Source organism: Flavobacterium fontis (assembly GCF_900129405.1).
Lineage (GTDB): Bacteria > Bacteroidota > Bacteroidia > Flavobacteriales > Flavobacteriaceae > Flavobacterium > Flavobacterium fontis.
The window spans coordinates 1-57,671 of record NZ_FQVQ01000012.1; the positions used below are offsets into that span (position 1 = coordinate 1).

Sequence of the window (57,671 nt, forward strand, 5' to 3'; positions counted from 1 at the left end):
TTTTTTTGACTCGGGTTCTAGCTTAATTCTAATCCATATCGATTAGCCTTACTCTCTCTTAATTTTTGCTGTCAATCCAATATGTCTATGAACTTATCTTCTCAATTCTAACTAACCTCTCTCGGTTAGCGGGTGCAAAAGTAAAACTCTTTTTTAATCTGACAAATACTTTTGCAACTTTTTTTTCGAAATCTTTTACCATCCCGAATCCCCATCACTTCCGTTTTGGGAGTGCAAATATAGAAACCTATGCACCCTATATCCAAAAAAAAAGCGCTCTTTTTTCTATCTTTTTTTCTATCGGCTTGTTTCCAAAGACTTACACCTTAAAGAAAGCGGGTTCTCGAGGATAAAATCCACTCCAAAGGCCGAGTTGGGGGTGGTTTTTGAAAATACAACACTCCAAAAACTTCGTGAAAAAAGCGACTTTTTTTGGTTTTGGCTTTTTAAAAGCAGAGGCGTAAGGCCTTCTTCTGAAGCAGTAAGCGCACAACACAGCCCCGGGCGACGCGGTACCCTGCCCCGGCGATAGCCCCAAGGGGCCGGTATAGCATAGCACGGGAACCCGCATACAATAAAACCCGAAAACACAGTGCTGCCTAAAAATACATCCCTATTATTATAGTAGCATTGTTTGTAGGGACACGTGCAATACCTTATATTTGCACTCCATTAAAATAAACGGAATGATTCAGATTACTTTACCAGACGGTTCGATTAAGGCGTTTTCCGCGGGTGTGACTCCGATGGAAGTGGCCAAAAGTATTAGCGAAGGATTGGCGCGAAATGTGATTTCGGCCTCTTTTAACGGCACCACGGTGGAAACCGAAACGGCCTTGACTACGGACGGCAGCTTGGTATTGTATACGTGGAACGATTTGGAGGGAAAGAAAGCGTTTTGGCATTCCACCTCACACGTGATGGCGCAGGCCTTGCAAGAAATCTACCCTGGCATAAAGTTGACCCTCGGACCCGCCATCGACAATGGTTTTTACTACGATGTGGATTTTATGGAGCACAAAATCACGGATGCTGATTTCAAAAAAATCGAAGACCGCGTCTTGGAGATTGCCCGTGAGAAGCATGAATTCAAAATGCGTTCGGTTTCCAAAGCAGAGGCTTTAGCGGTATACAAAGACAACGAATATAAAACCGAATTGATTTCCAATTTGGAAGACGGCACGATTACCTTTTGTGACCACTCGAATTTCTTTGATTTATGTCGTGGGGGACATATTCCGAACACCGGCTTAATCAAAGCGATGAAAATCATGAGTGTGGCAGGCGCCTATTGGCGTGGAGATGAAAAGAACAAGCAGTTGACTCGTGTCTATGGTATTTCGTTTCCGAAACAAAAAGACTTGACTGAGTATTTGGAATTACTAGAAGAGGCGAAACGTCGTGACCACCGTAAATTGGGGAAAGAGTTGGAATTGTTTGCCTTTTCTCAAAAAGTGGGACAGGGCCTACCCTTATGGCTACCTAAAGGAGCGGCATTACGCGATCGTTTGGAGCAGTTTTTGAAGCGCGCTCAAAAGAAAGCGGGTTACGAGCAAGTAGTTACGCCACACATTGGACAAAAAGAATTGTATGTGACTTCGGGACACTACGCCAAATACGGCGCTGACAGTTTCCAACCCATTCATACGCCAGCAGAAGGCGAAGAGTTTTTGTTAAAACCCATGAACTGTCCGCACCACTGCGAAATTTATAACACCAAACCTTGGTCGTACAAAGACTTACCAAAGCGTTATGCCGAATTTGGTACTGTTTACCGTTACGAGCAATCGGGGGAATTGCATGGTTTGACTCGTGTACGCGGATTTACTCAAGACGATGCCCATATTTTCTGTACGCCCGAACAATTGGATTCGGAGTTTAAAAAAGTAATCGACTTAGTATTGTATGTATTCGGTTCGTTAGGTTTTGAAAACTTTACGGCTCAGGTATCGGTTCGCGACTTGGACAACCCTGACAAATACATTGGAAGTGTTGAAAATTGGGAAAAAGCAGAAAACGCTATTATCAATGCAGCCCGCGATAAAGGACTGAATTATGTCATTGAAAGTGGTGAAGCAGCCTTCTACGGTCCGAAACTTGACTTCATGGTAAAAGACGCCTTGGGTCGCAGCTGGCAGTTGGGAACCATCCAAGTGGACTACAACTTACCAGAGCGTTTCGAACTAACGTACAAAGGTTCAGACGACAAGTTACACCGCCCGGTGATGATTCACCGTGCGCCATTTGGATCTATGGAGCGTTTTATCGCGATTTTACTCGAACATACGGCTGGAAATTTCCCGCTTTGGTTGATGCCCGAACAAGCTATCATCCTGTCTTTGAGTGAGAAATATGAAAATTATGCGCAAAAAGTTTTAAGTTTGCTGGAAAATAGCGAAATTCGCGCCCTAATTGACAACCGCAACGAAACGATTGGTAAGAAAATTCGTGAAGCGGAGATGCAAAAAATGCCGTTTATGTTGATTGTGGGTGAAGAAGAGGAGAAAAACGGAACCGTTTCTGTTCGCCGTCATGGACAAGAAGGCAAAGGAAACAGTACGATGTCTATTGAAGATTTTGTTGGACTTGTTCAAGAAGAAATCGGAAAATCATTAAAATCATTTGAAGTATAACCCCCTGGCAACAGGATAAAATAAAAAAGCCATAGCAATTAGAAATAACAGAGGTAGTTACAAACCTCGCGAAGAAAAAAAAGACGCACACCGTATCAATACGAATATTCGTGTGCAGGAGGTTCGTTTAGTTGGCGACAACGTTGAACCCGGAGTCTACAAAATCACGGAAGCCTTGCGCTTGGCCGAGGAATTGGAAGTGGATTTGGTGGAGATTTCACCCAATGCCGATCCGCCGGTATGTAAATTGATGGATTATGGCAAGTTCTTGTACCAACAAAAGAAACGGGAAAAAGAACTGAAAGCCAAATCGTCGCAGATTACGGTTAAAGAAATTCGTTTTGGCCCACAAACCGATGAGCACGATTACGAATTCAAAAAGAAGAATGCCGAAAAGTTCTTAAAAGAGGGTTCGAAATTAAAAGCTTTTGTCTTCTTCAAGGGACGTTCGATCATTTATAAAGAACAAGGTCAAATCTTGTTGCTGCGTTTGGCGCAAGATTTGGAAGAACACGGAAAAGTGGAAGCGCTACCCGTATTGGAAGGAAAGCGAATGATTATGTTCATCGCACCCAAAAAGAAAAAATAATTCCGCTAAACCGACGTATATGCTACGAAAGTATTTGAAGCAACCGTCGTCGCGGTACGAAATTGAGTAAATTGAATCGCAATAAATTTGGGAAATTATGCCTAAAATGAAAACAAAATCCAGTGCCAAAAAGCGCTTTAAAGTGACTGGTTCTGGTAAAATCAAAAGAAAGCACGCTTTTAAAAGTCACATTTTGACTAAAAAGTCTAAAAAACGCAAATTGGCGTTAACGCACGCGGCTTTGGTTCACCCAAGTGACGAGCGTAGTGTAAAAGAGCAATTACGTATTGTATAATTGCCTTTACGGTTAAAATTATTTCATAACCCTGGAGCTGGGCCCATCAAGCACATTCAATTGTGCGCCTACTTCAAAAAAATTTAAAAAATTATGCCAAGATCAGTAAATTCAGTTGCTAAAAGAGCACGTAGAAAAAAAATGATGAAGCAGGCTAAAGGTTTCTTTGGCCGTCGTAAAAACGTTTGGACAGTTGCGAAAAACGCGGTAGAAAAAGCAATGCTATATGCATACCGTGATAGAAAGCAGAAAAAGAGAAACTTCCGCGCTTTATGGATTCAGCGTATCAACGCTGGAGCTCGTTTAGAAGGAATGAGTTACTCACAATTCATCGGATTAGTAAAGAAAAACGGTATCGAATTGAACCGTAAAGTATTGGCTGATTTAGCGATGAATCACCCAGAAGCTTTCAAAGCTATCGTGAATAAAGTAAAATAAAAACGTTTGTACAACCAGATTCAATTTACTCACTATATCAAATCCCAATCGTAAGGTTGGGATTTTTTATTTTTGGGCGTGCCCCACCGGCTCCATACTTCCGCCGCTGTCAGGCTCTCCGCTGTAGCCGTGCGGTTCAGCTCCTGCTCCACCTTCGGGCTGCCGCTGCGATCCTTCACGCAAATCCGTATAAAACAGAAACCCCGTTGCTCCATCGGAGTTTCTTTTATCTTGCTTCTTTACTCTTTCTTCTTATTGAAAAACTTCCTCTTTTTCACCATCATAACTTGCAAACACCATACTCGGATGCGAATCTTGATGAAACATTTTTCCGTCTTTGGTAATGGCAATCGCTCCCGCAAATCCGTCAAACGGTGTTAACTCAGCAAAGGTTTTTTCAAATGCTTTTTCCAACGTAAAGCCGTCGGTCACGCGGGTCACAATCTTAGCCGCTACGGCTCCTGAAACGATGTCTTCGCCTACTCCGGTCAAACTCACTCCGCAGTCGGCATTGCAATAATTCCCCGCCACCGTCGCTGAATCGGAAACCCGACCCACCAACTCAAATCCTTTCCCTCCCGTAGACGTGGCTACCGCGATGCGTCCTTCTGCATCTAAAGCCACACAGCCAACCGTTCCCAAACGGGAAGCAGCCACTTTGGCTTCATATTCAGCTCGACGCTGCGGAATTTCGGTCGAAAAGGCTTCAAAACCGTTAGCTCGCGCATAGGCCGTTGCGCCTTCCCCACTTAAGATTCGATCGTCTACCGCCAGTAAATGTTGCGCCACTTGAATCGGATTTTTCACTTCTTCAATGTTGATCACACCGCTCATTTTCATCGTTACACTATCCATCAACGAGGCACTCATGCGAATCTTACCATCGCTTTGAATCTGGGAGCCAATTCCCGCATTAAACAAGGCATCGTCTTCCAATAACGAAACGGCATACACCACAGCTTCCAGGGCCGAATGGGTTTGCAAATAAGCATACGATTGTTTCACTATACGCAATAGTGCTTCTTGTTTCGCTATTTTCGTCTCCAAACTGGTGGACGATTCTGAAAAAAATCCGCCGTGGATGATGATTCGTGTGGGATTCATGGAGAAGTTTCAGGTTTATTTCGCTTCGCTACATCAGTCGGCTAAAGCCTCGTGTCAAGTTTCAAGTTTCAGGTTTCAGGTTTCAAGTTTCAGGTTTCAGGTTTCAGGTTTATTTCGCTACATCAGTCGGCTAAAGCTTCGTGTCAAGTTTCAAGTTTCAGGTTTCAGGTTTCAAGTTTCAGGTTTCAGGTTTAAAGTTTCAAGTCAAAGGTTTATTTCGCTTCGCTACATCAGTCGGCTAAAGCCTCGTGTAAAGTTAAAACCTTTACTATATAAAAAATTAAACGTATTGTGAGGATTTGATGGTCATTTTAAACGTGTCCAAATCAAAAGTATCGTTCTTGCTCAACACATGGGTCACCAAATGGTTGATGGAAATGGGTTGCCCCAATTCGACTTGTGTCAAATTGGTATCCTTAATTTCACGTCCGTCCACCAAAATAACCAGTCCGGAACCAATCGCTTCCATCTGTTTGCCATTGGCGATAAACAAACCCGTATCTTCTCCAAGTCCGACCCCCAATACTTTGGGATTCCCAACGACGGCTTGAAACAAACGTCCGATACGACCGCGTTGTACAAAATGCGTGTCAATCACGACATCATCGATCAGTCCTAATCCCGAAGTAATTTTCACTTCCCCTTTCAACAAGGCTTCGCTACTACTTCCTTGGTAAATCATATTGTTGGAAGCGGCTGCTGCACCCGCTGAAGTTCCCGCATAAATAAAATGCTCGTTGCGGTATTTATCCAATAACAAATCGTGAAACGGTGTTCCTCCTAAAATGGAGGTCAAACGCAATTGGTCACCTCCAGTAAACATGACCACATCCGCATCGCGCAAACGCTGAATGATTTCGGGATCCATCGCTTGCTCCCGTTTTTCGATATACAATACATCCACATTGTGTGCTCCCAAGTAATTGAAAGCCTTCACGTATTCGGGTCCAATTTGTCTTGGAATCTTCGAAGCTGTGGTAATCACTTCGATACGCGAATTTTCTTTGTGTAAGGACTCTTTGATGATACGTTTTAAAATACCTTCCTCAAAGAAGTTCAAGTTTTGAGGTGCTGTCGTATCCAAATCGGTTTCGGTAAAACTTCCTTTGTCTACTGCCCCCCCGATAATGATCAATTTTCCTAGTATTTTCATGCGGGTAAAAATAACCATTTCATCACATTTCGCAAACGTTTTCTACAGATTTACCGCAGGAGTTTTCCCCAAGTTTTCCACGGTAAAGGGAAAAAGAGCAAAAATCATTTTACTGAATTTCAGAAGTATAGTTTGTAATATTTATTTTTTCGCAATCAAATAATACAATCAAAAAAATAATTCGTTATTTTTAACAAATTCGTTAGCTAAATTCAACCCAAGACCCTTGTTTTATGAAAATTGAAAAGATTCAGGCCCTACGTGGACCCAACATTTGGAGTGTACAACGCAAAAAATTAATCCAAATGCGTCTCGACCTGGAAGACATGGAAGAAAAACCCACCAATAAAATTTCAGGATTTCGCGAACGCATCGAAGCCATGTTTCCTACCATGATTGAACACCGCTGCTCTGAAGGTGTGCGCGGTGGCTTCTTTTCCCGCATTGATCGTGGGACTTGGATGGGCCATGTCATTGAACATATTGCCCTTGAAATTCAAACCCTAGCCGGTATGGAAACCGGATTTGGTCGCACCCGCGAAACCAAAACACCGGGTGTATATAATGTTGTTTTCAGTTATGTCGAAGAAAGTGTGGGGATGTATGCCGCCGAAGCTTCTGTGCGCATTGCTGAAGCGCTCATTGCAGGAACCGACTATGATGTGCAAGCCGATATTCAAAAAATGCGGGAAATTCGCGAACGCGTTCGACTCGGCCCATCCACCGGAAGTATCGTAGATGAAGCAGTTGCCCGCGATATTCCTTGGATACGTTTGGGCACTAATTCCCTTGTACAATTGGGATATGGGGTAAACCAAATGCGTTTTCAAGCCACCATTACATGCAAAACGAGCAATATTGCGGTAGACATTGCTTGCAATAAAGAAGAAACCAAACGCATGCTCGACATGGCCTCCATACCCGTAGCCAGCGGGGGCATTTGTGTGGATGAGGAAGATTTGGAAATGGTCATCAAAAAAATTGGCTTTCCCATTGTCATCAAGCCCTTGGATGGAAATCATGGCAAAGGCGCCTCCATCAATGTACAAAATTTAGAAGATGCCAAAGCGGGACTCGCTCATGCCAAAAACTACAGCCGAAGAGTTATCGTTGAAAAATTTATCACAGGATTTGATTTCCGCGTATTGGTGATTGACAATAAACTTGTAGCTGCAGCATTGCGCGAGCCGGCTCATGTGAAAGGCGATGGCGTGAATACCATTCAACAATTAATCGATGAAACCAATAAAGATCCTCGACGTGGATATGGCCATGAAAATGTATTGACCGAAATTACGGTGGATCGCGATACTACCGATTTGTTAACCAAAAAGGGCTATGATTTGAATACCATTCCCGCCAAAGATGAAATTGTGTATTTAAAATCTACTGCCAATCTCAGCACAGGGGGAACTTCGGTCGATGTGACCGATATGATGCACCCGGAAAATATTTTCTTGTGTGAACGCATCTCTCGCGTTATCGGCTTGGATGTATGTGGAATTGATATAATGGCGCCCAATTTAACACAACCCCTTAAAGAAACGGGAGGATGTATTTTGGAGGTCAATGCAGCTCCAGGATTCCGTATGCACTTAGCGCCCTCCGAGGGATTGCCACGAAATGTAGCCGCTCCAGTAATTGATATGTTGTACCCCCCTGGAAAACCCTCGCGCATTCCGATTATTGCGATTACAGGTACCAACGGAAAGACAACAACAACCCGTTTGATTGCACACATGGTGAAAAACAATGGGTTCCGTGTGGGATTTACCACCTCTGACGGAATTTATGTGCAAAACCACATGATGGAAAAAGGGGATACGACGGGTCCCATTTCGGCCGAATACATTTTAAAAGATCCCACGGTGGAATTTGCAGTTCTAGAGACCGCACGCGGGGGAATTCTTCGTTCAGGTTTGGGTTTTAGCCGTTGTGATATTGCTATCATCACCAACATTCAAGAAGATCATCTTGGACTCCAAGATATTCATACTTTGGATGATTTGGCGCGTGTAAAAAGTGTAGTAGTACGCAGTGTAAAAAAAGACGGTTGGGCAATATTAAATGCCGACGACGAGCATTGTATGAAAATTGCACAGGATTTAAGTTGCCAAGTTGCCTATTTTTCGATGGATGAAAACAGTCCCAAAGTCCGAGAACTTTCAAAAGAAGGAAAGATTGTTGCGGTTTATGAAAATGGATTCATCACCATCAAACGCGGGGAATGGAAAATCCGTGTAGAACGTGCCACGCATATTCCGTTGACCATGGGGGGAAAAGCCAAATTCATGATTGCCAACGTCTTGGCCGCTGCGCTAGCAGGCTATCTTCATGGATTTAAAACAGAAGACATCAGTCTATCGCTACAAACATTCATTCCGGGCGCGGCACAAACACCGGGTCGTATGAATATATTTGAGTTTAAAAAATTCAAAGTCATGATCGACTTTGCGCACAATCCTGCGGGCTACCGTGGCATTGAAGAGTTCTTAACCAATGTAGAAGCCACCAAAAAAATTGGCATTATTGCTGGCGTTGGCGACCGACGAGATGAGGATATTAAAGAATGTGCCAAAATTGCTGCACGCATGTTTGATCATATTATCATTCGACAAGAAAAACACTTACGCGGCCGCACAGAGGAGGAGATTATCGGACTCATCATGGAAGGCATTCAAGAAAGTGGATCACATGTTACCCACGAAATCATCACGAAAGAAACCGAGGCGATCAAACACGCTATCAGTACGGCTGAAGAAGGAAGTTTTATCACCGCTTTGAGTGATGTGGTGACCAATGCCATAGAAATTGTCCAAGAATATTTGGACAAAGAACAAGAAAGTTAGGTCACTCTTGAAATAAATTAAAATAACCGGTGTTTACGCATCGGTTTTTTTATGTTACTATTTTAAATGTATCTTTACTGAAAATCAAGAAAATGAAAAAATGTATTCTATTGTGGTGCTTGAGCTTGAGCTTGACCACTATGGCCCAAAAAATTCAACTGAAGAAAGACAAAATTTTATGGGATAAAGTGGAAGTAGCGACCGTCAAAGAACCGTATCGCGACCACTTGGAAATTGGCTCTTTGAGCGGTGAAAAACGATTTACTGTAGCCTACAAAGGATTAAACGCCAATGAAATGCAAATTTACAATTGGTTGGAAATAACCTCGGCCGATGGAAAACAAAAAACAGAAATTCCGTATGAAGTATTGATTACCGCTTTTAACTCGGATCGCATTATTGTACACTTATTGGCTGTCAAATACAATCTAATCAATGAAAAAGGCATCAACGAAGAGGCACTGAAAACATTTTTTGATACGCCAAGAGAATCCTTGAGTGAAAAATATGGCAAAATCGTGGCCTCAGCAAAATTTGAAGCCGACGAACAAAAACGCAAAGTTCAACAAGTAAAAAGTTCGTTAAATCCACAAATAAAAGCCGACAACAGCATTACAATGAACCTCAACGGTCGATTAACGATTGTCGGCAGTATTCAAGCCAAACCTTATGTGGTGGGCAATGGCGTCAATCAATATGTGACTGTGTATGACTTGGATGGCATACCGGTAGCGCGTTTGTCCAATACGGCTATGGATTTTTACAAATACCGTATTGAAACCTATGATGGTAAAAACTATGATTTTTATATCAAAAGTCAGTATAACAACACCAACAGTACCTTTTTGTATGAATTTTTGTGTGACTTAGTAAGTCGTGGGTATATGTTGAACCATCAAGCGAAGATGGAACAACAGCAATTACAACAAGCAAAAATCAATTTAGCCAAAGAACGCAGCGTTAATATTTATCAAAAACCGGGATATTTGATAGATGAAGAAGGGGTGAAATACACTGGAATTTTGAGTATTAATTTTCAAATGTTGGATGTCAATCAAACCGGACAAGTACTCCCTGAAAACACAGCCGATCGATTTGGGAAAACCGTTTCTATTACGTACAAGAATGACAAAAATCAGGAGCGCACCAAATCGTTTAAAGCCAACAGTGGCGCGTACTTTTGCATACAAGAGCAAGGGAAAGAAACATTTTATTACGGCATGGCTGTGAAAGGCGACTCGATGAAAAAATTACAAAACATGGGGAACCTCAGTTTTGATAACGCTTATTTTTATCAATTAATCTACAAAGAAGATTCTATCTTGGTCTTGCAAGATCCTGTCGAAACCGATCGTTATGTGATAAAAATCAAAAGCGAATCCAAAGGGCAGATGATTGACCGACGCGACACCGATGAATTGGCACCTGTTTTGGCAGAATACCTCAAAGCTTGTCCCGCAACCGCCACTTCCCTTCGTAAAGGGGAAATGGACTTGAAAATAGAACAAAATTTAATCACCCTTGCCAAAGAATACCAAGCCTGTAAAAAATAAAGGAAAAGGACAACGAAGCGGTTGTCCTTTTTTTTGGCATTTCGCGATAGGAGGCACTAGAGACTTCGCTCTGAAATCCGTATTTTTACCCCACAAATCGCTAAACACATGAAGAAAAAATTTGGAATGGTATTGGGATGGCTCTTGGTTTTTGGATGGAGTGCCGCCCAGTTGAAAACAATCACGCTGGAAGAAAGCGTCTTGCAACAAAATCGAAAATTTGGTGCCGATCGCATGACGGGATTTCAATGGATCCCCGGATCAACGGATTATGTCTATTACACCACTATGTGGACAAAAATGATGCAGGCGTCTGCCACGCGCACTGAAGCCAAAGAAGGAATAACGCTAGCGGAACTGAATGCCGCTTTAGGGACCAAAATCACTAATTTTTTTGGACTTCAATGGATCGATAATAGTCATGTTTTAGTTACCGAAAACGGGAAGTATTATCAATACAATCGCGTGACAAAATCGGGAAAACTGCTTTTCTCCCTTCCTGAAGAGGCGGAAAACACGACTCCAGATGCGGCGAAACAAAAAATAGCTTACACCAAAGGCAACAACCTTTATGTGCATACAGGTTCTCAAGACGTTGCGGTTACACAAGAGACTTCCCCAGGTATCGTGTCGGGACAGTCGGTCTCGCGCAATGAATTTGGGATTAGTGGCGGAATTTTTTGGTCACCCAAAAGTACTTTTCTTGCCTTTTACCAAAAAGATGAGACCCAAGTGGCGGACTATCCGTTGTTGGATATGACCCAAACCCCAGGAAAATTAATGCCTATCAAATATCCGATGGCGGGACAAGCATCGGAGCAAGTGCGCGTAGGAATTTATCATTTGGCTTCGGGAAAAACGGTATTTATTCGCCCAAAAAGTGGAGGATTGAATGATTATATGACCAATTTATCTTGGACACCGGATGAAAAATATATTTTGGTAGCCGAATTAAACCGCGGGCAAAATACAATGCACTTAAACTTGTATGAAGCCGCTACGGGAACCTTTGTGCGCACTTTGCTACAGGAAACCCATGAGCGTTGGGTTGAACCCGAGCATGAGGCTTTTTTCCCCTCGGCACAATCCTCTGACTTTATTTGGTTTAGTGAGCGGGATGGCTTTCAAAACTTGTATTACTATGATTTGAATGGAAAATTGATACAACAATTAACGCGAAATAAGTTTCCCACCCGTGAAATCATCGGAGCGAATCCGGAGGGGACAGTAGTATATTTTAAAGCTACGGGGGAACAGGGGATCAATATGCTCTTGTATAAAGTTACCTTGAAAGGAAAGCAAACGTTGGTTTCGACTACGCTTGGCGTGCACAATGGCGTTTTGTCTCCCGACGGACAGTGGTTATTTGATGAATATTCGAATGCCACAACTCCTTCACAATCGGTACTTTGGAATGCCAAAGGAAAAGCGACGGTAGTGATGACGAGCAGCAATAAATATGAGGGATATGCTTTAGGAAGCGCTGAAATCAAAACGATTAAAGCAGCCGATGGCGTTACCGATTTGTTTACGCGCTTGATCAAGCCAAGTAATTTTGATCCTACCAAAAAATACCCTGTATTGGTGTATGTGTATGGAGGACCGCATGCACAAATGATTACCAATTCCTACCTTTTGGGGGCTAATTTGTGGATGTATTGGATGGCTGAACAAGGATATTTGGTTTTTACGGTAGACAACCGCGGATCGGACAATCGGGGATTTGCCTTTGAAAGTGTAATACATCGCAATTTGGGCAATCATGAAATGGCCGATCAATTGAACGGCATTGCATATTTAAAGTCCCTACCCTATGTGGATGCTAATCGATTGGCGGTACATGGGTGGAGTTATGGTGGTTTTATGACGACTTCGTTACTGTTACGTCACCCCGATGTGTTTAAAGTAGGGGTTGCGGGCGGTCCCGTGATCGACTGGAAATGGTATGAAGTGATGTATGGCGAACGATATATGGACACCCCCGAAGAAAATCCGGAGGGCTATGCTACGGCTAATGTGAGTCAGTACGCTAAAAATTTGACCGGAAAGTTATTGCTGATTCACGGTACTTCGGATGATGTGGTGGTAGAACAACATAATTTGGCTTTGGTTAAAAAATTGATTGAGGCGGGCAAACAAGCCGACTACTTCCCCTACCCGATGCACAAACACAATGTAACGGGGAAAGACCGGGTACACCTCATGAAAAAGGTATTGGATTATGTGATAGAAAATAATAGATAGAAAAATTCCCTATCGAAGTTTCGGGACCAAATCCCAAATTCCAATTGGTTTTTCAGTTGGAATTTGGGATTTTTTTTATGCCTTTGAAAGACGGTAGGTTGTATCTAGCCCCGGTAGAGCCCTTGTTGGAGCTCTTGTAGCGCAGCGGAAAAGCGACGGGCGAAAACGGGAGGAGGGTGCTTTTGAAAACGATACGGGTGCTCCTGTAAAGACTCACAATTGTGAGTCTCTGTGAGTCTTTACGTTTTTTGTTTTTTCTTTTTAGCGGCGGGAAATAGGACGTTGTTGAGAATCAAACGAAATCCGGGTGAAGTGGGATGCAGGTCCAAAACGGTAGGTTCATCGCCTACTTGATGGCGGTAATCTTCGGGATCGTGGCCGCCGAAGAAAGTAAAAAAGCCTTTCCCTTTTTGGCCGTGGATATAGCGGGCTTCTTCATTAATTTGGCATTCGCCCAAGACCAACACATTAGATTTAATGTTCGCACGGTCGAAAGCGGTCGTTTGGCCCATGAACCCTTTGACCAATTGGGTATGATTTTGGCACAACATGCTTGGAATCACGTCCCATTTGGCCGAATACTCCATCAACGTAAAATAGTCTTTTTCAAAAGGTACGCGACGTTTTTCGGTCATATCAATATCGGAGAACTCGTAGCGTTCGGGGCGGCGTTCGAGGATAAAATCTTTGAAGGCAAAAGTGCGGGTGTAATCGATACGCGCTTGGTAGTTGGGATCGCTATCATCGCCATCAAACATGGGTTCGCAAATATCCACACCTTCGGCTGCCAGAGCAATATCAAAACTATCGGTGGCCGAGCACATGGCAAACATAAAGCCGCCTCCAATGACGAAATCGCGTATTTTTTTGGCCACAGCCAATTTCGCTTCAGAAACTTTAGTGAATCCTAGTTTGGCAGCTAAGAGTTCGGCCTCACGCTTTTGTTCGATATACCAAGGCGCATTGCGGTAGGCGCCATAGAATTTACCGTATTGGCCCGAGAAATCCTCATGGTGCAAGTGCAACCAATCGTATAGAAGTAACTGATCGGTAAGCACTTCTTCGTCATAGATTGGGGTAAACGGAATTTCGGCATAAGTGAGCACCATGGTTACGGCGTCGTCCCAGGGTTGTTTGCCTTTGGGGGTATAGACAGCGATTTTAGGGGCTTTTTCCAACACAACCGTTTCCATGTTTTGGGAGGGACTCGAAATCTCTTCCAGAATTTGGTTGGCTTCGCCGTCGGAGAGAATTTCAAAACTGACGCCGCGAATCTGACACTCTTTGCGAATTTCGGGCGCATCGGGAAGTAAGAAAGATCCGCCACGGTAATTGAGGAGCCAGCTGGCTTTATAGTCTTTGGACAGCACCCAATAGGTAATCCCATAGGCTTTTAGATGGTTTTTTTGCGACACATCGTCCATGGGTAAAAGAATAAAATTGGCGTAAATCTGCCCTACACAAAGTAAAAACAACCCTACACATATTGAGCCCCATTTTTTCATACCACTACTTCTAAATTTGTTTCGAATTTACAGTTTTCTACGCTATGAAAGCAACAAAGATTTGTTAATTCTAAAGAGATACAAAACACGTAAAAATACGTATATCTAGTTAAAACCTGAATTGTAATTTTGAATCATGATTAACCACCCAACCCCATTTGTAATGAAAAACGCCATGAAAAATATGAGCGTCGGCACCAAACTCGGTTTGAGCTGCATCCTCATCTTATTATTGGTCTATTTAGTTTTATCGGTTAAATTTTTACTGAGTTAACGCTCCTATCGCCCATTCTCAAGTAATGTTGTACGCCAAAACCGATATTCTTCAACACCGATGCTAAACCGTCGGTGTTTTTTTTTATAATCCTTCTAAGGTGACAATTTTATTTTGAATCGCATATACGACCAGGCCAGCAATATTTCGCGACTCGGTTTTCAGCAGGAGGTTATTGCGGTGGCCTTCAACGGTACGGGGACTGATAAACAGTTTGTCGGCAATTTCTTGGGTGTTGAATTGTTGACAAAGCAATTGCAAAACTTCCCGTTCGCGGTTGGTTAAATCATCGGTGGCAAATCGCAATCGGGGCGTTTGCGTAACGATATCTTGCTGAATAACTTCGAGGACTTCGGGCGTATAATAAAATCCTTTTTCAAATACTTGTCGCAGGGTTTCGACCATAAGCGCGGGAGAAGCATTTTTAACCAAATACGCTGAAGCGCCAACATGCAACATATTGGCAATAAAGGCACGGGTGTGATAACTCGTCAATGCGATGGTTTTTATAACTGGAAAGGCTTTGTGAACCATCCGAGTAGCTTCGACTCCATTGACGTCGGGCATTTTTAAATCCATCAAAATGATATCGGGATACGTATCGGTATTTTCAAGATAATCCAGTACTTGTTGTCCGTTGGATGCTTCATAAATCACCTCCATATCGGACTCGCGTTGCAGTAAAAAATACAAGCCTTTTCGAAACAGTTCCTCGTCATCTGCGAGTAGAATCTTTATCTTATTTTTCATTTGAAAACGTTATTTGATAATGCACCCCTTGACCGGGCTGTGCCTTGAGCGTAAGCTTTCCATTGAGGAGTCCCACGCGGCTTTCAATATTACGCAAGCCCAATCCTTTGCGTACCTTGGGATCATTACTGTCAAAACCGCAGCCATTATCGCGGTAATTCAAGATCCAATGCGTCGCAAGCGTTTCAACATTTACGATAACTTCGGACGCTTTTCCATGGCGAACAGAATTGTGGAGTAACTCTTGTAGAATACGAAAAACAGGCAATTGCTTTTCGGTTGTTAGGGCGTCAAAAGACCCATCGCCAGTGCGAGTAACTCTAACTTTTTGGGTGGTATTGTATTCCAAGACCAACTCGTCAACACCGGCTTGTAGTCCAAATTTTTCCAAAACTGGAGGCAACAAATCGTGGGCAATACGACGGGCGCTTTCTAAAGCATTGCCGGTTAGGGTTTCGATATTTTCCATGATTTCTAGGCGTTCATTTTCCTCTAAATTTGGTGTTTTGAGTAAATGGGTATGCAAGGTAACCACGTTGAGTTTGGAACTAATGTCATCGTGTAGGTCTTGCGCAATTCGTTTACGCTCTTCCTCTTGGGTAAATAGTACTGCATGTAATAGGGCTTTCTGATGATTCACTTCCAACTCTCGTTTCTCGATTTCTTTAGCGACGATTTTTTTTCGCGAAAAATAAAAAAACAAGATAAGCACAATGGCCATGGACAAAAACGCCAGAAATGTCCACACAATGGTTTGCACAACGGTCGATTCACTCCACGTAAGTTCCATAGTTTGATTTATAAAGTTGATATACTTGGTAAGCCATGAAAATTTGGAAAACGGTGTACAAAAAAAGATTGAACCCAGAAATCAGCCAAAAGGGAAAATCATAGGCTATTTTCACCATTAAAAAATGGGCTAAAAACAAGGCGGCACTTCCCATGACATACAAAACGACGCCCAAGGTAAAATAGTAAAAGGTTTTATCACCATCCAACATTTGGTACAAATGCAACGTAGCATAAATGACGATGGGCATAGACAACAAATAAATCTCCACGGGATTAAAATCGTGAAATAGTTGCGGATCTATGGCATAGGGTACGGCGTTTAAAAGTAACATCACGGGAACCATTATTTGGATCCATCGTCTTTGTTTGGCCTTTTCCAATACCGTGTAATAAAACCCTGAAAGCAACAAAAATTGGAATGTAAAATAAAAATGCGACAAAAATAGGTTATGAATACCAAGGGAAGAAAGCCCTTTATTTAAGGTTTCAATCACTCCCATCGTTGTCGCATAAATCGTGAGCCATTGTAGTGCACGAGACGTTTTAAAAAAACGAACCCACAGCACCAAAATGACTCCGATTTGGATAAAATAGTAAAGTTGTTTAATAAAAACGAGCATCCACTACCCCATTAACGGACTGGTATAATCGCAGTTTTTGGGACAGGGAGAAGTCATGTCATAAACATACAACCCTTGATCGTAATTGATTAAATCGACCCCATTTTTATCGACACCCACTATCATCAGCTTGGGATTATTGTTGTCATCGATGCCCAAATAAGCGCGAAGGTTTTCAACATTGGGTTCGTTGAGCACTTGCGTAACGTCAATTTCGGGAATCAAAAACGCTTTGATATCAATGGAGCTGGCTTCTTGCCAACGCTTAGCCCAGGTTTGTGCTTGAGCTAAAGGAATTACATTTACAGGTTCTGCTTTCATGTGTTTTTAGGGTTTTGGATTAATGACATAAATATAACTTTTTGGGCAAAAAAAAACAGGTATTTCTACCTGTTTTCGCATTTTTTTAAAAAGGAACATCACTATCATCTTCAAGTGCGGGTGGCGGTCCACCAAAAGCATCGTTGGGTGAAGGCAGATTTTTGGTAAAAAACGGATTATCATCGGCATTCATTTTGGACGGTAAATCACTGAATCCGCTGGCAAAGTCGTCAAGGTTGTCGAATTTACCGAGGTTTCCGATAAATTTCAAACGTATATTTTCCAACGAACCGTTACGGTGTTTTGCAATGATAAATTCCGCTTGTCCTTGCGTTGGCGATTGTTCATCATCATCCCATTCTTCAATTTTATAGTATTCGGGGCGATAAATAAACGACACGATATCGGCATCTTGCTCAATCGCTCCCGATTCACGCAAATCCGAAAGCAAAGGTCGTTTGCTTGAACCCCGTGTTTCAACGGCACGAGACAATTGCGATAAGGCAATCACGGGTACATCCAATTCTTTGGCCAAGGCTTTTAAATTCCGTGAAATCGTAGAAATTTCTTGCTCGCGATTTCCGCCACCTTTCCCTGCGCCACCGGCAGTCATCAACTGTAAATAATCGATAATAATAAGTTTAATACCGTGCTGTGACGCCAATCGTCGGGCTTTGGCTCGTAAATCAAAAATGGACAATGAAGGCGTATCATCGATGTAAAGCGGTGCTTTTTCCAAATCGCGCACTTTAACACTTAATTGTTCCCACTCGTGTTTTTCTAATTTCCCCGTACGGAGTTTCTCAGAAGACAATCCGGTTTCGGAAGATATCAAACGGGTAATCAACTGCACGGAGGACATTTCAAGCGAAAATACGGCTACGGGACTTTGGGAATCGATGGCAATGTTTCGGGCCATAGACAATACAAAGGCGGTTTTACCCATACCCGGGCGTGCTGCGATAATAATCAAATCGGAGGGTTGCCAACCGGAGGTCACTTGATCGAGTTTGTGGAATCCGGTAGGGACGCCGCTCAATCCTTCTTTGTTGGAAATTTCTTCAATGCGTTTTTTGGCTTGCATCACCAAACTTTGCGCTGTTTCGGAGCTGCGTTTGATGTTGCCTTGGGTCACTTCGTACAATTTGGACTCGGCCATATCGAGCAAATCGAAAACATCGGTCGCGTCTTCATAGGCTTCTTCGATGATATCGGAAGAAATTTTGATAAGCGAACGTTGAATGTATTTCTGAAGTATGATTCGCGAGTGGAACTCAATATGCGCCGAAGAAGAAATCTTTTGCGTAAGCTGAATGAGGTAAAAATCGCCGCCAGCCATTTCCAACTTTCCGTTTTTCTTCAATTGAGCCGAAACGGTTAATAAGTCAATGGGTTGGGAATCGGTAAAGAGTTGGAAAATAGCCTCAAAAATGAACTTATGTGCTTCTTTGTAAAACGCATCGGGTTGGAGGATATCAATGACCTCATCGACTCCTTTTTTATCAATCATCATCGCCCCTAAAACCGCCTCTTCCAAGTCCAATGCTTGCGGAGGAAGTTTGCCTTTTTCTAAAGTAATCAAGGTCGTTTTATCCACCTTTACGGGGTTAATATTGCGTAAATTTTCCATAAAGCGAATGTAACCAATTCTACCAAAAACCGGTGGAGGACTTATTACCACCACCTTGTTTATAACTCATACTATTTTGTTAACAACACAAAAAAAATCCGAAACCACGGGCTTCGGATTAAGGGTATTGTGAACTACTTTTTTACTCTTTAAACTCGCCCATCTTGCTGTACTTGTCCATTCTATTGGCGACAAGCTCGGATGTTGATAAATCTTTGAGTTCTTGGAAAGCGTTTAAAATATATTCTTTCACGGTTGCAAATGTCGTTGCTTTATCGTAGTGTGCTCCGCCTAGCGGTTCGGGAATGACATCGTCGACCAACTTTTGCTTTTTCATATCGGTAGACGTCAGTTTCAACGCTTCGGCAGCTTTCTCTTTAAAATCCCAACTTTTCCACAAAATAGACGAACATGATTCAGGAGAAATTACAGAATACCAGGTGTTTTCCAACATGAATACGCGATCTCCTACACCAATTCCTAAAGCTCCTCCAGAAGCGCCTTCGCCAATAATGACACAAATAATGGGCACTTGTAAGCGTGACATTTCGAAGATATTTCGTGCTATGGCCTCCCCTTGTCCACGTTCTTCCGCTTCCATTCCGGGATAAGCCCCTGGTGTATCGATAAAGGTAATGACGGGAATACCGAACTTTTCAGCCATTTTCATCAAACGCAAGGCTTTGCGATAGCCTTCAGGATTGGCCATCCCGAAATTACGGTATTGCCGCATTTTGGTATTGATTCCTTTTTGTTGACCAATTAGCATAAAAGACTGTCCGCCAATCTTTCCTAATCCGCCAATCATGGCTTTATCGTCTTTAAAATTGCGGTCGCCAAACAGTTCCAAGAATGTACCGTCGGTGAGCGTCGTAATGTACTCTAAAGTATACGGACGGTTGGGATGACGCGAAAGTTGCACGCGTTGCCAAGCCGTAAGATTCTTATATATTTTCTTTTTGGTTTCTTCTAATTTCTTTTCGATTTGTTTGCAGGTATTCGTTACATCTACATTGGACTCCTGACCAATAAGCTCACATTTTTCTAATTGGTCTTCCAATTCTTTGATGGGAAGCTCAAAATCTAAATACTCCATACAATATAGGGTTTAGTAAAAGTTCGAAATACAAAGATAGGGGTTTCCTTTTTTTGTGGAAATAAAAAAAAGGGATTAATTGTAAACAATACACTAGGAAGTTGAGCGCGATTTCAGAATCCCATTGGCGATCACCGTAACTAAAATAATAATCGCACCCAGATAAAAGGTACCACTCATGGTTTCGGTGTCTTCAAAGAGAAGCATGGCTAAAATTATCCCATACACGGGTTCTAAATTGATGGTGAGCATTACTGTGTAAGCATCCAACACCCGAAGTAAGGCGGTGGAAGCAATCATGGCAAAAGCGGTACACACCGAACTAAGCAATAATAAATACCCCAAATCGCTCCAGGATAATTGAAAAAAAGGGGCGGTAAAACTGCCCGATAGTGCCAATAAAATCGAGAAAAACAACACTCCACCCAACAGTTCAAACAAAGTAATTACTACGGGCTCATGTTGGGCGACCCAACGGGAATTTAACACCGCAAATAAGGCCGATAAAAATGCCGAAAGCAAGGCCAAACCAATACCGGTAATAAAATGAGTTTCAACTTTAAAAATCAAGGTCAATCCAGCGATAACCAGTACCCCAAAGAAAAGCTCGTACCGCACTATTTTTTTGGCGGTGAAAAGAGGTTCCAACAACGAGGTAAAAAAAGCCCCTGTAGACAAACAGGCTAGGGTAACCGAAACATTTGACACTTTAATCGCTTTAAAAAACGTAAACCAATGTAAGGCAATCACAATTCCAGCGCCAAGAAAAATGGGAATCATGGATCGAGAATGCCGCCATGAAATTTTATGATACCCCACATAAGCGCCAATAAAAAAAACGGCAAACAACATACGAAACCATACCAAAGCTAAAGCGTCTAAGGTAATGAGCTTGCCGATAATGGCCGTAAATCCCCAAATGAATACTATGAGGTGAAGCAGCAGGAGACTTCGAAATTTATCGTTTGGCATTGCGCAGTAAGTAAAGAGCTAAAATACCAAAAATAAGATTGGGCAACCAAACCAAAAGCATGGGTGGTGCACTGGACTTTTCGGCCAAAACCCCAAAAACCTTGTCCATAAAGACAAAAGCAAAAGCAATGACAATTCCAATAACCAAATTAATACCCATACCGCCGCGTCGTTTCATGGAGGAAACTGCCACGGCAATCACGGTTAAAATAAAGGCTGAAACAGGAACGCTATATTTTTTATACAACACAACCAAATAGGTGTTCATATTGGCGGAGCCCCGTTTTTTTTCTTTTTCGATAAATTTTATCAAGTCAAAGTAATTTAAGGTCTCTGCAACATAAACCGTGGGGGTTAGCTCATCGACATCAAACTTCAGGATGGTGTCTTTTCGCGTTCCAATTTCGAGTACATCATTGAGCGCACCTACTTTTCGTTTTTTATATTCAAAAAGCGAATAGGTGCTGTCGTTCTCGTTGAATTTAATCCGATCGGCGGTAATTTTATAGACTAATGAATCGCCTTTAAACCGCTCCATAGAAAAGTTGAACCCTAATTTGCTATCGGGATTGTAGGAACTGACATAAATATATTCGTTATCGCTGATTTGTCGGTACACATCGGAATTGTCGCGCATTTCATTTTGGCCATTTCCAATCAAATACATGAATCGAAATGTTTTGAATCCTTCACTGGCTTTGGGCACCAAAAAGAATCCCATCAGCAAGGCAAAAACCGAAACCATAGCAGCACCAATGAGGTACGGACGTAAAAAGCGGGTAAAGGAAATTCCCGAACTCAATATGGCGATAACTTCGGTGTTATTGGCCAATTTGGAGGTAAACCAAATGATGGATAGAAACAGAAAAATAGGGAATAATAAATTGGCAAAATAAATGGTAAAGTCCACATAATATTGAGCAATCGCAGGAAAAGGAACGCGATTTTCAATCATTTTATTGACTTTTTCAGCTACGTCAATGGTTATCCCAATAGGAATAAATAGCAATAGCATGGTGGCAAACGTCACCAAGTACCGTTTTAAGATGTAGCGATCAATAATTTTCATTACAAACGTTGACTCATTTGTTGTACCATTTTATTTTTCCAATCCCGGAAATCGCCTGCGATGATGTGTTTTCGGGCTTCACGAACCAACCAAAGGTAGAACCCTAAATTGTGAATCGTAGCAATTTGTTTGCCCAAGTATTCATTGGCAGCAAACAAGTGACGTAGGTAAGCTTTGGAATATTCGGTATCGACAAAGGTAATTCCCATTTCGTCGATAGGAGAAAAATCGTCTTCCCACTTTTTATTTTTAATATTAATCACCCCATGGGCGGTAAACAACATCCCATTACGGGCATTGCGTGTGGGCATGACACAGTCAAACATATCAATTCCCAAAGCAATATTTTCCAAAATGTTAATGGGCGTACCTACCCCCATTAAATAGCGGGGTTTGTCTTTCGGAAGTACGGCGGTCACCACTTCGGTCATGGCATACATTTCCTCAGCAGGTTCTCCCACCGACAATCCCCCAATAGCATTCCCTTCTGCCCCTACATTGGCGATATATTCGGCCGACATTTGGCGTAGATCTTTGTACGTACTTCCTTGAACAATGGGAAATAACGTTTGTTCGTACCCGTATTTTGGCGGTAATGTTTTCAAATGCGCCACACAACGGTCCAACCAGCGGTGGGTCATGTGCATACTGCGTTTGGCATAGCGGTAATCACACGGATAGGGTGTACACTCGTCAAAAGCCATGATAATATCGGCGCCAATGGTGCGTTGAATTTCCATGACGTTTTCGGGGGAGAAAAAATGGTAGGAACCATCGATATGTGATTTAAATTTCACCCCTTCTTCCTTGATTTTTCGGTTGGCAGAAAGTGAATACACTTGGTATCCTCCACTATCGGTCAAAATATTTCGATCCCAATTCATGAACTTGTGCAAGCCGCCAGCTTTTTCTAAAATATCCAACTGTGGACGCAAGTACAAATGGTAGGTATTTCCTAAAATTATATCGGGATTAATATCGTCACGGAGTTCGCGTTGATGCACCCCTTTGACGGAAGCTACAGTCCCGACAGGCATAAAAATAGGGGTTTCAATGAACCCGTGGTCAGTCGTAATTTTACCCGCACGGGCTTGGGATTGGGGATCGGTATGCAGTAACTCAAATTTCATCGAAAGGGATTTCAGCCGACAAAGATACTTTTTTTTGGGAAAGGGCTAGTGGGATTAAGATTTCCTTAATGAGATAATGGGGTAATGAGACAATGTGCCGATGTGCCGATGAGACAATGTGGCAACCTGCCGTTAGGTAGGTAGGTGGGGCAATGATGAAATATACTTACCGTGTAAAACAAAATTTGACACAAAGCACCCAAGGTTGTTTTTAGTAGGATTGCGTGAGGGATGGCAGTGGAAAGCCCACAGCGCGGAGGTACGACAAGCGCGGACTTGAAACGGACAGCCCGACCCCGCTTAACTAAAGTGAATTGAAAGCGAGGAAGGATGGCGGGGACACGCCCTAAATGAATTGTGAATGTTAAATTAGAAATTATGAATTAAAAGGAATGGAGTATGTACGTTTTTAAGATTTGTATAAGCCGCAGAATCGGTGTACTTTTGTGCCACATTTTAATACCACAACAATGTCTAACATGCAACAACTACACGATTTAACAACACAAGTACGTCGCGACATCCTTCGTATGGTACATGCTGTAAATTCGGGTCACCCGGGAGGTTCTTTGGGTTGTGCTGAGTTTTTAGTATGCCTTTTTCAAGAGGTGATGGAACGCAAAGAAGGCTTTGATATGAACGGGATTGGAGAAGATATTTTCTTCCTTTCCAACGGTCATATTTCCCCTGTTTTTTACAGTGTACTCGCACGAAGCGGGTATTTTCCAGTGGAGGAATTGGCCACCTTCCGAAAATTAAACTCTCGTTTACAAGGACACCCTACCACCCACGAAGGACTTCCGGGCGTGCGAATGGCTTCGGGATCTTTGGGTCAGGGACTTTCGGTTGCCCTTGGCGCCGCGGAAGCTAAGAAATTAAATAAAGACAACAAATTAGTCTATATTTTAACTGGTGACGGTGAGTTACAAGAAGGTCAAAATTGGGAAGCCATTATGTATGCTTCGGCCAAAAAAGTAGACAACCTCATTGCAACAGTAGATTACAATGGGCAACAAATTGACGGCTCAACCGAGGATGTCATGTCATTGGGGAATTTACGTGCTAAATTTGAAGCCTTTGATTGGGACGTTTTGGAAATCAAAGAGGGAAACAACATCGAAGCAATTCTAGCGGGTATGAAAGAAGCAAAAGCCAGAACAGGAAAAGGCAAACCGGTAGCCGTTTTGTTGTATACCGAAATGGGGAATGGCGTCGATTTTATGATGCATACCCACGCTTGGCACGGTAAAGCGCCCAATGATGCGCAATTGGAAAGCGGTTTGGCACAAAATCCAGCAACGTTAGGAGACTATTAATTGGCAACACATCATGAAAAAATACGAAAATACAGGAAGTAAAGATACCCGCTCCGGATTTGGCGCAGGGATGACCGAATTGGGTCAGAAAAACGAAAATGTGGTCGCTTTATGTGCCGATTTAATTGGCTCGTTAAAGTTTGACGATTTCAAAAAAAACCACCCCGAACGCTTTTTCCAGGTAGGAATTGCTGAAGCCAATATGATTGGTATTGCCGCAGGGTTAACCATTGGTGGGAAAATTCCGTTTACGGGAACCTTTGCCAATTTCTCAACTGGTCGCGTCTATGACCAAATTCGTCAATCGGTAGCCTATTCCGATAAAAATGTCAAAATTTGTGCCTCACATGCCGGATTGACCTTAGGAGAAGATGGCGCCACGCACCAAATTCTAGAAGATATTGGTTTGATGAAAATGCTCCCTGGCATGACCGTAATCAATACCTGTGACTATAACCAAACAAAAGCGGCGACTTTGGCTTTGGCCGATCATCATGGTCCGGCTTATTTACGTTTTGGTCGTCCGGTAGTGCCTAACTTTACCCCGGCAGACGAACCTTTTATCATTGGAAAAGCGATTGTATTGAATGAAGGAACCGATGTAACCATTATTGCTACGGGTCATTTGGTTTGGGAAGCGTTGGTTGCCGCAGAGGCTCTGGAAGCACGCGGAGTGTCGGCAGAAGTCATCAATATTCACACGATTAAACCGTTGGACGAAGAGGCGATTTTGAAATCGGTTGCCAAAACGGGTTGCGTTGTAACTGCTGAGGAACATAATTTCTTAGGCGGCTTGGGCGAGAGTGTGGCGCGAACCTTGGTTTTACACCACCCTGCTCCGCAAGAATTTGTGGCTGTAAAAGATTCGTTTGGTGAAAGCGGCACACCCGAACAGTTGATGGAAAAATACGGCTTGAACAGCGCTTCAATTGTAGCGGCTTGTGAAAAAGTCATGGCTCGAAAATAATTCGATGACCTAAATACAAAAAAGGCTCCCTATGCGGAGCCTTTTTATATTTGGGTTGGTAGAGAAACACAATTGTGTTTCTCTACCAACCCGATAAAAAAAAGGAACACATTTGTGTTCCTTTGAAGAGCCGATGGAGGGACTCGAACCCACGACCTGCTGATTACAAATCAGCTGCTCTAGCCAGCTGAGCTACACCGGCGGTGTATTGTGATGCAAATATAAATTTGAATTTGAATTCTCCAAAATATTTCCGTCACTTTTTGGAAAAAAATCAGTCTTACAAAGCGTTAATTTTATCAACCAACTGATTCGCAGTCGCTTCCAATTCAGTATTGATTTGCTTGAAATGCGCTTTTCTATTTTCAACGTTTTTGGCATTTACTTTCGTCATCAAATCATCAAAAGCTACTAAAGCCTCTGTAATGATGGCTTGGGTCGGTTCGGTAGGTTTCCCTGCGGTGGTCATTTCCAACAAATAAACGGCTTCGATAATATCGCCCAATACGTAGTTAATGTCTTTTTTTAAGTTTCTTACACTGGCCATAATGCTTGGTATTTTAAATTTGGGCAAAGGTAAGGATTATCTTCGGAATGCGGTTAGGAAATTGTGATTTCTAACAATTCGGCATTCCCCTTCAACTGGACCGCCTCTAAAGCTGCGGGCAATAAAATTGTTGTCCCTTTTGTTAATTCCATCTTTTTATCACCATACAAAAGCGTGCAATCGCCCTCCATCACCATAAGAACGGTAAAAGAATCGTTTGTACAATGAACACTTGCTGTATCGGTCAACGGAATAAAAGAAGTCGTAAAGTAGGGACAATCGACCATCACGTTGGATACATTCGTGTTTTGGGCATACGTTTTTTTACTTTCCGTACGCTGGTAATTTATCGCCTCCAATGCCAATTCTGTATGTAATTCTCGGAGATTCCCTTGGTCATCCCTTCGATCAAAATCATAAATACGGTAGGTGATATCAGAGGTTTGCTGAATTTCGGCAATCAATGTCCCTGCTCCAATGGCATGCACCGTCCCTGTTTCTAGAAAAAAAACATCCCCTTTTTGTACCGAATGTTTGGCCAACAAATCTACTACTTGGTGTTGTGCCAAGGCGGTTTTATAGGCTTCAGCATTGGAATCCTCTTTGAATCCTACGATCAATTGAGCACCAGGATCGGCTTGCATCACATACCACATTTCCGTTTTACCAAAGGAATTGTGACGTTCTTTCGCCAAAGCATCATTGGGGTGCACCTGAATGGATAAATCCTCACGGGCATCCAAAAACTTAAACAATAATGGAAATTGATCGCCAAATTGTGCCACCACTTTCTTCCCCAAAACCGCTTTTGGATTGAGGGCAACAACCGCATTTAAATCGGTTCCTTCGAGTGCTCCGTTGGCAACTACACTCACATCGCCGGGAACCGTTGAAAGTTCCCAACTCTCCCCTGAAATGTTAGAAACAATAGGTTTGTGTAAAACGTCGCGCAATTTTGTTCCGCCCCAAATTCGCTCTTTAATGATAGGGTTGAAAACCAAGGGATACCAATCCATAGTACTTAAATATAAAAAGCAAAAATAGGCTGTTTGTTGTATTGAATAAAAAAAATGAGGTTAAACCTTACTTTTCAAAAAAGCTAAGGCACGCTCCATGTGGCCACTTCCGCTTAAGGAATCAAAAATGAAGTGAATCTTTTGATCGGGACCTATAACATAAGTCGCGCGACCGTCAACCAAACCCAATAAATCCTTAGGAACACCAAACAAGGTTCGAATTTTCTTTTGGGTATCGGCCAAGAGGGTAAATGGGAGTTTATATTTGCTTTGAAATCGAAGGTGAGAAGCCACCCCATCAGCGCTAACTCCTATCACTACTGCACCTAAATCGGTGAAATCTTGATATCGATCGCGAAAGGCACACGCTTGTGTGGTACAACCCGGCGTATCATCTTTTGGATAAAAAAAGAGCACCACCCATTGCTTCCCGAAAACCGTGGCGCTATCGAATTGTTCTCCCTGACTATCGGTTGCTGTAAAATTAGGAACCAATGAACCCTTTCGTAATGCCATGATTAATTCCCTTTGTAGGTCACAAAATTTCGAGGCGTTTCATACAACACCACTTCTAAATCTTTATCTAATCCGATATGAGGACGCAGTTTGTGCCAAATCACAACGGCTATATTCTCAGCGGTTGGATTCAAATCGTGAAATTCTGGCACATCCAAATTGAGGTTTTTGTGATCAAATGCATCTTCCACAAGGGTTTTTACCAAGTCGGAAATAATTTTCACATCGATCACATACCCTGTTTCAGGGTCAATTTCTCCGGTAACAGAAACAATAAGTTCGTAGTTGTGGCCGTGAAAATTGGGATTATTACATTTACCAAACACCGCTTGGTTTTGCTCCATCGTCCAATCTTTGCGATACAAACGATGTGCAGCGTTGAAATGGGCTTTTCGGGATACTGTAACGCGCATGATTATAATTTATGGTCTTCGAGGTAATGATAAAATTCGTCAAATATGATTTTAAACCATACGGTGTAAATCTCAGGATGGTTTTTCATGTCTTCGCGAATGGCCTCGATATCCATCCATTTCCAACCTTCTACTTCTTCTGGATTAATGGCCGGCTCACCGTTGTAATACCCAATCATCACGTGATCCAGTTCGTGTTCGGTCAACCCATTATCAAAAGGCGCTTTATAGATAAAATGGAACAGCTCCTTTAATTCGGTTACAAATCCCATTTCTTCTTCCAAACGTCTTTTGCCCGCCTGAATATTGGTTTCACCTGCGCGTTGGTGACTGCAACAGGTATTGGTCCACAGCAATGGAGAATGGTATTTGTGATGTGCGCGTTGTTGCAACATCACTTCATTTTTATCATTTAATACAAAAACAGAAAAGGCCCGATGCAACATGGCTTTTTCGTGGGCTTCCAACTTGTTCATCAAACCAATCGGCTCATCGTTGGCATTGACTAAAATGACTTGTTCTTCTTTCATAGCGGGATGTCTAGGGTCAAAAGTACAACAATTCTTGTGTAATTTTGTCGAAGCTTTACAAACAACCGTTAAACTTTCCTTAAAGCAACGCCCTTTGTAAACTAAATTACGATTTGGAACGTATTTGCTTGATACCTTTGTATCGTAAAGCATTGAAAACATGAAAAAAATATATTGTTTATTACTTAGTTTAAGCTTATTTACCACAACCGCCTGTGGTCAAAATCAACCGCAACACTCCCAAAAAACAAAAAAAACAACCATGGAAAATACTATTCAAAAACCCGAAAATCCGTATTACTCAAACACCGACACAAGCAAACTCGTTTTGTCGGATGCCGAATGGAAAAAAGTGCTCCCCCCCGACCTTTATGAAGTAGCACGCCATGCCGATACCGAACGTGCCTTTACGGGTTCGATGTGGAAAAGTGAAACCAAAGGCACCTACTATTGTGCCGCTTGTGGAAATAAACTGTTCCGTTCCCAGCAAAAATTTGTCAGCAGTTGCGGTTGGCCCAGTTTCTTTGAACAAGACAATCCCAAAAGCATTTGGTTTCGACCTGATAATTCCTACGGTATGCAACGGGTTGAAGCCTTGTGTAGTCGTTGTGACAGCCATTTGGGACACTTGTTTGACGACGGACCCGAACCCACGGGAAAACGCTATTGCATGAATGCCGTTTCGCTTGATTTTGTACCCGATTCGGCAGAAAAAGCTGCGCAATTGAAAACGGTAGTCTTGGGAGGGGGCTGTTTTTGGTGTGTGGAAGCCGTATACCAAAACTTGAATGGCGTAGAAAAAGTGGTTTCTGGCTATGCGGGAGGCACCGTGGAGAATCCGAGTTACGAAGAAGTTTGTACCGGTAGAACGGGAGCCGCAGAGGTAGTAGAAATCACGTACAATCCCAACGTAACCAGTTTGGATGAAATTTATCAAGTGTTCTTTACCGTACACGACCCCACTACGTTGAACCGACAAGGAGCCGATGTGGGTACCCAATACCGTTCGGTGATTTTTTATAAAAATGAGGATGAAAAAAAAGAGGCACAAGCGTTGATTGACGCGTTGAACTTCCGAAACGTGTATCCGTCCAAAATTGTAACCACCCTAGAACCGCTCAAAAAATTCTGGGCAGCTGAAGAATACCACCAAAATTACTACGCCAACAATGCCAACAAACCCTATTGTCAAATGGTTGTTCGCCCCAAAGTGGAAAAGTTTGAAAAGGTGTTTAAAGACCGGTTGAAAAATAAAAAAACGCAATAATCAATTTCCCCCAAAAAGTTAGCTGCTCTTTGGGGTATTTTTTAGGGAATCGATTCCGCAATTTTGAGCGCACATTTCTCCCCATCAATTGCCGCCGAAATAATTCCCCCTGCATAGCCAGCACCTTCACCACAGGGATACAACCCTTTGATTTGTAGATGTTCTAAGGTAATCGGATCACGGGGAATCCGCACCGGTGAGGAAGTTCGACTCTCGGGGGCATGTAAAATGGCGTCATTGGTAAAATAGCCTTTCATCGACTTTCCAAATTGCACAAATCCTTCACGCATAATTTGGGTTAAAAAAGTAGGAAATACCTCCCCCAACTCTACCGAAGTCGTACCAGGAACATAAGACGTCTTTGGAATTTCGGCCGACACTTTCTTTTGGGAGAAATCCACCATGCGTTGGGCAGGGACTTTTTGGGTTTGACCCGCCAAAAGGAATGCACGCTGCTCGATATCTTTTTGAAATTCCATCCCAGCCAAAGGGCCAAACTTGGCAAAGGGTTTGAAATCCTCAAGCCGCAATTCAACCACTATACCCGAATTGGCCGTTGCTTGATCACGTTTGGAGGGCGACCAACCGTTGGTTACCACTTCCCCGGGACTCGTGGCACACGGCGCTATCACACCACCTGGACACATACAAAACGAATACATCCCGCGCCCGTTAACTTGCTTGACAATCGCATACGGCGCTGGTGGTAAAAACTCCCCGCGAAAGTCACAAGAGTATTGAATTTGATCGATTAACGATTGCGGATGTTCTGCGCGAACGCCCAAAGCAAAAGGCTTGGCTTCAATAAGAATTTTTTTTCGATGGAGTAATTCAAAAATATCGCGAGCAGAATGGCCTGTTGCCAAAATGAGTTTTTTCGCCTGCAAACGTTGTCCATTATGGAGTTCAACCCCTTGTACTTCGCCATGGGTCACCAAAATATCGGTCACGCGAGACTCAAACAACACTTCGCCCCCAAAATGAATAATGGCTTCGCGAATATCTTGGATAATTTGGGGTAATTTATTGGTCCCAATATGCGGATGCGCTTCGACCAAAATTTCGGGGGAAGCGCCAAACCCTACCAATAATCGCAGGATACGATCGACATCGCCTCGCTTTTTTGAACGCGTATACAATTTCCCATCCGAATAGGTTCCTGCCCCGCCTTCGCCAAAACAATAATTGGAATCTTCATCCACCACATGATCGCGATTGATGGCTTTCAAGTCCCGTCGGCGACCGCGCACATCTTTGCCCCGTTCAATAACAATAGGCTTCAGTCCCAATTCAATCAATTGCAAGGCAGCAAATAATCCCGCTGGACCCGCACCCACAATAATTATAGGGGTTTTATGAGCCACATTGGGGTAGTCGGGCAAGCGAACCTCCTCTTCGGTGATGGCTTCGCCTTGGAAATAAACGTTTGCCTTAATATTGATTTTTATGGCGCGTTGACGGGCGTCGATACTCCGTTTTCGAACGATAACATGTTGAATATCTTTTACACCAACGTGCATAAGACGGGCAACATGTTGCTGAAGCAATTCAGGTTGTGCGGCGACTTCGGGGGTGACTTGAAATTGAAGTTCTCGTGGCATGAGGCAAAAGTACTACTTTTCTAACGTTCCTTGGGCTTCAAATGCATACAATGCAAAAGACGCCAACCAATGTTCGCCTTCGTAGTTTCCATCTACAATCGCGGGCAATGAAAAGGTAAGGTGTTGTTGCGCAATGGCCTTCAAATGTCCAAGCACTTTGGGAAAAGCTTGACTCAATCGGTATAAATTCCAAGCCCGACTAAAATTTAAACCATCTAAATGCACGAGATGACCGTCGGTGCGATCGCTTACCTTGCCCGGTTCCCAGGTATAATTTTTACGAAATAAATCGGGCGCAAATGCCTTTAACCATTTCAAAAAAGCATTGGGTTCCATAATCCGTTGCATTAATCCGATTTCCTCCATACAAGGCGACAAGAAATCGGTTCCACTTGGCTCCCAGGCAAAGGGACAATTTTGATCGTTTAAAAAAAGACGAAGTGCATTATGGTGCAAACTTTGTTGTAAGGCGACATTTTTGGAATAAACGGCATAATCCCAGGCCAAAGCCATACCAAAAGCCGTGTTGGTGTGCGTTCCCACCCGAAGGGCATAATTTAGTTTGGGTAAAAATTCAATGTAGCGCTCGCACAACAATTGAGAAAGTGGCTTGAGGTTTTCCCCCAAAGCATTCAAGGCGGGATCATTACTGCGTTCTAACTCCATCTGCAACTTCAACACCCACGCCCATCCGTAGGTTCGTTCAAACGATTTCTCATGCTTTTTGGATAGATAAGCTATTTCTACTTCAATGTTGGCTTTACTGAGATTGGTTTGTAATTTTTCGAGAATCAATGCCTTACTTTCTAATTGAGGAAAATAATTTAGTAGGTAAACCAAGCTCCAGTGCCCATGCACAGCCGAATGCCAGTCAAAACAACCGTAAAAGGCAGGATGTAACGTTTTGGGAGAACCCAATTCGCTCCCATCGAGAAGCAATTGATTTAACTTATTGGGATACTCTTGTTGCAAACATTTTAAGGGCAAACGCGCTAAACCGTTGGCGCGATCAAGAGTAAGCTCTTGGGCTTTTCCAAAAAGAGTAAAAAGAAATATTAGACTAGTTATGCGAAAGTTCATGGGTATTTTTTTGAAATATAAAAAAAGTCGGTAATACAACCGACTTTTTGAAAATAAATTATTGCAAGGTTATTGCTTCACAAACTTGGTAGTAGCGACTCCTTTTTCTGTTGTCCATTGAATTAAATATAACCCAGATGCCAGTTCGCTCACTGGAATGGAGGAAACTGTGGACGCTTGAGGGATAGTTTTTACCAATGTTCCTTGTACATTATAAATCGCTATAGATTGAAGAAGTATATTTTGATCATTCTGAATGTACAATATGTCTTGAGCCGGATTAGGATAAACCCCAATGATTCCTGCTGTGAGTTCGGTGGTCCCTAAAGCCACATTGCTTTCCATATAGTCGGGAGTTCCATTGCCATTCGTATCATCGTCAGCGGGATTTCCGTTGCCATTGTAATCTTCTAAATAGGTCAAAACACCATCTCCATCATCGTCGTTATCCAAATAATTGGGAACTCCATCGGCATCGGTATCTAATAACGCATTTTGGGCCGCATTGGCATTCATTCGTGGGAAAACGTATTCTAGATTAGTAAGAATCATGTCGCCGTCATCATCATTATCAGCGTAATTTGGAATTCCATCGCCATCGGTATCATCATTAGCCAAATTTGTGTCGCCATTCAAATCCTCCAATGCAGTAGGCACCGTATCCACATCTACGTCAAGGGCACAATCAATAGCCTGCAACGTTACCGCTTTGATTTGCCCGTTAAAGGCTGCATAAATCACTTGATTGGATGAAAGCGAGTTGTATACAGTACCACCAATGGGATTAGCCTGAACCGTAGCATCGGTTAATGTTTCATACAAAACAACCGACGAGGGATTAGTAGGAGCTAAATCATTGCGTAAGGTTGCCAAAAGATATTCCCCAACTCCATCGTTGTTGGGATCACACACTACATAACTGTAATTGGCATAATAACCGGGTCGAGCAAATCGCCATGCCTCTTGCGCAGCAGCCCAAAATCCAGTATTTCGTCCTGGTGGGGTAATCCCATTGGCCCCAGTAGCATCAATAAGTCCCGTTACAGTGCGACCAGCATTGGAGTTCGGACAGGCTTGTTTGTCGATGAGAATGACATCGATAAGGTTGGAGGTTTCGTGTAAAACAATTTGGAATGTGCTTCGACGAGTTGAACATGCAAATAAGGCATTTTGATAATAATACACCACAAATTTTCGATAAGGAGCCGTACCATAGGTTCCATAGCCTATAAAACCTCCTGTTGTGTTATACAAATCTTGATATGCCCCTAGGATAGAGTTTTTCACCGGAAAATTAGCTGCCGGTACGTTTTGCGTAAAAGCAAAGGGCGATCCAAGGTTGGCACTTGAGCTTCGAAAATCAACATACCCATTGGTACTGATAACCAATTGATTGTAAGTTGCCCCGTAGTAATCAAACGAAAAAGGAAGTGGAATCAATCCCGAACACATGTCATCATTGGTATTGATATTGGTCATAGACGCTTGAAATGGGACATACGGAATTGCATTAACGGTATAATTCCCTTGAGCCTGACTTTGATTTATGCAAAGGAGCATAAATAATAGAATTAAAATGTACTTTTGTTTCATAGGTTTTGTTTGTTTTTTCAAATATATAAAAAAACCATAGTTACTGAAAATTAAATACTTAATGAATCGCAACATCAAACTCATTTGGGATTTTAGGGGACCTGCCGCGGCAAAAACAGCAGAACATCATGAAATTCATTTAAAAGAATATATCCAAATAGAAAAGCTACCTCTTGAAATAACCGGCTATGAAATTATTCATGAAATGCATGCCATCGCCTACATGGTGGTACCAGAATCGCAAATGATTGCCGTACGGGATGCGTTAAAACCGCACCGGGGAGAGGTGTATGAATGAAATTATGAATTATGAATTATGAGTTATGAATTATGAATTATGAGTTATGGAATAAAAAAAACCGCCACTCAATGGGTTGAATAGCGGTTCCAAACTTTAAGCGTAATTTATGCCTAATTGGCTACTTCACTGATAAATTTAATACGCATCAACCGTAGTTCTTCAATATCATAGTCGCCATCAAACTCGCGTAGAGCATCTTCAATACGGTCGGTTTCAGACTCCATAAAATACTCATGAATCTCCTCTTGTTGGTCTTCATCGAGTATTTCATCAATCCAATACCCAATATTCAACTTGGTTCCTGAATAGACAATTTGCTCCATCTCTTTCAGCAACGTATCCATATTCATACCTTTGGCGGAAGCAATATCTTCGAGGGATAATTTTCGGTCGATATTTTGAATGATATAAAGCTTGTTTGAAGAATTAGCTCCAGTAGATTTCACCACCAAATCATCGGGGCGAATAATCTCGTTGTCTTCAACATAGCGGGCAATCAGCGCGACAAAATCTTTTCCATACTTTTTTGCTTTCCCTTCCCCTACACCATGTATATTGGTTAGTTCATCAATGGTGATGGGATACTTGAGTGCCATATCTTCCAAAGACGGGTCTTGAAACACCACAAAGGGAGGTACTCCCAATTGCTTGGCTACTTTTTTACGCAACTCTTTTAGCATGGCCATTAAGGCTTCATCGGCAGTACCGGTCGCTTTGGAAGCAGCTACAATTGTTTCATCTTCACTTTCACTGTACTCATGGTCTTCCGACATCAAGAACGAGTGTGGCGTAGCGATAAACGCATGTCCCTTCTCGGATACTTTCAAAATTCCATACGTTTCGATATCCTTATGCAATAAACCGTCGACCAATACTTGACGAATCAGTGCCATCCAATAGCGCTCGTCAAATGCTTTTCCACACCCAAAAAAAGGTTGGGTATCGGTGCGATGCGCCTTAATAATGGCATTGACCCGACCGATAAGGGTAAAGACAATTTCTTTGGATTTATACAGATGTTTGGTGTCGCGAACAACTTCCAACAGCATCTTGACTTGTGCTTGGGCTTCAGTTTTCGACTTGGGATTGCGCACATTATCATCCATATCGGCACCCTCTCCCGTTTCGGTATCAAATTCTTCCCCAAAATAGTGGAGTAAAAACTTACGCCGCGACATCGATGTCTCTGCATAAGCGACCACTTCTTGCAACAATGCAAATCCTATCTCCTGTTCGGCCACGGGTTTTCCGGCCATAAACTTTTCGAGTTTTTCTACATCCTTGTACGAATAGTAGGCAATACAATGCCCTTCACCACCATCACGACCGGCACGACCGGTTTCTTGGTAATAACTTTCTAAGGATTTTGGGATATCATGATGAATAACAAAACGCACATCGGGTTTGTCAATCCCCATTCCAAAGGCAATCGTTGCCACCACCACTTCCACATCTTCCATCAAAAACATATCCTGGTGTTTGGCACGGGTTTTTGCATCGAGTCCCGCGTGATACGGCACTGCGCTAATTCCATTTACTTGCAATACTTGCGCAATTTCTTCTACTTTTTTGCGACTCAAACAATAGACAATACCCGATTTCCCTTTGTTTTGTTTAATAAAACGAATGATGTCGGCCTCTACATTTTTAGTTTTGGTGCGTACTTCATAAAACAAATTGGGTCGATTGAACGACGCTTTGTAAACCGTAGCGTCGGTCATGTCTAAGTTTTTGAGTATATCTTCTTGCACTTTGGGCGTGGCCGTTGCCGTCAAACCAATCACTGGAATATTCCCTAATTGTTTGATAATCGCTCGTAAATTACGGTATTCAGGACGGAAATCATGGCCCCACTCCGAAATACAATGCGCTTCATCAATAGCAACAAAAGAAATCGGCACAGATTGTAAAAACTCAACATATTCCTCTTTGGTGAGGGATTCGGGAGCCACATACAACAACTTGGTTACCCCTGTGGCAATATCCTTTTTCACCTGATTCACTTCCGTTTTATTTAAGGAAGAATTAAGCACATGCGCCACTCCCTCGGTCGCCGACAAACTGCGAATCGCATCGACTTGATTTTTCATCAAAGCAATTAAGGGAGAGACCACAATAGCAGTACCTTCTTGAATCAAGGCGGGCAATTGGTAACATAGCGACTTTCCGCCCCCCGTTGGCATAATCACAAAAGTGTTCTGCTTATCAATCACACTTCGAATCACACGCTCTTGCAACCCTTTGAATTGGGAAAATCCAAAATACTTCTTTAACGCTGCGTGGATGTCAATTTCGTTGGAATTCATTCTTTAGTTACAGGTATTTTTATCTAAATTTGCAACCATAAATATACAATAAACTTCTGTACGTACAAATTTTATAACATTTCATTTTGATAACGAAAGAAGCCTTAGTCGAGTGTGCACGACGCACCTTATTGTCAGAGAGTGTTTCGATTGCCAAACTCGCTGAATTTCTGGATGATTCCTTTGTCGCGGTGGTGGAACTTTTGTTTCAAACCCAAGGACGTTTGGTCATCACAGGCATTGGAAAAAGTGCTATTATTGCCCAAAAAATTGTCGCTACCCTCAACTCCACGGGAACCCCTGCCCTTTTTCTCCATGCTTCTGAAGCGATTCATGGCGACCTAGGCATGGTGCAACCGGGCGACCCCGTGTTGTGCATTTCCAAAAGTGGAAACAGTCCCGAAATCAAAGTATTGGTCCCTTTACTAAAACGGCAAGGCAATGTACTCATTGGTATGACGGGCAACTCAGAATCCTATTTGGGTAAAGCGTCTGATTATGTATTGAATACTTGGGTAGAACGCGAATCTGACCCCAATAATTTGGCTCCTACCAACAGCACCACGGCTCAATTGGCTATGGGAGATGCGCTTGCGGTTTGTTTGATTGAAATGCGTCAATTTACAGCAGAAGATTTTGCCTTATACCATCCAGGAGGCGCTTTGGGAAAAAAACTTTTATTGAAAGTAAACGACCTTCTCGATACAGCTCACCGTCCGATGGTGGCCCCAGATTCAGACATTAAACAAGTGATTGTGTCGATTTCGGAAGGCCGCTTGGGAGTCACCGCTGTGCTGGAGGCCGAACAGGTCATCGGAATTATTACCGATGGGGATATTCGGCGCATGTTGAATAAAACAGAAACCATTACGGGCTGGAAAGCACGTGATATCATGACCGTCAATCCTAAGACAATTGCGCCCGACACACTAGTGGTGGATGCGTTGAATCGTATGGAACAATATGCGATCACGCAGCTGGTTGTGGTGGAAGGCACACAATATTTGGGTGTAATTCATTTGCATGATATTTTAAAAGAAGGCGTCGTCTAATGGCAAAAAAAGCACATAAAGAAATGTCCTTCATGGAGCATTTGGAGGAGTTGCGATGGGTATTGGTTCGTTGCTCGTTGGCCACAGTCATTATGGCGTTTGCCACATACATGGTCAATGATTTTTTATTCAACACTGTCATTTTCGGACCTACGAAAGCCGAATTTGTCACCTACCGTTTTTTTTGTGATGCCTCTAAATATTTAGGCATTGCTGAAAATATTTGCATTACTGATTTGGACTTTAAAATCCAAAACACCTCGATGGAGGGACAAATCAATACCTTTATTTGGATATGTATTACCGCCGGGTTCATCTTGGCCTTTCCGTATATCATTTACCAATTTTGGAATTTCATCAGTCCCGCATTGTACGAAAAGGAGCGAAAAAGCGCCAAAGCCTTTATCATTGTATCTTCGCTTTTGTTCTTTTTAGGAGTGTTGTTTGGGTATTTTGTGATTATCCCGATGACCATCAACTTTGTATCCACATTTCAAATAAGTACTGCAGTGGTGAACGAATTCAATTTGGAATCCTACATCAGTATGATTAAGAGTTCGGTTTTGGTCAGTGGCTTGTTTTTTGAATTGCCGGTGATCATTTACTTTTTGACCAAATTAGGACTAATTACGGTTGCTTTTTTGCGTAAATACCGTCGGTATGCCATCGTTATTGTATTAATTATTGCTGCTATCGTTACCCCCCCCGATGTGGTGAGTCAGGTGACCGTATCGATCCCGATGCTCTTGGTATTTGAAGCCAGTGTAATTATTGCCGCTGTAGTAGAAAAAAGAAGATTAAAAGCATGAGTAATCTCGTAGAAGAATTCAACAGTTACCGTTCAAAAATGAACGAAAAATTGATGGCCGACAATAATTTGGTCATCAAACGCATCTTTAATTTAGACACCAACGCTTACGCCGAAGGAGCTTTGGATGTGAAAACCAAAGAACTCTTGGGATTGGTCGCTTCTGCGGTATTGCGGTGCGACGATTGCATCAAATACCACTTGGAGACCGCTTACAAGCAAGGTGTTTCAAGAGCCGAAATGATGGAAGCCATGGGAATTGCCACTTTGGTTGGCGGTACCATTGTGATTCCGCATTTGCGTCGTGCTTACGAATTTTGGGAAGCTTTGGAAACGCAAGAGCCCTAATCATTTAACACTTTATTGGGCGATGAACACGATGAAAAAGTAGTACCTTGTCCCCTAAACGTTTGCTAACTTATGAAATTACGCGCTGAACAGCTGATTAAAACCTATAAAAAACGAACGGTCGTAAAAGGCATTTCGGTGGAGGTAAACCAAGGCGAAATTGTAGGACTATTGGGTCCGAATGGTGCTGGAAAAACAACCTCCTTCTACATGATTGTCGGGTTGGTCAAACCCAATTCGGGAACGATTTACCTCGACGATTTGAACATTACAGAGTTTCCGATGTACAAACGCGCGCAACACGGCATTGGCTATTTGGCGCAAGAAGCATCGGTGTTTCGGAAGTTGAGTGTGGAAGACAACATCATGAGTGTTTTGCAATTGACCTCACTTTCGAAAGCGGAACAAGAGGCAAAAATGGAGAGCTTATTGGATGAATTCAGCTTGCAACATATTCGCACCAACCGTGGAGACTTACTTTCGGGAGGAGAACGGCGTCGTACGGAAATCGCCCGCGCCTTAGCCACAGACCCGAAGTTCATTCTTTTGGACGAACCTTTTGCGGGAGTTGACCCGGTTGCTGTTGAAGATATTCAGCGTATTGTAGCGCAATTACGCAATAAAAATATCGGTATCTTAATTACCGACCACAACGTACAAGAAACCTTAGCCATCACAGACAAAACCTACTTAATGTTTGAAGGAGGCATTTTGAAAGCCGGTGTTCCTGAAGAATTGGCCGCCGATGAAATGGTACGAAAAGTATACTTGGGTCAAAATTTTGAGTTGCGTAAAAAGAAACTCGAATTCTAACCTCCCGCTGTTGCGGTCCCCTAAGTGCGTGAAGGATTGCAGCAAGTACCCACCGGACGTTAGGGAGGTGCGTACTGCGGAAAGCCTGACCCCGAAGCAACGGCACACTACTTTGCATTGACGTATATCCTCTGAGGGGGCACGCCCAAAAATAAATTGTATGGATTCTATACCGAAAGAAACGCATCAATCGTGGATGGATGATCCCAAAAATTGGCGCTGGGGTGGATTGATTTATCACAATGTGGAAGACCCGCGGTATTTCCTTCCCAAACCGATAGCCTGGATGGGATGGATGGTAAATTTTGCACATCCGAAAGCCGTGCTTGCGTTGGTGCTTTTACTCATCGTGTTGTTGCTCCCCGTTTGGTTTTTGGGTTAGGGGTGCACGAGGTAATCGAGCATTTTGGGGGTGCCGTTGTACAAATTTACATCGACTTTTTCGGGAATTCCTTCGACCCGACCTTTTTCGGAAAACTGCCAAAACAACCAATCGGGCTGCAGGGTCTCGGCAAAGAAATTATAATTGGCTACCCAAAACGTATAGGCTGCAAATTCTTCTTTTAAAAAATCTTCATAATACCGCTGACCCGAATAAATAATTGGTTTTCGATGGTAGTGTTTTTCAACGGCATCTAGCCATTTTTGCAACCCAATTTTCAGCCGCTCTATGGACTGATTTTCGGGCAATTGTTCAATATCGAGCACCGGCGGAAGATCGCCTGGTTGTAGGGCAACGGTCGCGATAAATTTTCGAGCTTGCTCCAATGAGTTTTCATCGGGTCGGTAGTAATGATAAGCCCCACGAAGGTATTTTTTAGCTCCTTTCCAGTTGGTTTCAAACTGCGCATCTTTTCGGTCACGACCACAGGTTGCACGCACAAATACGAACCGAATCGGGCGTCCTTCTAGCGAATCGACCACATCCCAATCAATGTTCCCTTGGTATTCAGAAACATCAAGACCCACACAATAATCGGGGTATTTTTGAAGAATTTGAAAAATACGGGCTTCGGCAACTTTATCTTCTTTAAGGCTGTGTTTGGACTTGAAGCTGAAGTAATACAAAAGCGCCTCGCGATAGTGGAGTACTACCCCTGCGGTAAATAGAAGAATAAATCCCCAAGTAAGGACTTTCACCCATGAAAAACGAGGGGCGGCAGTAGATTTGCGACGAGCGGGTGATTTTTTGCGCGGTGTGGCAGCCATGCTATTTTTTCATTCCTAACGCTGTTCGGGTAAAAAACGTATGCAACACCGATACGATAACATACGAAAGGATGATCAAAGGCACTGCGACGATTTTTAATACAAGGAGTAAAAATATGGAGTAGGCTACAAAACCCAATTGCAATTTGTAGGCGCTGAAACTGAATTTTTTAATTTTTAAGGAAAAAAGCGGAAGGGGGGCATTCATAACCCAAGTACTGAGTAAGGTGATGGCAACCAATACCCATGGCTGTTGCAACACAACGGTCCATGATGCATCGGGAGGGAAATGGGCCACTATGGGCAAACTCGTGATAAACAAGGTATTGGCCGGTGTGGGTAAGCCGATAAACGAATCGGATTGACGGGTGTCAATATTAAAATTGGCCAAGCGATAACAAGCACCCAACGTGATCAAGAATCCGATATAGGGAAAATATCCATGAATAGGCATCGGAAACGCATGGCCACTTAACATACACACCATAACATACCCCGGGACAACACCACTGGTTACCATATCGGCTAACGAATCCAGTTGCACCCCCAAGGGTCCGGCTACGCCCAACTTACGTGCAAAAAATCCATCAAAAAAGTCAAAAAAGATACCGAGACACACCCAAGAAAAGGCAGCTTCAAAATTGAATTCAGCCGCGTGAACTAGCGCAATGCATCCGCAAAGCAAGTTGAGAAGGGTGAGAAAATTGGGAAGGTGTTTTAGCAACGCCATGCACTTGAATTTAAATCACAAAGGTAGCACAATAAGTGTATGTACAAACACGTTTAAAGACGTAGTTTTCGACAGTTTACTTGTTGGAAACCGCTTAGAAAATTGCTACTTTTGAAAAAAAAATTGCGCTTGAATAAAATTGCTCCATGGGTATTGTTTTGGATTGCAGGGGTTTCCTTTGGCCAATCGGTACGGAAATATTCCAATGAATTTTTGAACATTGGAGTTGATGCCGCGGCCTTTGGTATGGCCAATGCGGTCGTAGCGCAAACGCAGGATGTAAACTCAGTGTACTGGAATCCCGCAGGTTTGGTCCATTTGGAAGACGGACAAGCAGCTGCGATGCACGCGAGTTATTTTGCCAATATTGCGCAATATGATTATGCAGCCTTTGCCCAACCCATTGACACGGAAAGCGCCTGGGGAATCTCGGTCATTCGCTTTGGAGTAGACGATATTTTAAACACTACGCAATTAATTGACAGTCAAGGCAACATTGACTACAACCGCATCAGTAAATTCTCAACCGCCGATTACGCCTTTACTCTTTCCTATGCCCGTAAATTAAAAATTCCTGGTTTCCAATACGGAATTAATGCAAAAGTTATCCGTCGTACGATTGGTGATTTTGCCAATTCTTGGGGATTTGGTTTTGATTTGGGATTGCAATGGGACCGTGACGATTGGAATTTTGGCCTTATGGTTCGGGATATTACGACCACTTACAATGTGTGGGCGATCAATGAAGAGGCGTTCAAAAGCATTCAAGGTGCGGTTGCGGGACAAAATCAGGAGCTCCCTGAAAGCACTGAAATTACAGCTCCAAAAGCACAGTTTGGGGTCTCGCGCGAATTTGATTTGCACAACGAAACCTTTCTGCGCGTGTCGGGTAACCTAAACATGCAGTTTACCAAAACGAATGATATTTTGGCGACCGATGTGGTCAGTATCGACCCTGCTTTGGGGGCAGAATACAACTATACCGACTTGATTTTTGTTCGAGCAGGATTGGGGAATTTCCAAAATGTAACCCAAATTGATGGGAGTCGTCGCCTTGGTTTCCAGCCCAATATTGGTATTGGATTTAAGTACAAAGGGATTCAAATTGATTATGCGCTCACCGATTTGGGCGACCAAAGTGCCGCGTTGTACTCCAATATATTTTCTGTGAAAGTTGATTTTAGCATTTTCCGATAACATGAAGGCACTCCTCTGTTGGTTGTTTTTTGGGATACCTCTAGTACTGCTAGGACAAACTCCTACCCTTTCTAAAGACGCAAAAGTAAGTGTGCTAACCTGTGGCCGAGGTTCAGAATTATACACGACCTTCGGACATACCGCTTTGCGGGTTCAAGACACGATACAAAATCTGGATATCGTTTATAATTATGGGATGTTTGATTTTCAAACGCCCAATTTTTACCTCAAATTTGTCAAAGGCGATTTGCAATATTTTGTGGCTGCTTATGCCTTTCCCGACTTTTTGATGGAATACCAAATGAGCGAGCGGGAGGTGATTGAACAAACCTTACGACTCACTCCAGAACAAGTGAACTCCCTATTTACTGTACTCAACCAATCGTTGTATTCGGACGAGCGCTATTACACCTATAAATTCATTGACCGGAATTGTACCACTATGGTCTATGAAAAAATCAATGCCGTATTAGGAAAACCTGTTTTGCAAAAGGTGGACGACACCTCAATTTCGTATCGGGAATTGTTGTATCCTTATTTCAACGATCATTTTTATTTTAAACTTGGTATTAGTATTTTATTTGGGGCGAAAACCGATGAAGCCGCTACCCGCATGTTTTTGCCCGTTGAATTGATGCATAGTCTCAACCAAACGAAAATCAATGGAAAACCCATGGTTGTGGAAGAGAAAAAATGGGTGGAAGGAAAATCCGTAACCGCCGACTTTTCCTTTTGGAATAGCATTTTTGTAGTGCTTTTATGTTTAGCCGCCCTTGTATTAAGTCGCCGTGTTTGGATTTACAATATGTATTGGTTTTTAACAGGGGGCTTGGGGATTTTCCTGGTATTGATAGGATTGTACTCTGAACACAAAGAAGTTTTATGGAATTACAACGCCTTGCTATTCAATCCGATATATATAGTGCTACCGTTTGTACGTTCAGCGAAAAACTTGGTGGGCTGGATGGGCGTGGCGTTGGTAGCCTTGGGCGTCTATGCCGTACTTTTATTTAACAAACCTCATCTTTTGTTGATGCTGCCCTTTGTGGTAGCTCATGTAGTATTGCTGCGGATTCGTTTGCAACAACTTCGAAAAAAACTACTGCCCGCGGTAGAATAAAATCGTACTAAAGGTTTTAATCACAATATTGATATCCAAGAAAATACTTCGGTGTTTGATGTAATACAGGTCGTATTGCAACTTCACTAAGCTATCATCTATGGAATCTCCGTACGAGTAATTGACTTGTGCCCAACCCGTTAAACCGGGCTTCACCACATGACGGGTTTCATAAAAGGGCATGTTTTCGGCAATTTGTTGTACAAAAACAGGGCGTTCGGGACGAGGGCCAATAATCGACATATCGCCGCGGAGAATATTGATAAATTGGGGAAATTCATCCAAACGCGTTTTGCGCATAAACTTCCCAAAAGCCGTAATTCGAGTATCATTCGCCGTAGTAAAAACAGCCCCGTTGGCCTCGGCATTTTTGACCATGGTACGAAACTTATAAATGCGAAAGACTTCACCGTTTTTACCTACGCGTTCTTGTGTGTAAAACAATGGTCCGCGATTTCCAATGAGATTACCAAAAAGAATTATAGGAAAAAATACTAGCCCTAGTAGGAGTCCAATCACCGAAAAAAGCACATCAAAAACCCTAGAAAAAAGCAAATACAAATGATTTTGATTGCTGCGACTAAAAGGGAAATACCGGTAAAAATCGCGTGAAACATACTGCACCGGAATACGTTTTGTACTGTCTTCATAGACTTGTGTGTATTCGCGAATGATGATTCCGTTTTCGAGTAAATGAATCAATTGATTGTAAAGGTTTACTGTGATGCCATCGGTTTTCTGGGTGGCGATTACCAATTCAGAAATGGAAGTTTTGCGCACAAAAGCTTCAAGATTTTGGGAGGGAATTCGGCGAATGGAAAAGGTTTTTGCACTGTCGGCCTCCGTTTCATCGGAATTCACAAAGGCAATAAATTTATAATGGGGATCAACACTTTCGATCCCTGAAATCAATTCATCCAACTGCTCTTGATCGCAGACCAAAATCGCTTTTTTGACAAAACGATGGGAGGCTAGAAAAAACACATAAAACAACCGCCAAAGCAGTAAGGTGGTAAAAATCGACAGGAAGAAAATGATAATTTGAATTCGATTCGAGGGTAAAACAGGCGTATAAATTGGGGTTAACAAGTAAAACAAAACAGTCGTTGAAGTCGTCAAAATAATGCTTCGAATCACTTGAAACTGGTTGCTCGCTACTTGAAGGTTGTACATTTCAAACACCGAGCTAAAAATATTGAGGTAGACCGCCAAAACGACCGACCAAATAAAGTTGTCTTTAGAAAATGTAAAATACCGGAAATCAAAAAGCGAGCTGATGATGTACAGCACCATTAGAACTAGCAAGGTATCAAACAAGCGAAGCAATAATTTCCGTTCGGAGATTTCAAAATGTATTTTCTTGTTGCTATTCATTTAGAAGATCCACATTACGGGTGCAAGTTACAAATTCTGAAATGAAAGTCTACGATTTTAAAAGTTTTATCCACGCTTCCTTTACCACCGACCAATCAAACTTTTCCACATGGACACGTGCCTTTTCAGCCATTTTTTGGGCTTTATCGGGATGCTGCTGAAGGTGCAAAACCGCCTCTGTCATTGCTTGAACATCTTCAGAGGGAACCAAGAGACCTGTTTCATCGTGGGAAATGAGATACGGCAACCCTCCTACATCGGTGCTCACTACGGGCAAACCCAAAGCCATCGCTTCGATCACACTCACAGGGGTATTGTCGGCGCGGGTTGTGTTGAGAAAAATGGTACTCGAAGTTGCTCTTTGATGCCACTCGGCTTTAGTAAGTTTTCCGGTAAATGTTACCGAAACGCCCATTTCTTCTGCCAAAGCTTCGAGCTCGGGTTGTAGGTGCTGTGGATCGGGTCCGATAATCGTAAGTGTACACGGTTGGTGGCGTTGCAATGCAGCACAAACGCGCAATGCCATTTCAGGATGGTACAAGGGAACCAAGGAACGAACCCAAAGCAAATGAAGGCTTCGCGTGTCGCGTGGTTGGTAAGTATACTCTTGAATCGGTATCGCGTTGGGAATAGCCATCGTTTGGGAGAACAAAGGCTTAAATGCGGCATACAAATAACCTGAAGGCGCTACATTGGCATACGCATGAGCAAAAACCCAACGGGAAAGTCGGGGCCATCGTTGCAGCCGTTGGGGCAAATGACCTCCATGTAAAATCGGAATGTAAGGCACTTGAAACAGGCGGCAGAGCGTGGCCGTAACCACCACATAATAAAAACTCCACGTACTGTAGGTATCGATTAGCACATAGTCGGAATTACGGGCATGGCGCAATACTGCCCCTACTATATCGAGAAACCGCCACAGTAGGTTTTTTTTATCAGAAGCATACCGCACCGTAAATCCCTCCTGCTCCAAGTCGGGACCCAGCGATTCCATAACCGTTTGTCCGCGATTATGTTTAGACAGTTTGTTCCCGATGTAGAGTAATTTCATTGGGGTCAATTAGGTAAACTTTCAGTAATGATAATGCATAAATAAAGGAGGGAGCCGCCGTTCGCATGGCCGCATGGTTGATGGTTAACAACCAGAAGACTACAAAACAAAACGCATACACGTGTTGCCTATTCCCTAAAAACAAAATGGTTGGAGTCATCACCAATAAGACCAATCCCAACAAACCAAAAAAACCATGTTCGCCGAGCATGCGGGTAATTTCGTTGTGGGAAGCAATAATCTGACCCGTTTCAGCCAAGCGAATTTCAGTCCCTTTGGCCACACCTACACCAAAAAATGGGTTTTCCAAAAAAGCATTGATTTCACTTTCTGCAATTTCTTCCCGACCGGTGAACTTACTCTCCTTCTCCCTTCCCATAGCGTCTTTATTGGCGTAACGGAGTCCAATCAATCCACCCGTTTGCACTTCGGTGTAAAACCAAACTGAAGTGAGAATAACCGCCATGATTCCGCCAAAATAAAACATCTTCAAACGGCCTCGCTTGCTGGAATTGAAATACATAAAAGCAAACAAAATCACCAACATGGCAAATCCTGTAATCATACCGCCTCGGGAAAAAGTCACCAAACCACGGTAGGAAATATTGAGTGCTACTACGAGATTAATTAAAAACAAGACTTTGGTTTTGGAAGCTACAAATAGACGCGAAAGGAACACAAACATCCCTAACCCTAGGGCAGTTGATACTTGGTTGGGACCAAATCCGCCCGATGTTTCTCCATTGGATCCCGTACCGGTTAACACCTCTTTTAAATCGGGAGTAAACAACCATAAATAGGTGGAACAAGCCACCATAGGTAGCCCTATCATAAGTAGGATATTATTCATTTCGGGAAAGGTGAGTTTCCTATTGTAACAATAGAGCGAAGCCATACCCAAACAAATAGGACCCGAAATATTAAATGCTAAAGTTTTTCGAATGTTTTGTGTGGTCAAATCCAATTCTTGGGTACCTAAAATTAATCCCGGCACCAATAACAGCAAGAAAATCCAATACGGAATTGCGTTTTTAGAAAACCCACTGTAAACCATCCCAATAGTCACGAAGAGCATGATACCGTACTTGGAAAATTCGTGGTTGGGGTTTCCCTCGGTCATCCGAAGAAACACTTCACTTCCCACCAGATAAGCGGAAGCATACAGCACTTCGTTGTTTCGATTACGCGTTTTTATAATAAAATACAAACTCACAAAAAAGATGAGTATCCCATAAATTTTTGAGATAAAAAGATTGAAATAAATAAGCACCCCCAACACCGCATGCACGAGGATGAGTAAGAGATAATTCCGTTCTTTTTGTTCTAAAAAATTAAACACGAATCCAATTTTTATAACGTTGTATAATGGCGGTAGCCGAAAAATTTTCTTTCACAGCATGATGCCACGCCGTTCCATAAACTTGCCGCATTTCGGCGGAAGCCATAAGTGTTGATAAAGCCGAAGCCAATGCGGAAACATCGCCTTGAGGCACCAATACGCCGGTTTCACCCGAACTAATAATGGCTGGTATTTCACCAACAGCGGTAGCCACAACGGGCAAATGATATTCGGCAGCCTCCAACAGAGAAACAGGTAAGCCTTCCGAATCGGAACTCAATACCATGAGATCAGCTTGTTGAAAAATCCAATTCGTATCAGGACATGTCCCATACCGAAACACTACCGATTCCAAATGATTGTCGTGGATAAAAGTAGTTATTTTTGCGGCATATTCATCGTTAAAATCTTTCCCTACCAAATGATAGGTCCAATCGGGAAATGCATCGCGAATTTGCACTATAGCCTCCAGCAAAAGAAGCTGATTTTTTTGGGGACGTAAATTAGCAAGATTCAAAACCCTTTTTCCTGAACCACCATGCAAGGAAGTTACTTTTTTTTCTTGGATTGAAGGGAATGAAAAATTGGGGAAATACTGAATATTTTTACACCACATGCGCTGTTGGGACCATTGGGCCAACTTGTGATTCACGGGTAGAATTCCCCAAAAAAATAAGGAGAAAAAACGTAAGGGATACAGGGGCCGCTCTTCGGGAAACTCACTCAATCCATAATGGTCATGCCAAATAATTTGCAAATGTGGCAGGGTAAATTTTAACAAAACCGCCCAAAAGAACGAACTCGAATGCGCGTGGATCCATTCGATTTTATGGCGTTTGCAAAAAGATCTCACGCGAAAAAGTGCTGGAATATCAATCGTTCCTTTTTTTTGTACAAAAAGATAAGGTACCTCGGGATGCAATTCAGCGCGCAAAGGCCCCTCTTTTCGAGTTACTGCCAAAGCCACAAAATCGCCAGCTTGGTGCAAAGCATTGGCATAATTAACCGCCATGCGTTCGGCCCCTCCGGTTTCTAACGTATCTATGAATTGTAGTATTCTCATGGTTGCATTAGTTTACGGATAGCCATTTCAAAAGCGTCCAAGGTATATTGCCGTGACCATTCCATAGCGAGTTGCGATTGTTGCCGTAAAGCTTTCGGGTCGGTACAGGCTTGTTGAATTTGATCAATATCGCGGTTGATGTCCAACGTCAAGATGAGTCCTCTTTGCCCCTTATTCAGCATTTGGGGCACACATGAAACAGGGGTAGCCCAAGGTATAGCGCCCCAAAACATCGCTTCGGCCACAGCTTTGGGCCAACCCTCACTCTGCGACGGAAGACATAGAAAATGAGCCTCACATAGCGCTTGCTGAATTACCTCGCGGGGTTGATTGCCATAGCAAATAATCCACTCCGACAAATTTTGCTCCTGAATAAACTGTGTTATCCGAGCGTGTTCAGCTCCATGCCCATACAGTGCTAACGTGATTGGAACACCGCGTTCTCGTAGTTTTGCCACCAATTGCACGACATACATTGGCCGTTTGTTTGCGCCAAGGGTACCTACAAAAACCACATGCCACGGACGACGCTCCCACCGATCAGCAACAGGGTGAATTTCGGAAACATAATAACTCGCTGTGAAAAACGGTTTGATATTTTTCGTGCTGTTTTCCCATTCGCCATACACCAAGACCTGCATGTTTTTGGTAAGAAAAGTATTTCGCAAGATCCATTTTTGCAAACGATAACTAATTGGCTGTTTGGACTTTAAATCCCAATTCCCAGCGTATTTGGCAGTTTTAACTTTGTGTGGAAAAAAAATTTGTACAATGCATCCTAGCAAACTAATATTTCCAGGACATCGCAAATGAATATGATCGGCCCAAAACATTGACTTAAAAATCAAAAAGCTATTGATAAATGAGTACAGTAAGGCTAAAAACGAATTTTTTACTGTTTTTACATTAAAACTTTTAACCTCATATATTTTGGTCACAGCAAAGGATATCTTAGAAATCAATAGGCCGTTGTCTTCTTCCCAAATCGGGCAAGTGAACGCGATTTCTTCCGCATAGTTAGCCCAAACTGCTAACTCTTTGACATACGGACTGTAAGCATAATAATCATTTCCTTTTTTAATGAAAGGCGCGGCTGAAATGACAAGCAATTTCATTAAATATATCCTTTTGAACTTTTACTTGAAACTAAAGTTGCCGGCACCCCCACCACAACTCCATTTTCTGGAACATCGCTACTTACGAGAGAGCAAGCCCCTACGAGTGCGTTATCACCAATACTTATTTTTCCGGCTAGTACTGCATTGGCGCCAATATAGACATTATTGCCAATAACAGGTACACCTCGTTTATCGCCCAAACCAGAAACGCCAATGGTTACCCCTTGTGAAATATTACAATTGTTTCCAATTTTTGTGTTAGAATTTAAAATGATACCCCCAAAATGGGCAATATAAAAAGAGTGTCCAATTTGTGCAGAGGCTGGAATGGATATTCCGGTTATAATTTCAATACCTTTTTGCCAGAAATACATCGGTAGCATGACCAATATTCTGAAGGGTTGAATTTTGACATTTCGAAAGAAAAAATGAGCTATCCTGTATTGAAATTGCGCCCAAAATCCCTGAGTTAGCAATATAATTACAATGCCATGAGCGCCATACTTTTTGTATTTGCGGTAATCGGACTGAATAAGGCTGAATAGCGTCATATTTTGTAATCACGTTTTATTTGAAAGAAAAAAGAACCCATCGAAAATAAACCTTACGATTTAGTTCCCTCTTCTTATGCATTGCTGGTGGTAAATATATTGCTAAATCTGAAGAATGTCAACAATTACGCTTTTGTATTGCATTTTATTCGTACCGTGAATGAAGGAATTGGTAATGTCAAGCGTTATACTTAACTCCGATTCTAACTTCCTTTCACCTTATTGAAACGAACAAGTACTGCCGAATCAATCGCTAAAATGAGCTTTTACGCAGGCTGATCGCTATTCATATCCCATTTTATTGGATAATTTCACCATTACATCAGTGACTTCAGGCCAACGATAACTTTAAAATTAAATTGAAAATTGAAACGTTAAAAATTCAGCCGATTCAAAAAAAACACAATCTGCAAATAGGTGTGATTATGGCTTTAAAGCATAATATTCTTTCAATAACGCATCTCCTTTTCGCACTTCACCATCTTTCAAAAAGGTAAATGCATATCCCTTAGGAAAAGATACTGACCGTTGATGTAAAGTAAAACGATCGAGGTATTTTAACCATCCAAACATAAATCGCGAAAGGAAAAGTGCCCCTTGGCGGTAGTATCTTTGTGCCGATAAATTCATCATATAATTGCCCAATGTAACCCCAACCATTGCGGCATTACTCTCGGTTATCGACGCTTTTTCTATGCTACACTGTTCAAATAAAATTCGCAATCCTGTAAACGTAAATCGAAAAAAGTCATACGGCTGACCGTGATAGGGATAATTCTGAGGAGCTTCCATTTGGATACGACCTCCAATTTTGGTTACGCGCTGTGCTTCTTGGGCCACTTTCCAGGGATTCATGGTATGTTCCAAAACTTGGGCCGCAAATACTAAATCAAAAAATCCATCAGGAAAAGGAATTTCATGGGCATCAATCACACAATCGGCATCCAATCCCAAATGCACATCACTACATACGACCTCGCAGGCATGAAAAAGACTTTTATAATAGGCTACTTTATCCCCTGAACCAATGACTAGCACCCGCCCCCCTTGTGCATTGACGGTTTGGGCCAACTCGCGGTACCGCTTTTCGAGGTGAAAATCTTTGGCCAATGAAGGAAGGACGCGCTTGCGAAGATAATTTTTTATCGAACCTTGGGTGTCAATAAAAGTAGCTTCTTGTGTGGTAGTTGTATTTTGTAAAATACCCTCTATGGTAAATAAGGAATCTTCCGAGAGTAATACAGGCTTTCCTTGCAATATCGGTAAGCTATGACCGTCCGCAAAACGAATCATATGGGAATCAACAGCCGAAACTGAAGTTCTTGTTTTGGGATGAATAAGGGATTGAAGAATTGCGTCAGCGATCATGAATGTTCAATTTTGGGTTGATGGACGATAAGGCTAAGCCATCCTGAAAGACGTCCGAGCGTCTCCCGAAGGCAGTCCATGCGATTGGAGGCGGTAAAGATATTACTAAATCGAATGGCAATCAACACGCCAGTGATAAGATTCCATTTCACGCGGTTGCGCCATCCCGGTTGTGGGGCATACACACGCCACACATACCACCCGTTTCGCACAACCATGCGTCCATATTTATAGGCATTGGGACGGCCTGAAAAATCATGATGGTGACTTAATCGTGCCGCAGTATTCACATACAACGGTCCCAACTTGGAAAGACGTGACGTAAAATCGGCATCTTCATAAAGTCCGTATCCCTCAAAATAATGGGAAAATTGTAGGCGATCAAAAACCGATTTTCGAAATGAAGAAACACCTCCCATAAATTGTTGCACAGGATAAATTTTTCCACTGGGCGGTAAAAACCCCACACTGCGTCCATGGGAAAACATCGGGATAAAACCCGGAGGCACGTCAGCATCCAGTCCCAATTGGCGACGCGTTTTATTTCGCAAAGGTTCGCTTCGTTTCCACCCGTCGAAGGCAAACCAAGAATTACTGGGGGTTTCATTGGATTGCATTGGAACCCATTGCGTTTCATTGGTGATATAGCCTCCCACACCCAACGCTTCGGGATATACCGCATAGGTTTGCAACAGTGCTTCAAAATAGGTAGGCTCGAGTAGCACATCGTCATCCAAAAAACAAACAATATCGGTTTGAGCCTCTACCTGTTGAATCCCAAAATTGCGCTGTTTCGTTAGACCGCGTTGCGCTGGATCCACTCGAAAATAAACCAAATTGGCAAATGGATTTGCGTGCAACATCGCTTCGGTTTGTTCGTCGGGAGAGCCGTCGATTATGAGTATGGCATCGGGATACTGCGTTTGCGTACGTACCGTTTGAAGGAGTCGAAGCAAACTTTCAGCGCGTTTGTAGGTGCAAATGATTAAAGTAACCTTAAGCGCCATAATGGACTTCTTGATTGAGGTAAAAAAATAAAAATCGCTTGGTTTTAACCGTTGCATACAACGTAAACCCTGCCTTTTCAATGCCTTTAATGGAAGGCGTATTGTGAACATCTACGATCACAAAAACCTCGGGAACCTGTTCTTCCACCAGAAGTTTGTTGGTGATTAAATTGAGCATGGCGGGATAAATCCCGTGCCCGCGATAATCGTTATGTGTAAAGCAATTGCCAATGGTAGGCCCTTGTTTATTGATGATTCCTAAAAAGTGTAGCCGCTTGTAAACGGTACTTTCATGAATCGTGCAACCCTCTTTTTCGATACGATAAGTGGTTTGACCCTTTTTATTGTGCTCAATATGATAAGCGTATTCCGGTTCAGGCAAATCCACCACATAAGGTGTATCGCGATGATACACATACATGTGAATGGTTTTCATTTTAAAATATTTAAAAATACTCATGCCTGCTGAATGCCTTACTTCGTTGCAAAAAAGATTAAATTGTTATAGCCTTTCAATCGGTTGTAGGGAATCCCCATTTCTTTATACAACTCCGATAGCGATTTGATTTCTATATTCTTGAAGCCGTTGTCTTTCAAATGATCGTACAAGCCCGCTTTGGAAAAATAATACCCTTTTACATTAAATCCATAAAATCCCGTATTGCGGTTGCCCACCTCATTTCGAAGTAATGGTTTAAACAATCGTCGTAACCAGAAGTAGAACGTTTTTTGAGGCGTACCCACTTGATTGTGAACAACACCCAGCAAACATCCGTTGGGTTTTAAAATGCGATGCACCATTTGAAAAAGCGTATACCGTTCTTTTTGTGTAGCTACAAAAGTGAGGATACAACTCATTAGGGTCACCAACTCATAGGTTGCCTCGGGAGCCGTGTAGGTTACCGCATCTTGAACGCCAAGCGTCACTTTATCGGAGAACCCCCAACGTTGGATATTTTCTCTCCCTTTGGCAATCATATTTTCAGAAATATCCGTAGCGTAGATTTTCTGAATGTCCATAAACTCCAAAAGTCCCTTTACCTCACGCGCCGTACCACATCCGAACACTTTAGCTTGTTGAATGGAGATTTGTTGCGCTTGAAAATAAGCTACTGCTTTTTCATACAAATACGCTTCATAATTGGCCGTATTTTCTACTGTCTTATCCTGAGAATAAATCACGTCTTCCCGTTCCCAGAATTCCTTATTTTCAATCTTCATTTATCTTTTAATCCGTTTTAAGAGTTTTGCAATGCGTCCTTTATAGGGTTTTATCCACGTGTCAAAGTAACGAAAAATTTTAAAGCGAATCGGTTTCAATACACGGTAATAGGTCCCTTCGTGAAAATAGTAGGGTACTGTGCCGAAACTCCCTTTAAACGCTTTCACACCCTCAGAGCCCCCTAAGGATATATTGTAACCATCCATTCCCTCTTGAAGTGCCATTTCTAACGCCTTCATTTGGAGGTAATGGCCGGTATGCCGCGTGGGTTTCTCTTTAACAGTCCCCCCCATGACATAGGTGTAATAGTGTCCCGCTTTTAAAAACAATCCTGCGCCTTTGAGTTGCCCATCCGATGTGGTGGTCAACAGTTTTAATCGCCCTTTACCAATCAAGTTGAGTAGTGTTGGACCGATGTCGGACCATGATCGAATTTGATAGCCATTTTCATCAGCATTTTTCTGACATAAAGCGTAGGCTTGAGCCACTTCATCTGGAGTAAGGGCATAAGAGAGTTGTTCGTTTTTCCGCATACCGCTGCGAACATCCCGACGAAAAGAAGCCGAAGGAAAAGATTCTATTAAACCCTCAACTGTTTTTTGGCCCGTGAGGTCCACCCAATTAAATCCCGGACTGGAATAAACGTATTTGAAGGCATTTCCGCTTTGAAATCCCTGTGGGATATAATCTTTATGAAACGGATACATGGGTCGACAGTTTTGGGTTCCCATCGGAATGGTAAACTGAATCATGCAGGCGCCTACCGCTTGTGCGCGATTCACTGCCGCCTCCAAACAGGCTTGAATTACCTCGGGTGCTGTGCCAATAGGTCCGTAGGGTATAATGTAAAATCGAAAACCCAGCACTTTGGCAATAACAGCCCCAAAACCTCCTTGAATGCCCTCTGCCGTTTGATACACCCCTATTTCCGTTTGAAATCCGTAGTTTCGGTAGGAATGTAACCAATCGGAATACAACAAATGAGCGCCCTGTGGATACTGCTCTACAAAAGCATCCCAAGCCTCAAAATCAGTCGCAGTGGTAGGAAATTGTATCATGATGTTGTGATGCGATAGTTTAATTGACCGTCACACAACACTACGCAATGGCCCGAAGCATCGCAGGTGAGTACCGTTTTTGTAAATCCTTTGACATAGGCCATCCATTCGTCAAGTGTAGGATTCCATACCGCTTGTTCGCGGATTTTAGCCCCCAAATATTCAAAATTGACGCGCACTTTTGGATGCACTGTTTGGTCATTCAACAAGAGACGGCCGGTATGGTACGCCATGGGAACCGAGAAATAGGTATGGGCAATAAAAACGCCACTATCCGCAACCAAATCGTCGATATTTGAGGCACATAAAGCGCGTTCAAAATCGACCATTTCGACGGTTTGAAAAATGGATACAGGATAGGAATCAAAAGTATATTCGAAAAAGAGCGTTTGGTATCGGGCTAAGGGAAAGGATTCGTGGGCACGAGAACGCCACTTGAAGAGCACTTTGGAGAGCGGACCGATTAAGCCTACCATTTTTTGAACAAACTCGGGAAACTGGCGCCATTGCCGACGGAATACTACCGCTTTGAATTGTGAAGCCAACGATTTGTAGTGACGAATCAGCGATTCTTGGGCATAATAATGAAATAAAATTTCTTTAATGAGCAAAGAAAGTCGCTTGGTAAATCCTAAGGATTGATTGCCTTTGTGAAAAGCCTTTAAGGTAAAATGCTGCGGATTAAGCTGATTTAAGACCCCTTTTGTGGCAGTACCGCAATCTACATAGTTCCAAAGATTGACGATTTTTTTGACCGACAATTGTTGTCCCAACCAAGAATTCCCTTTTCCTTCATTGGCATACAACGACACATTATAGGGTTGGTAACCGTGATCAATCCAAGTAGGCATAGGCACTGGAGGCATCGTCGTTTCAAATTCCGTAAAAGCGGCTTCCTTATCGCGAATGGATTGGGTTAACGAATGGTAGGCCAATTCGTGCCCGTCATTGGCCCAAGCCTGTAATAAGGCCGCATCCCGCTCCCAAGAAGCATTGTTCTCGCGTTTAGAAAAATGATGTAAAAACATTCCTTTGGTTACCCGAATACCGCATTCTTGGAGGAACTTGCGTTGGGTTTCCAAATTTTCAGGCGTATCAAAATCACAGTGATCGGTAAAACAAGCGGTAGCCGCAAATGGGATTGATGCCCTACTCCACGATACAAATTGGCTACAAAAAAGCAAGCCCGGAAGCGCTGGTAAAGATGCAACGCCCGCTACCGATTCCAATTGGCGCTCGTGATGCCTTCCAGTGTAACGGGTCAGCACCTGCGCCTTTTCGGGATAAAACCACCATCGCAAACGATTGGGATAGCGCGCATGGAGTTCCCAATGCCCCCCTTGAATGGTAGCTTGTATCAGTTGCCCATTGGCCAATCGCATCACTTTGGGCACCATCAAACCACAATAGACGGGGTGTTGCTGGGGTAAATCTTCCCAACGGTAGGCGTGATTTTGAAAAGCGGTTAGCGGAGCATCAAAGACAATTTCCAACAAACAGGGCTCGGAAAAATCGGTCACAACTAGAGCTTCAGGCTGCCATTGCAACCCGTGTATCGCGGTATCTAATTGACGACGAATGCCTTGTTTTTCCCAATGAGCCGAGACGATCATATTACTGTGTTCGTTTGCCTAAAGCCATTAATTTTTTTGCGTAAAACACCGATTTTCGGTACTGCAAAATACGCATTGGAAGTCGGAATACGCGCAGAGGCAACATCAAAGGTTTTCCCTTAAAAAGGTAAAAAATAAAGTATTTCACCCCATATTCTTTGCGTTGTTCGGCGGTAAAATGTTTGTGGAGTTGGTACATGATGGTGGGACTCGGAACTGGACGAATCGATTTTACGGGCGTATCCAATTCCCAAGGTTGGGCTTTGCGTTTTTTTCCCATCAACTTCGCCTGGCTCCCCCAAAAACGATACCCTCCCATCGGGGGTTTTAAATGCAAATTGGTCGAAAACGGATTAAACAACACGTCGACCCCAATTTTGGTGAGGGACAATCCAAAATCACTGTCCTCGCCATAGCCTCCATCGTAGTTGATGTCATTACCCACAAGGGTTTGCACATGCTCGCGACGCACGCACGAATTGGCGTTATTGAACGTAGAGGCACAACCTACCAACCAACGTTGTCCTTTGTAATGTTGTAATTTATAAGCTAAATCCGACAGGTCTTGTTGCTGGTGGTCGGCACGAATATCAAGCCCATTGGCAGCTCCTGCACCGTAGGTTTGTAACAAGCGTATATGATTTTCAATAAAATCAGGGGGAATGCGTATATCATCATCTCCAAAAATGATAAAATCCCCCGTACATAAGGCAATAGCTTCATTGCGTGCCCGACAGCTTCCTTTCGTTGTTTGCCAACGGAAAATTACCTCAAAGGGATAATCTTCAGGACGATATAACGAGGCATCTCTGGCATTTTCGGGAGTGGCATCCACCACAACCACTTGGGTTGGAAGATAGGTTTGTTGCTTTAAATCGCCCAATAAATTCAAGGTAAAATCTTGACGCATCATCGTGGGGATAATGTAGCTCACCGTGGGATTTCCTTGAACAGGTTCCAGAGGTTTGGGTGGAATAACGGGCATTTCTATCTTCTGTTGAAGACGGGATTTTGCTTTGGCCATAGCCCACCACTCAAGGGGGTTCCACCAGCCTTTTCGGAATGCCATATACAGCGCATGGGAGAATTTAAAATTACGACGGTAAAAATCGTAACGGTCTTGACGACTTATTTTTGGTGCTGCTTGGGTTGTCGCG

The 57,671-nt window shown here is 42.8% G+C and carries 54 protein-coding genes and 1 tRNA gene (1 of these 55 running past the window's edge); 18 read left to right on the top strand and 37 right to left on the bottom strand.

Features of this window, described 5'->3' with window-relative positions; all coding sequences use genetic code 11:
- Nucleotides 1-686: 686 nt before the first annotated feature.
- From thrS to rplT, 4 genes are all read left to right on the top strand, one after another.
- The gene (thrS, locus tag BUC17_RS09965; RefSeq protein ID WP_073363901.1) at nt 687-2,633 is read left to right on the top strand and encodes a threonine--tRNA ligase; all 1,947 of its coding nucleotides are present in this window, start codon (nt 687-689) and stop codon (nt 2,631-2,633) included.
- 37 nt (nt 2,634-2,670) lie between these two features.
- Nucleotides 2,671-3,222, top strand: a complete 552-nt coding sequence (infC, locus tag BUC17_RS09970; RefSeq protein ID WP_073363903.1) for a translation initiation factor IF-3 — start codon at nt 2,671-2,673, stop codon at nt 3,220-3,222.
- A gap of 97 nt (nt 3,223-3,319) precedes the next feature.
- The gene (rpmI, locus tag BUC17_RS09975; protein WP_073363905.1) at nt 3,320-3,517 is read left to right on the top strand and encodes a 50S ribosomal protein L35; all 198 of its coding nucleotides are present in this window, start codon (nt 3,320-3,322) and stop codon (nt 3,515-3,517) included.
- Nucleotides 3,518-3,610: 93 nt separating this feature from the next.
- Nucleotides 3,611-3,955 carry a 50S ribosomal protein L20 gene (gene rplT, locus BUC17_RS09980; RefSeq protein WP_073363906.1) on the top strand — a complete coding sequence of 115 codons (345 nt, stop codon included), beginning with the start codon at nt 3,611-3,613 and terminating at the stop codon, nt 3,953-3,955.
- A 252-nt stretch (nt 3,956-4,207) separates the two neighbouring features.
- On the opposite strand, the gene BUC17_RS09985 is transcribed toward rplT, so the two are convergent.
- Nucleotides 4,208-5,059 carry an isoaspartyl peptidase/L-asparaginase gene (locus BUC17_RS09985; RefSeq protein WP_073363908.1) on the bottom strand — a complete coding sequence of 284 codons (852 nt, stop codon included), beginning with the start codon at nt 5,057-5,059 and terminating at the stop codon, nt 4,208-4,210.
- A 280-nt stretch (nt 5,060-5,339) separates the two neighbouring features.
- Nucleotides 5,340-6,212 (bottom strand): cyanophycinase, encoded by an 873-nt coding sequence (locus BUC17_RS09990; RefSeq protein WP_073364079.1) that lies wholly within the window; start codon nt 6,210-6,212, stop codon nt 5,340-5,342.
- A gap of 233 nt (nt 6,213-6,445) precedes the next feature.
- Between BUC17_RS09990 and cphA the strand changes: the two genes are divergently transcribed.
- The 3 genes from cphA to BUC17_RS10005 all read left to right on the top strand — a co-directional run bounded on the left by cphA (nt 6,446) and on the right by BUC17_RS10005 (nt 12,858).
- Nucleotides 6,446-9,061 carry a cyanophycin synthetase gene (gene cphA, locus BUC17_RS09995; protein ID WP_073363911.1) on the top strand — a complete coding sequence of 872 codons (2,616 nt, stop codon included), beginning with the start codon at nt 6,446-6,448 and terminating at the stop codon, nt 9,059-9,061.
- A 92-nt stretch (nt 9,062-9,153) separates the two neighbouring features.
- Nucleotides 9,154-10,614: a hypothetical protein gene (locus BUC17_RS10000; RefSeq protein WP_143161777.1), complete on the top strand. Its 1,461-nt coding sequence runs from the start codon at nt 9,154-9,156 to the stop codon at nt 10,612-10,614.
- Between the two features lie 108 nt (nt 10,615-10,722).
- Nucleotides 10,723-12,858 carry a S9 family peptidase gene (locus BUC17_RS10005; protein WP_073363915.1) on the top strand — a complete coding sequence of 712 codons (2,136 nt, stop codon included), beginning with the start codon at nt 10,723-10,725 and terminating at the stop codon, nt 12,856-12,858.
- Between the two features lie 239 nt (nt 12,859-13,097).
- On the opposite strand, the gene BUC17_RS10010 is transcribed toward BUC17_RS10005, so the two are convergent.
- The 10 genes from BUC17_RS10010 to tgt form a co-directional block, all read right to left on the bottom strand.
- Complete coding sequence (locus BUC17_RS10010) at nt 13,098-14,363, bottom strand: asparagine synthetase B (RefSeq protein WP_073363917.1); 1,266 nt, start codon at nt 14,361-14,363, stop codon at nt 13,098-13,100.
- Nucleotides 14,364-14,721: 358 nt separating this feature from the next.
- Nucleotides 14,722-15,387: a response regulator transcription factor gene (locus BUC17_RS10015; RefSeq protein WP_073363918.1), complete on the bottom strand. Its 666-nt coding sequence runs from the start codon at nt 15,385-15,387 to the stop codon at nt 14,722-14,724.
- A complete protein-coding gene (locus BUC17_RS10020; protein ID WP_073363919.1) occupies nt 15,377-16,177 on the bottom strand; it encodes a sensor histidine kinase in 801 nt (266 codons plus the stop codon). Before BUC17_RS10020 ends, BUC17_RS10015 begins: the two co-directional genes overlap by 11 nt.
- A complete protein-coding gene (locus BUC17_RS10025; protein WP_073363921.1) occupies nt 16,158-16,799 on the bottom strand; it encodes a hypothetical protein in 642 nt (213 codons plus the stop codon). Before BUC17_RS10025 ends, BUC17_RS10020 begins: the two co-directional genes overlap by 20 nt.
- Nucleotides 16,800-16,802: 3 nt before the next feature.
- Nucleotides 16,803-17,120 (bottom strand): hypothetical protein, encoded by a 318-nt coding sequence (locus tag BUC17_RS10030; RefSeq protein WP_073363922.1) that lies wholly within the window; start codon nt 17,118-17,120, stop codon nt 16,803-16,805.
- Between the two features lie 85 nt (nt 17,121-17,205).
- On the bottom strand, nt 17,206-18,750 hold the full coding sequence (gene dnaB, locus BUC17_RS10035) for a replicative DNA helicase (RefSeq protein WP_073363925.1): 1,545 nt from the start codon (nt 18,748-18,750) through the stop codon (nt 17,206-17,208).
- A gap of 142 nt (nt 18,751-18,892) precedes the next feature.
- Nucleotides 18,893-19,846 (bottom strand): acetyl-CoA carboxylase carboxyltransferase subunit alpha, encoded by a 954-nt coding sequence (locus BUC17_RS10040; RefSeq protein WP_073363927.1) that lies wholly within the window; start codon nt 19,844-19,846, stop codon nt 18,893-18,895.
- Between the two features lie 93 nt (nt 19,847-19,939).
- The gene (locus BUC17_RS10045; protein ID WP_073363929.1) at nt 19,940-20,818 is read right to left on the bottom strand and encodes a DMT family transporter; all 879 of its coding nucleotides are present in this window, start codon (nt 20,816-20,818) and stop codon (nt 19,940-19,942) included.
- Nucleotides 20,805-21,887 carry an LptF/LptG family permease gene (locus tag BUC17_RS10050; RefSeq protein WP_073363932.1) on the bottom strand — a complete coding sequence of 361 codons (1,083 nt, stop codon included), beginning with the start codon at nt 21,885-21,887 and terminating at the stop codon, nt 20,805-20,807. Before BUC17_RS10050 ends, BUC17_RS10045 begins: the two co-directional genes overlap by 14 nt.
- Nucleotides 21,887-23,017 carry a tRNA guanosine(34) transglycosylase Tgt gene (gene tgt, locus BUC17_RS10055; protein ID WP_073363934.1) on the bottom strand — a complete coding sequence of 377 codons (1,131 nt, stop codon included), beginning with the start codon at nt 23,015-23,017 and terminating at the stop codon, nt 21,887-21,889. Before tgt ends, BUC17_RS10050 begins: the two co-directional genes overlap by 1 nt.
- Nucleotides 23,018-23,487: 470 nt before the next feature.
- On the opposite strand from tgt, the gene BUC17_RS10060 reads away from it, so the two are divergent.
- Nucleotides 23,488-24,333: a transketolase gene (locus BUC17_RS10060; protein WP_073363936.1), complete on the top strand. Its 846-nt coding sequence runs from the start codon at nt 23,488-23,490 to the stop codon at nt 24,331-24,333.
- A gap of 13 nt (nt 24,334-24,346) precedes the next feature.
- Entirely contained in the window at nt 24,347-25,300 is a 954-nt protein-coding gene (locus BUC17_RS10065; RefSeq protein ID WP_073363938.1) for a transketolase family protein, read from the top strand.
- A gap of 128 nt (nt 25,301-25,428) precedes the next feature.
- On the opposite strand, the gene BUC17_RS10070 is transcribed toward BUC17_RS10065, so the two are convergent.
- The 6 genes from BUC17_RS10070 to idi all read right to left on the bottom strand — a co-directional run bounded on the left by BUC17_RS10070 (nt 25,429) and on the right by idi (nt 28,322).
- A tRNA-Thr gene (locus BUC17_RS10070) sits at nt 25,429-25,502 on the bottom strand.
- Nucleotides 25,503-25,580: 78 nt separating this feature from the next.
- Nucleotides 25,581-25,847 (bottom strand): hypothetical protein, encoded by a 267-nt coding sequence (locus BUC17_RS10075; protein ID WP_073363939.1) that lies wholly within the window; start codon nt 25,845-25,847, stop codon nt 25,581-25,583.
- 53 nt (nt 25,848-25,900) lie between these two features.
- Entirely contained in the window at nt 25,901-26,863 is a 963-nt protein-coding gene (locus tag BUC17_RS10080) for a type I phosphomannose isomerase catalytic subunit (RefSeq protein ID WP_073363941.1), read from the bottom strand.
- 60 nt (nt 26,864-26,923) lie between these two features.
- A complete protein-coding gene (locus tag BUC17_RS10085; RefSeq protein WP_073363943.1) occupies nt 26,924-27,379 on the bottom strand; it encodes a peroxiredoxin in 456 nt (151 codons plus the stop codon).
- A gap of 2 nt (nt 27,380-27,381) precedes the next feature.
- Complete coding sequence (locus BUC17_RS10090) at nt 27,382-27,792, bottom strand: 6-pyruvoyl trahydropterin synthase family protein (RefSeq protein ID WP_073363944.1); 411 nt, start codon at nt 27,790-27,792, stop codon at nt 27,382-27,384.
- A 2-nt stretch (nt 27,793-27,794) separates the two neighbouring features.
- Nucleotides 27,795-28,322 (bottom strand): isopentenyl-diphosphate Delta-isomerase, encoded by a 528-nt coding sequence (gene idi / locus BUC17_RS10095; RefSeq protein WP_073363946.1) that lies wholly within the window; start codon nt 28,320-28,322, stop codon nt 27,795-27,797.
- A 160-nt stretch (nt 28,323-28,482) separates the two neighbouring features.
- Here idi and BUC17_RS10100 point away from each other — a divergent pair, with 160 nt between their 5' ends.
- Complete coding sequence (locus BUC17_RS10100; protein ID WP_083544883.1) at nt 28,483-29,589, top strand: bifunctional methionine sulfoxide reductase B/A protein; 1,107 nt, start codon at nt 28,483-28,485, stop codon at nt 29,587-29,589.
- Nucleotides 29,590-29,630: 41 nt separating this feature from the next.
- On the opposite strand, the gene BUC17_RS10105 is transcribed toward BUC17_RS10100, so the two are convergent.
- The 3 genes from BUC17_RS10105 to BUC17_RS10115 form a co-directional block, all read right to left on the bottom strand.
- A complete protein-coding gene (locus tag BUC17_RS10105) occupies nt 29,631-31,190 on the bottom strand; it encodes an NAD(P)/FAD-dependent oxidoreductase (RefSeq protein ID WP_073363948.1) in 1,560 nt (519 codons plus the stop codon).
- Nucleotides 31,191-31,202: 12 nt separating this feature from the next.
- Complete coding sequence (locus BUC17_RS10110; protein ID WP_073363950.1) at nt 31,203-32,270, bottom strand: DUF2891 domain-containing protein; 1,068 nt, start codon at nt 32,268-32,270, stop codon at nt 31,203-31,205.
- Nucleotides 32,271-32,339: 69 nt separating this feature from the next.
- A complete protein-coding gene (locus BUC17_RS10115) occupies nt 32,340-33,863 on the bottom strand; it encodes a T9SS type A sorting domain-containing protein (protein ID WP_073363952.1) in 1,524 nt (507 codons plus the stop codon).
- Between the two features lie 61 nt (nt 33,864-33,924).
- On the opposite strand from BUC17_RS10115, the gene BUC17_RS10120 reads away from it, so the two are divergent.
- On the top strand, nt 33,925-34,161 hold the full coding sequence (locus BUC17_RS10120) for a hypothetical protein (protein ID WP_073363954.1): 237 nt from the start codon (nt 33,925-33,927) through the stop codon (nt 34,159-34,161).
- Between the two features lie 113 nt (nt 34,162-34,274).
- On the opposite strand, the gene recQ is transcribed toward BUC17_RS10120, so the two are convergent.
- Nucleotides 34,275-36,470, bottom strand: coding sequence for a DNA helicase RecQ (recQ, locus tag BUC17_RS10125; RefSeq protein WP_073363956.1), 2,196 nt, complete (start codon nt 36,468-36,470; stop codon nt 34,275-34,277).
- Between the two features lie 86 nt (nt 36,471-36,556).
- On the opposite strand from recQ, the gene BUC17_RS10130 reads away from it, so the two are divergent.
- The 5 genes from BUC17_RS10130 (at nt 36,557) to BUC17_RS10150 (ending at nt 39,873) form a co-directional block, all read left to right on the top strand.
- A complete protein-coding gene (locus BUC17_RS10130) occupies nt 36,557-37,522 on the top strand; it encodes a KpsF/GutQ family sugar-phosphate isomerase (RefSeq protein ID WP_073363958.1) in 966 nt (321 codons plus the stop codon).
- Nucleotides 37,522-38,331, top strand: coding sequence for a twin-arginine translocase subunit TatC (gene tatC, locus BUC17_RS10135; RefSeq protein WP_073363960.1), 810 nt, complete (start codon nt 37,522-37,524; stop codon nt 38,329-38,331). The genes BUC17_RS10130 and tatC overlap by 1 nt, the downstream gene beginning before the upstream one ends.
- Entirely contained in the window at nt 38,328-38,678 is a 351-nt protein-coding gene (locus BUC17_RS10140; RefSeq protein WP_073363962.1) for a carboxymuconolactone decarboxylase family protein, read from the top strand. The genes tatC and BUC17_RS10140 overlap by 4 nt, the downstream gene beginning before the upstream one ends.
- A gap of 72 nt (nt 38,679-38,750) precedes the next feature.
- A complete protein-coding gene (lptB, locus tag BUC17_RS10145) occupies nt 38,751-39,491 on the top strand; it encodes an LPS export ABC transporter ATP-binding protein (protein ID WP_073363964.1) in 741 nt (246 codons plus the stop codon).
- 160 nt (nt 39,492-39,651) lie between these two features.
- Nucleotides 39,652-39,873: a DUF5808 domain-containing protein gene (locus BUC17_RS10150; protein ID WP_073363966.1), complete on the top strand. Its 222-nt coding sequence runs from the start codon at nt 39,652-39,654 to the stop codon at nt 39,871-39,873.
- Here the strand turns inward: BUC17_RS10150 and BUC17_RS10155 are convergent.
- Together BUC17_RS10155 and BUC17_RS10160 are read right to left on the bottom strand one after the other, a co-directional pair.
- On the bottom strand, nt 39,870-40,700 hold the full coding sequence (locus BUC17_RS10155) for a GH25 family lysozyme (RefSeq protein ID WP_073363968.1): 831 nt from the start codon (nt 40,698-40,700) through the stop codon (nt 39,870-39,872). The two genes, BUC17_RS10150 and BUC17_RS10155, sit on opposite strands and share 4 nt — an antisense overlap.
- Before the next feature lies 1 nt (nt 40,701).
- Nucleotides 40,702-41,430: a CDP-alcohol phosphatidyltransferase family protein gene (locus BUC17_RS10160; RefSeq protein WP_143161778.1), complete on the bottom strand. Its 729-nt coding sequence runs from the start codon at nt 41,428-41,430 to the stop codon at nt 40,702-40,704.
- 129 nt (nt 41,431-41,559) lie between these two features.
- On the opposite strand from BUC17_RS10160, the gene BUC17_RS10165 reads away from it, so the two are divergent.
- Together BUC17_RS10165 and BUC17_RS10170 are read left to right on the top strand one after the other, a co-directional pair.
- Complete coding sequence (locus BUC17_RS10165; RefSeq protein ID WP_234977707.1) at nt 41,560-42,627, top strand: putative type IX sorting system protein PorV2; 1,068 nt, start codon at nt 41,560-41,562, stop codon at nt 42,625-42,627.
- Nucleotide 42,628: 1 nt separating this feature from the next.
- Nucleotides 42,629-43,747: a lipoprotein N-acyltransferase Lnb domain-containing protein gene (locus BUC17_RS10170; protein WP_073363970.1), complete on the top strand. Its 1,119-nt coding sequence runs from the start codon at nt 42,629-42,631 to the stop codon at nt 43,745-43,747.
- Here the strand turns inward: BUC17_RS10170 and BUC17_RS10175 are convergent.
- The 13 genes from BUC17_RS10175 to BUC17_RS10235 all read right to left on the bottom strand — a co-directional run.
- Nucleotides 43,727-45,121 carry a sugar transferase gene (locus BUC17_RS10175; protein WP_073363972.1) on the bottom strand — a complete coding sequence of 465 codons (1,395 nt, stop codon included), beginning with the start codon at nt 45,119-45,121 and terminating at the stop codon, nt 43,727-43,729. The genes BUC17_RS10170 and BUC17_RS10175 overlap by 21 nt on opposite strands.
- A 49-nt stretch (nt 45,122-45,170) precedes the next feature.
- Nucleotides 45,171-46,175, bottom strand: coding sequence for a glycosyltransferase family 4 protein (locus tag BUC17_RS10180; RefSeq protein WP_073363974.1), 1,005 nt, complete (start codon nt 46,173-46,175; stop codon nt 45,171-45,173).
- Nucleotides 46,141-47,514, bottom strand: coding sequence for an O-antigen ligase family protein (locus BUC17_RS10185; RefSeq protein WP_073363975.1), 1,374 nt, complete (start codon nt 47,512-47,514; stop codon nt 46,141-46,143). The genes BUC17_RS10180 and BUC17_RS10185 overlap by 35 nt, the downstream gene beginning before the upstream one ends.
- Nucleotides 47,507-48,577 (bottom strand): glycosyltransferase, encoded by a 1,071-nt coding sequence (locus BUC17_RS10190; protein WP_073363977.1) that lies wholly within the window; start codon nt 48,575-48,577, stop codon nt 47,507-47,509. Before BUC17_RS10190 ends, BUC17_RS10185 begins: the two co-directional genes overlap by 8 nt.
- Nucleotides 48,574-49,692, bottom strand: coding sequence for a glycosyltransferase (locus BUC17_RS10195; RefSeq protein WP_073363979.1), 1,119 nt, complete (start codon nt 49,690-49,692; stop codon nt 48,574-48,576). Before BUC17_RS10195 ends, BUC17_RS10190 begins: the two co-directional genes overlap by 4 nt.
- Nucleotides 49,692-50,246, bottom strand: a complete 555-nt coding sequence (locus tag BUC17_RS10200; protein ID WP_083544890.1) for a serine O-acetyltransferase — start codon at nt 50,244-50,246, stop codon at nt 49,692-49,694. The genes BUC17_RS10195 and BUC17_RS10200 overlap by 1 nt, the downstream gene beginning before the upstream one ends.
- 423 nt (nt 50,247-50,669) lie before the next feature.
- Complete coding sequence (locus BUC17_RS10205; RefSeq protein ID WP_073363981.1) at nt 50,670-51,614, bottom strand: class I SAM-dependent methyltransferase; 945 nt, start codon at nt 51,612-51,614, stop codon at nt 50,670-50,672.
- On the bottom strand, nt 51,611-52,621 hold the full coding sequence (locus BUC17_RS10210; protein WP_073363983.1) for a glycosyltransferase family 2 protein: 1,011 nt from the start codon (nt 52,619-52,621) through the stop codon (nt 51,611-51,613). Before BUC17_RS10210 ends, BUC17_RS10205 begins: the two co-directional genes overlap by 4 nt.
- The gene (locus BUC17_RS10215) at nt 52,611-53,057 is read right to left on the bottom strand and encodes a GNAT family N-acetyltransferase (protein WP_159433946.1); all 447 of its coding nucleotides are present in this window, start codon (nt 53,055-53,057) and stop codon (nt 52,611-52,613) included. The genes BUC17_RS10210 and BUC17_RS10215 overlap by 11 nt, the downstream gene beginning before the upstream one ends.
- Nucleotides 53,058-53,095: 38 nt before the next feature.
- Complete coding sequence (locus tag BUC17_RS10220; RefSeq protein WP_073363987.1) at nt 53,096-53,842, bottom strand: class I SAM-dependent methyltransferase; 747 nt, start codon at nt 53,840-53,842, stop codon at nt 53,096-53,098.
- Complete coding sequence (locus BUC17_RS10225; RefSeq protein WP_073363989.1) at nt 53,843-54,901, bottom strand: GNAT family N-acetyltransferase; 1,059 nt, start codon at nt 54,899-54,901, stop codon at nt 53,843-53,845.
- Nucleotides 54,898-56,514 carry a hypothetical protein gene (locus tag BUC17_RS10230; protein ID WP_073363990.1) on the bottom strand — a complete coding sequence of 539 codons (1,617 nt, stop codon included), beginning with the start codon at nt 56,512-56,514 and terminating at the stop codon, nt 54,898-54,900. Before BUC17_RS10230 ends, BUC17_RS10225 begins: the two co-directional genes overlap by 4 nt.
- Nucleotide 56,515: 1 nt before the next feature.
- Nucleotides 56,516-57,671: the 3' portion of a glycosyltransferase family 2 protein gene (locus tag BUC17_RS10235; RefSeq protein ID WP_073363992.1), read on the bottom strand. Its footprint extends 383 nt past the window's final position; 1,156 of the gene's 1,539 nt are visible here — the last part of the coding sequence; its start codon lies off the right edge, out of view — the gene reads right to left on this strand; it ends in the stop codon at nt 56,516-56,518.

What these genes read in the sequence shown, in the direction of transcription:
- BUC17_RS10080 (WP_073363941.1), bottom strand. Translation starts at nt 26,863, where the DNA reads ATGGATTGGTATCCCTTGGTTTTCAACCCTATCATTAAAGAGCGAATT.
- BUC17_RS10060 (WP_073363936.1), top strand. Translation starts at nt 23,488, where the DNA reads ATGTCTAACATGCAACAACTACACGATTTAACAACACAAGTACGTCGC.
- BUC17_RS10195 (WP_073363979.1), bottom strand. Translation starts at nt 49,692, where the DNA reads ATGAAATTGCTTGTCATTTCAGCCGCGCCTTTCATTAAAAAAGGAAAT.
- BUC17_RS10120 (WP_073363954.1), top strand. Translation starts at nt 33,925, where the DNA reads ATGAATCGCAACATCAAACTCATTTGGGATTTTAGGGGACCTGCCGCG.
- BUC17_RS10175 (WP_073363972.1), bottom strand. Translation starts at nt 45,121, where the DNA reads ATGAATAGCAACAAGAAAATACATTTTGAAATCTCCGAACGGAAATTA.
- BUC17_RS10025 (WP_073363921.1), bottom strand. Translation starts at nt 16,799, where the DNA reads ATGCTCGTTTTTATTAAACAACTTTACTATTTTATCCAAATCGGAGTC.
- BUC17_RS10045 (WP_073363929.1), bottom strand. Translation starts at nt 20,818, where the DNA reads ATGCCAAACGATAAATTTCGAAGTCTCCTGCTGCTTCACCTCATAGTA.
- BUC17_RS10220 (WP_073363987.1), bottom strand. Translation starts at nt 53,842, where the DNA reads ATGAAGATTGAAAATAAGGAATTCTGGGAACGGGAAGACGTGATTTAT.
- tgt (WP_073363934.1), bottom strand. Translation starts at nt 23,017, where the DNA reads ATGAAATTTGAGTTACTGCATACCGATCCCCAATCCCAAGCCCGTGCG.
- BUC17_RS10010 (WP_073363917.1), bottom strand. Translation starts at nt 14,363, where the DNA reads ATGAAAAAATGGGGCTCAATATGTGTAGGGTTGTTTTTACTTTGTGTA.
- BUC17_RS10155 (WP_073363968.1), bottom strand. Translation starts at nt 40,700, where the DNA reads ATGGCTGCCACACCGCGCAAAAAATCACCCGCTCGTCGCAAATCTACT.
- BUC17_RS10085 (WP_073363943.1), bottom strand. Translation starts at nt 27,379, where the DNA reads ATGGCATTACGAAAGGGTTCATTGGTTCCTAATTTTACAGCAACCGAT.
- rpmI (WP_073363905.1), top strand. Translation starts at nt 3,320, where the DNA reads ATGCCTAAAATGAAAACAAAATCCAGTGCCAAAAAGCGCTTTAAAGTG.
- dnaB (WP_073363925.1), bottom strand. Translation starts at nt 18,750, where the DNA reads ATGGAAAATTTACGCAATATTAACCCCGTAAAGGTGGATAAAACGACC.
- BUC17_RS10150 (WP_073363966.1), top strand. Translation starts at nt 39,652, where the DNA reads ATGGATTCTATACCGAAAGAAACGCATCAATCGTGGATGGATGATCCC.
- BUC17_RS10205 (WP_073363981.1), bottom strand. Translation starts at nt 51,614, where the DNA reads ATGATCGCTGACGCAATTCTTCAATCCCTTATTCATCCCAAAACAAGA.
- tatC (WP_073363960.1), top strand. Translation starts at nt 37,522, where the DNA reads ATGGCAAAAAAAGCACATAAAGAAATGTCCTTCATGGAGCATTTGGAG.
- BUC17_RS10075 (WP_073363939.1), bottom strand. Translation starts at nt 25,847, where the DNA reads ATGGCCAGTGTAAGAAACTTAAAAAAAGACATTAACTACGTATTGGGC.
- recQ (WP_073363956.1), bottom strand. Translation starts at nt 36,470, where the DNA reads ATGAATTCCAACGAAATTGACATCCACGCAGCGTTAAAGAAGTATTTT.
- BUC17_RS09985 (WP_073363908.1), bottom strand. Translation starts at nt 5,059, where the DNA reads ATGAATCCCACACGAATCATCATCCACGGCGGATTTTTTTCAGAATCG.
- BUC17_RS10110 (WP_073363950.1), bottom strand. Translation starts at nt 32,270, where the DNA reads ATGAACTTTCGCATAACTAGTCTAATATTTCTTTTTACTCTTTTTGGA.
- BUC17_RS10000 (WP_143161777.1), top strand. Translation starts at nt 9,154, where the DNA reads ATGAAAAAATGTATTCTATTGTGGTGCTTGAGCTTGAGCTTGACCACT.
- cphA (WP_073363911.1), top strand. Translation starts at nt 6,446, where the DNA reads ATGAAAATTGAAAAGATTCAGGCCCTACGTGGACCCAACATTTGGAGT.
- rplT (WP_073363906.1), top strand. Translation starts at nt 3,611, where the DNA reads ATGCCAAGATCAGTAAATTCAGTTGCTAAAAGAGCACGTAGAAAAAAA.
- BUC17_RS10115 (WP_073363952.1), bottom strand. Translation starts at nt 33,863, where the DNA reads ATGAAACAAAAGTACATTTTAATTCTATTATTTATGCTCCTTTGCATA.
- BUC17_RS10020 (WP_073363919.1), bottom strand. Translation starts at nt 16,177, where the DNA reads ATGGAACTTACGTGGAGTGAATCGACCGTTGTGCAAACCATTGTGTGG.
- BUC17_RS10140 (WP_073363962.1), top strand. Translation starts at nt 38,328, where the DNA reads ATGAGTAATCTCGTAGAAGAATTCAACAGTTACCGTTCAAAAATGAAC.
- idi (WP_073363946.1), bottom strand. Translation starts at nt 28,322, where the DNA reads ATGAAAGAAGAACAAGTCATTTTAGTCAATGCCAACGATGAGCCGATT.
- BUC17_RS10005 (WP_073363915.1), top strand. Translation starts at nt 10,723, where the DNA reads ATGAAGAAAAAATTTGGAATGGTATTGGGATGGCTCTTGGTTTTTGGA.
- BUC17_RS10230 (WP_073363990.1), bottom strand. Translation starts at nt 56,514, where the DNA reads ATGATCGTCTCGGCTCATTGGGAAAAACAAGGCATTCGTCGTCAATTA.
- BUC17_RS10065 (WP_073363938.1), top strand. Translation starts at nt 24,347, where the DNA reads ATGAAAAAATACGAAAATACAGGAAGTAAAGATACCCGCTCCGGATTT.
- BUC17_RS10030 (WP_073363922.1), bottom strand. Translation starts at nt 17,120, where the DNA reads ATGAAAGCAGAACCTGTAAATGTAATTCCTTTAGCTCAAGCACAAACC.
- BUC17_RS10170 (WP_073363970.1), top strand. Translation starts at nt 42,629, where the DNA reads ATGAAGGCACTCCTCTGTTGGTTGTTTTTTGGGATACCTCTAGTACTG.
- BUC17_RS10210 (WP_073363983.1), bottom strand. Translation starts at nt 52,621, where the DNA reads ATGGCGCTTAAGGTTACTTTAATCATTTGCACCTACAAACGCGCTGAA.
- BUC17_RS10050 (WP_073363932.1), bottom strand. Translation starts at nt 21,887, where the DNA reads ATGAAAATTATTGATCGCTACATCTTAAAACGGTACTTGGTGACGTTT.
- BUC17_RS10105 (WP_073363948.1), bottom strand. Translation starts at nt 31,190, where the DNA reads ATGCCACGAGAACTTCAATTTCAAGTCACCCCCGAAGTCGCCGCACAA.
- BUC17_RS10015 (WP_073363918.1), bottom strand. Translation starts at nt 15,387, where the DNA reads ATGAAAAATAAGATAAAGATTCTACTCGCAGATGACGAGGAACTGTTT.
- BUC17_RS10040 (WP_073363927.1), bottom strand. Translation starts at nt 19,846, where the DNA reads ATGGAGTATTTAGATTTTGAGCTTCCCATCAAAGAATTGGAAGACCAA.
- BUC17_RS10200 (WP_083544890.1), bottom strand. Translation starts at nt 50,246, where the DNA reads ATGACGCTATTCAGCCTTATTCAGTCCGATTACCGCAAATACAAAAAG.
- BUC17_RS10190 (WP_073363977.1), bottom strand. Translation starts at nt 48,577, where the DNA reads ATGAGAATACTACAATTCATAGATACGTTAGAAACCGGAGGGGCCGAA.
- BUC17_RS10100 (WP_083544883.1), top strand. Translation starts at nt 28,483, where the DNA reads ATGAAAAAAATATATTGTTTATTACTTAGTTTAAGCTTATTTACCACA.
- thrS (WP_073363901.1), top strand. Translation starts at nt 687, where the DNA reads ATGATTCAGATTACTTTACCAGACGGTTCGATTAAGGCGTTTTCCGCG.
- BUC17_RS10090 (WP_073363944.1), bottom strand. Translation starts at nt 27,792, where the DNA reads ATGCGCGTTACAGTATCCCGAAAAGCCCATTTCAACGCTGCACATCGT.
- BUC17_RS10225 (WP_073363989.1), bottom strand. Translation starts at nt 54,901, where the DNA reads ATGATACAATTTCCTACCACTGCGACTGATTTTGAGGCTTGGGATGCT.
- lptB (WP_073363964.1), top strand. Translation starts at nt 38,751, where the DNA reads ATGAAATTACGCGCTGAACAGCTGATTAAAACCTATAAAAAACGAACG.
- BUC17_RS09990 (WP_073364079.1), bottom strand. Translation starts at nt 6,212, where the DNA reads ATGAAAATACTAGGAAAATTGATCATTATCGGGGGGGCAGTAGACAAA.
- BUC17_RS10160 (WP_143161778.1), bottom strand. Translation starts at nt 41,430, where the DNA reads ATGGCGTTGCTAAAACACCTTCCCAATTTTCTCACCCTTCTCAACTTG.
- BUC17_RS10215 (WP_159433946.1), bottom strand. Translation starts at nt 53,057, where the DNA reads ATGAAAACCATTCACATGTATGTGTATCATCGCGATACACCTTATGTG.
- BUC17_RS10180 (WP_073363974.1), bottom strand. Translation starts at nt 46,175, where the DNA reads ATGAAATTACTCTACATCGGGAACAAACTGTCTAAACATAATCGCGGA.